Source organism: Halomonas sp. PAMB 3232 (assembly GCF_031954225.1).
Lineage (GTDB): Bacteria > Pseudomonadota > Gammaproteobacteria > Pseudomonadales > Halomonadaceae > Vreelandella.
Genome location: NZ_CP134865.1, coordinates 2,979,209 through 3,035,936 on the forward strand (window position 1 = coordinate 2,979,209; position 56,728 = coordinate 3,035,936).

Sequence of the window (56,728 nt, forward strand, 5' to 3'; positions counted from 1 at the left end):
TGAGATCCACGGGCAGCAGAATTTTCTGGTACATGGCACTCTCCTGACGTTTCACGTCGCCGCGGGTGCCGGCTCGTCCTTGCGCCGACGGCCGCGCTGCAATAGGACGACCAGCGCGAACAGCCCCAGCGCCGGCAGCCACATCCACTCTTTCGTCCAGCGATTCACCGGGGCCAGTACCTCGATGATCTCCTGATCGAAATCCAGGCCCAGATCCGCTGCGGGGCTGCCGAACTCGACCATGTCTACCAGCGTCTGGTCGCCGTCGGTGTAGAGTTCCAGCCCCAGGTTCTCCATACGCTCCTCGCCGGTTTCACCCTCCGGTACCGGTATCAGCATGTAGGTGGTCAGCGGCGCGCCGAAGGCGTCTTCGCCGGCGATCTGAATACGCAGGTTGCTGCCTTCATCTACCCGCCCCAGCGCCTCGACGAACTGCGCCGGCGGGACCGAATCATACGGGTCGTGAATACGATCCATGAAGAAGCCCGGGCGGAACAGGGTGAACGCGACCAGCAGCAGCAGAATCGACTCGTACCAGCGGTTGCGGGTAATGAAGTACCCTTGGGTGCCGGCCGCGAAGATCAGCATGGCGATGGTCGCGACGATGAAGACCACGATCCCCTGGGCCACGGTGACATCGATCAACAGCAGGTCGGTGTTGAAGATGAACAGAAACGGGAGTGCTGCGGTACGCAGGCTGTAGTAGAACGCCTGGAAGCCGGTGCGGATCGGATCGCCCCCGGAGACCGCCGCGGCGGCGAAGGAGGCCAGCCCCACCGGCGGGGTGACGTCCGCCATGATGCCGAAATAGAACACGAACAGATGCACTGCGATCAGCGGTACGATCAGCCCGTTCTGCTGGCCAAGCATGACGATCACCGGCGCCATCAGGGCCGAAACCACGATGTAGTTGGCGGTGGTCGGAAGCCCCATACCGAGAATCAAACTCAGCACCGCGGTCAGCAGCAAAATCACCATCAGGTTGCCGCCGGAGAGAATCTCGACCACGTCCGCCAACACCAGGCCCACGCCGGTTTGCGACACCGCACCGACCACGATGCCCGCCGTGGCGGTGGCGATACCGATGCCGATCATGTTGCGCGCGCCGGTGACCAGGCCGTCCCAGAGATCCCAAAGGCCTTCCTTGATGTCGGCGGCCATCTGACTACGGCCTCTAAAGAGCGCGATGATCGGGCGCTGGGTGACCATGATGAAAATCATGAACACGGTCGCCCAGAAGGCCGATAGACCCGGTGAAAGACGCTCGACCATCAGACACCACACCAGCACGACGACCGGCAGAATGTAATGAAGCCCCACCATCACCGTCGGCCGGGTTTGTGGAAGCTTCACCACCGCCTGGTTGGGGTCGTCGACCTCGAGTTCCGGGTAGCGAGCGCCGATCTTCAAAAGGCCGATATAGATCACCGCCAGCCCTACCGATACGACCCAGGGGGTCGCCTCGCCCAGCACCGGCTTGAGCCAACCCAGCCCGTAATAGACGCCGATGGAGAGCGCCATCAGCAGTAAAAGCCCGGTCAAAAAGCCGATCACCTTGTTCAACAGCGGGCGCGGCGGGTTGCCCGAGGGCAAACCGCGCATGTCCGCCTTCAGCGCTTCCAGGTGAACGATGTAAATCAGCGCGATATAGGAGATCAGCGCCGGCAGAAACGCGTGCTTGATGACTTCGACGTAGGAGATGCCCACGTACTCGACCATCAAGAACGCCGCCGCGCCCATGACCGGCGGCATGATCTGACCGTTGACCGACGACGACACTTCCACCGCCCCGGCTTTTTCGGCGCTAAAGCCGACCCGCTTCATCATCGGAATGGTGAACGTGCCGGTGGTGACGGTATTGGCGATCGAGGAGCCGGAGATCAAACCGGTCATGCCCGAGGCCACCACGGCGGCCTTCGCCGGGCCACCCTTGAAGTGGCCCAGCATCGAGAAGGCCACCTTGATGAAATAGTTGCCGGCGCCGGCCTTGTCGAGCAGCGCGCCAAACAGGACGAACAGGAATACGAAGCTGGTCGACACCCCCAGCGCAATGCCGAACACGCCCTGGGTGCCGAGCCACTGGTGGTTGATCAGCCCGCCCAGGCTCACGCCGCGGTGCGCGAGAATGCCGGGCATGTAAGGGCCAAAGAGCGAATAGGCGATAAACACCGCGGCGACCACCATCAAGGGTGGCCCGAGCGCGCGCCGGGTCGCCTCCAACAGCATGACGATACCCACCACGCCGACCACGATGTCCTGGGTGATCGGACGCCCGGCTCGGGTGGCGAGATCGTCATAAAAGATAAATAGATAAGCACCGCAGAACGCGGCCACGGCGGCGAACGCCCAGTCCTGCAGCGGCACGCGGTCGCGCGGCGAGCGCTTGAGCGCGGGGTAGGCCATAAAGGCAAGAAAGAGCGCAAAGGCCAGGTGGATCGAACGCGATTGGGTCGCGCTGAACACGCCAAACCCCAGCATGTAAGGCAGCGGCGAGGCGATCCAGAGCTGGAACAGCGACCAGACGGCGGCAATACCCACCAACAGCTTGCCCGGCGCCCCCAACGGTTTGCGCGCGCCGGTATCGCTTGAGGCAACCATATCGTCCAGGTCGTTTCGCGCGGCGCCCGAGGATGTTTTTTCGTCTTGCATACGCTTGTCCTTTTCAAGATCCGCGCCGGTCGATCGCGCCGTAGGCGACGCTTTCGACGTGATGTATAACGTCGCTTCCAACGAAAGCGCGGACACCCTGGGCGCCCGCGCTTGTCGTTCTCTCAAGGCGCTATCGGTACCTGCCGCCTAGCGCTTGTCGGCTCACTCGATCCAGCCACGCTCACGATAGTAGCGCTCGGCGCCGGCGTGCAGCGGCGCGGTCAGGCCGTCGGAGATCATGTCTTCTTCGTTCAGGTTCTCGAACGCCGGGTGCAGGCGCTTGAAGCGGTCGAAGTTCTCGAACACGGCTTTCACGGTTTCGTAGATCACGTCTTCGTCGACATTGGTGGAGGAGACGAACGTCGCCGCCACGCCGAAAGTTTCGACGTCTTCGTCGTTGCCGCGGTACAGACCGCCCGGAATCACGGAGCGGGTGTAGTAGGGATACTCTTCGATCAGGCTGTCGATTTCGTCACCGGTCACCGAGACCAGCTTGGCATCGATGGTGGTGGTCGCTTCCTGGATGGAGCCGTTGGGATGGCCGACCACGTAGACCATGGCGTCGATGTTGTTGTCAGACAGCGCAGCGGCCTGTTCGGCGGCGTCGAGCTGGGAGGCGAGCGCGAAGGTATCTTCGTCCCAACCAAAGGCGTCCATCACCACGTCCATGGTGTTGCGCTGACCAGAACCGGGGTTACCGATGTTCACACGCTTGCCCGGGAAATCGCTGATGTTCTCGATACCGGCGTCGGCACGGGCGACTACGGTGAGCGGCTCGCCGTGCATGGTGAAAACGGCGCGCATCTCTTCCCACGGGCCCTCTTCTTCGAAGTTGGCTTCGCCGTTGTAAGCGCGGTACTGCACGTCAGACTGCACCACACCCATGTCCAGGTCGCCGTTTTTCATGCCGTTGACGTTGGCGACCGAGCCGCCGGTGGACGGCGCGTTACAGCGAATGTTGTGCTCTTCGCTGCCGCGGTTGACCATGCGGCACACCGACTGGCCGACGACGTAGTACACGCCGGTCTGACCGCCGGTACCGATGGTGATGTAGCGTTCCTGGGCAACCGCCGGGCTTGCAAAGCTTGCCGCGGCAATCAGCGCGCCTGAAAAGGCTGCGGTCGAAAATACATGGCGCTTCATGGGCACACCTCTTTCTCTTTTGTGAGCATTATTCGTTTTAAACCACCCGTTTATCGGATCCCTTGGGCGATACCGTTCAAAACGCTTGTGAGACAGTCTGTTAACTCTATGGAGCGACTCTGCCAATCGGCGGCAAAGGTTCATTCACTTTAGCGAAAAATTCAACCCTTGGCGAAAACGCGTCCCCTCTTTCGACCGAGTATATGAAATCCCCGGTCAAACGCACGTTTAGCCTCACGCGCATTTTAAACGCTGGCGCCAGCCGCTTTCCCGGGCTCTACACGTTGTAGCCCAGCACCGTTGGCAGCCAGAGCGCGATACCGGGAAACAGCGCCACGATGGCCATCGCGCAGGCCATGGCGGCAACGAACACCAGCGCCCAGCCCAGCGTATGCTCGAGACGGATCTTTGCCACTTCCGTGGTGACCATCAAATTCACCGCTACCGGCGGTGTAAACTGGCCGATGGCGATGTTCATGGCCAGCAAAATACCGAACCACACCGGGTTCCACTCGAAGTGCTGCATGACCGGAATCAGAATCGGCATCAGGATCAAATAGATCGAAATGGCATCGAGCAGCATCCCGGCGATCAGCACCGCCAGCATCACCAGTACCAGCAGCAGCGCGCCGTTGTCGGTCAGCCCAATCATCCACTCCGCCAAATGACGGAAGGTGCCGAGCATGGTGCCCGCCCAGGCGAACACCCCGGCCAGTGCGATGATCAGCATCACGACGCCGGAGATGATCGCCGCCTCGCCCAGCAGCGCCCAGAGATCCTTGAGCGAGAGCTCGCGCGTGAGAAAAAGCCCCACCAGCGTGCCGTAGGCGACCGCGACGACCGCCGCCTCGGTCGGTGTGAATAGCCCCGAGCGCAGCCCGCCGAGAATCAGCACGGGGGCAAACAGCGCCGGCAGCGCCTGCTTGAACGCCGCGCCCACGCTCAGGCGCTCGGCATCGCTCTGCGGCGTGCTGCCCTCCCAGCCGTAGCGCTTGGCCAGCAGCATCGCCGGTATCAGCAGCGAAAGCCCCGCCAGAATGCCCGGGAAGAGCCCGGCGGCGAACAGCGCGCGAAGATCCACCCCGGGCACCACGATGGAGTAGAGAATCAGCGCCACCGAGGGCGGAATCAGAATCGCGGTGGAGGCGGAGGCCGCAATCAGCGTGGCGGAAAACGGCTTGGGGTAGCCCGCCTTCGTCATGCTCGGCAGCATCACCATCGCCACGGCCGCCGCATCCGCCGGGCCGGAGCCTGACATGCCGCCCATGATCATGCACACCAGCACCGCGACCAGCGCAAGGCCGCCGTGGCGCGGGCCGATCAGCGCCTGGGCGAAGCGCACCAGACGCAGCGCCACGCCGGAGCGCTCGAAGATCAGCCCGGTCAAAATGAACAGCGGAATGGCGATCAACGGGTATTTGGCGATGCTGTTGTAAGTGTTGGTGCCAAGCGTTGCCAGCATATCCGGCGAAAGCCCGGTAACGATACCGACCGAGCCCGCCAGCGCCAGCGAAAACGCCACCGGCACCCCGGCGATCAAGAGCCCGGCGAAGGCGAGCAGCATCCAGAGATCAGGGGTCATCGCGCAGGTCTCCACTCAATCGTTCGCGGGTCTGCTGAACGAGGCGCCAAAGCATCAGCGCCGAGAGCACCGGCAGCCACACCAGATACCACCACTGGGGCAGTCCAAGCCCGGGCGACAACGACTCCCACTGATACTCCTGAAAGGCGAGTTTGCCGCCGTACCAGGTAATCAGCGCCAGCACCAGAAACCCACAGGCGCCCTGGAAAAGAATCAGCGCGCCGCGCCATTTTTCCGGCAGCATGCGCTCGAGAAAGCTGATACGGATATGGCGGTTGCGCCGGAGCGCCACGCTGGCGCCGGCAAAGGTCAGCACCACCAGCAAAAACACGGAAAACTCTTCGGTAAACGAGAACGAACCGCCGGTCAGGTAGCGCGTCACCACGTTACCCAGACTGATCAACGAAATGACGATCAACGATAGCGCGCCCAGCCAACGCTCGAGGCGCGCATCGGAAAATGGTTGCATGATAGCCTCTAAAGGGTAGCGCTACCGGCCAACGCCGGTAGCGGATCTGGCGCTTAGCGCGCATCGATGGCCGACTGCGCCGACTCCATGAGCTCCTCGCCGATGCGCGGCGCCCACTTTTCCAGGACGTTTTGGGTCGCCTCACGAAAGGCCTGGTACTCGTCATCACTTAGCTCGGTGACGGTGACGCCGCGCTCTTCGATCGCCGCCAGGCGCTCGCTCTCCTGCTCGCGGGTCATGCTGATTTCCCAGGCGCCGGCCTCTTCGGCGGTTTCGCGAAGCCAAGTCTGCTCCTCTTCACTCAGTGAGCCCCACACCTGCTGGTTGACCGCGAAGATCAGCGGATCATTCATGTAGTTCCAGAGCGTCAGGTACTCCTGACCGACCTGGTCGATGCGCGCGGCGTCGAACACCGACAGCGGGTTCTCCTGGCCGTCGACGGCGCCGGTGGTCAGCGCGGGCTGGGCGTCGGTCCAGCTCATCTGGGTCGGGTCGGCGCCCAGCGCTGCAAAGGTGTCCTGGAACAGCGGCGAGCCGACGACGCGAATCTTGAGCCCGTCGAGGTCGTCCGGGGCGCTGATCGGGCCGCTCGAGTTGGAGACCTGGCGAAAGCCGTTCTCGCCCCAGGCCAGCGGCACGATACCGCGCGACTCGATCGCCTCGAACACCATGTCGCCCGCCTCGCCTTGGGTCACGGCGTCGACGGCGGCGACATCGGGGATGAAAAACGGCAGCGAGAACAAATTGAGCTCCGGCACTTGGGGCGACCAGTTGATGGTCGAGCCCACCGCGGCATCGATCAGCCCGGAGCGCATGGCGGAGAACTCGCGGGTCTGATCACCGGAAACCAGCTGCGAGTTGGGGTAGACCCGCAGCGTCAGCTCGCCGTCGCTGCGCTCTTCCAAAAGCTCGGCCCACTTTTCTGCCGCCTGCCCCCAGGGGAAGGCGTCGGACAGCACCGTGGAAACGGAAAGCTCGCGCGCCTGGGCGGAAACGGCCAGCGTCAAGAGCGCGGCACCGGTCAGGCCCAGGCCTGCGCGGGAGAGGTGGCGTGTCAGCGTCATGAGGATTCCTTTTTATCTGGTTTTTATAGGGGATGTGCAAGGGCGCGGCGGTCGTTGGCCCGCGCGCGCCTCGCCTATTGTAGGCACTTGAAGGGCGAAGGGAAGAGAGCCGGGCTGTTATGATGGTCGCGCCACTTTGAATCATCCTCTTTTCAACGACAGGACACTGCCGTGCCGCTACGCGATTTACTTCTGGGCCTTCTGGTCGTGGCCATCTGGGCGCTCAATATCGTCGTCATCAAGGTGGGCGTGGCGGAACTTCCGCCGCTGTTGATGACCACGCTGCGCTTTGCGCTGGTCGCCCTTCTGCTGGTGCCCTTCTATCCGGTGCCGCGCGCCCAGCTGCCGTTTCTGCTGCTGTTATCCGTCACCTTCGGTACGCTGCACTTCGCCATGCTGTTCATCGGCCTTGGTCAGTCCGAGGCGGGCACCGGCGCGCTTTTGGTACAGATGGGCACGCCGTTTGCGACGATTCTGGCGGTCGTCTTTCTCAAGGAGAAGCTGGGGCCCAAGCGGCTGGCGGGACTGTTGCTATCGTTTGCCGGCGTGGTGGTGCTGGCGGGTGGCCCCACGCTGCCCTCGCCGCTGCCGCTTGGCATTCTGCTTTTGAGCGCGCTGGGCTGGGCGGTGTCGCAACTTTTGATCAAGCGCGGCCCAGCCATCGCGCCGCTGGCGCTGGCGGGCTGGATCGCGCTATTCGCAGTGCCCCAGGTCGCGCTCGGCTCCTGGCTTTTCGAGAACGGGCAGTGGCAAGCCATTCGCTCGGCGGGCCTGGCCGGCTGGGGCGCGGTGTTCTATACCGCGGTGATGTCGTCGATCCTTGCCTACGGTATCTGGTACGCGCTGCTGCGCCGCCACCCGGTCAACAAGGTGGTGCCGATGACGCTGCTGGTACCGGTACTGGCGGTGGGGCTGGGGGCGCTTCTGATGGGCGACCCCCTGGGCATACACAAGCTCGCCGGCGGCGGCCTGGTGGTCGCCGGGGTGGGGCTGATTCTACTGCGTTTTAAAAAGCGCCGCCCGGCGGTTTAGGTCACCACCGGGCGAGCATTCAGGCGTCGGGCCGGCAGAAGCCGGCCAGCGCCGGCACGGAGACGCAGTCGCCCACCTGAATACCGCGCGCCTCGAAGTAGCCGGCGTTGACCTCCAGCGCCGAGGTGAACGGCGCGCCCGCCGGGTAGGTCGGGCACTCGCGGGCGGCCTCGGACTCGCACGGGGGCATGGTGTTGATCGCGACGATCCGCCCCTGGTCATCGATGAAGGCGATATCCAGCGCGATCAGCGTATTGAACATCCAGAAGGCATTGCCCGCGGGCTGCTCGCGCTCGAAGCGAAACAGCATGCCGCGCTCTTCGGGCAGGTGCTCGCGTCCCATCAGCCCTTTTTGGCGCTGCGAGATCGTCTCGGCCACTTCGACATCCAGCCGATGCGGGCCCTGCTCGGTGTGAATGGTCAGCGGCAGCGTCCCGGCCTCTGGTGCCGCCGCTTTCGCCCCCTCTGGCTCGGCGGCGAAGAGATTGAAGGCGGGGGTCGCTACGCTGGCGACGAGCGCCGCGCCCAGCGCGGTTTTGATGAGTTTGCGACGCGACAGGTTCATGAGGCGTCTCCGCTTGCGCTTTCGCGGGCGCTTTGATGCTGATCGGAAATCGACATCACCTTCATGGTATTGGTGCCGCCGTGGGCATTCATGTGATCGCCGCGCGTCAAAATGACGTGATCGCCGGGGCGTGCCACGCCCTGCTTGACGAGCATCTCGAGCGCCCGGTCGTTGAGCTCGGTCGCGCTCATCCGAGAGGTATCGAAAGGCAGTGACACCACGCCGCGATAAAGCGCCATGCGCCGCTGGGCGATGGGGTTATGGGCCAGGCCCACGATCGGCAGGCCCGAACTGATGCGCGAGGCGATCAGCGGCGTATAGCCCGAGGCGGTCATGCAGGCGATCGCGACCACGCCTTTCATGTGGTTGGCGGCGTACATCGCGGAGAGCGCGATGGTCTCGTCGGCCTGGGTGAAGCCTTCGTGGATGCGGTGACCGGACTCCTGAACGGTACGCTCGCGCTCGGCGCCCAGACACACTCGCGCCATCGCCTGAATGGTTTCGACCGGATAGTCGCCGGCGGCGGTTTCGGCGGAGAGCATCACCGCGTCGCTGCCGTCGAGCACGGCGTTGGCCACGTCGAACACCTCGGCGCGGGTCGGCAGCGGCGCCGAAATCATGCTTTCCATCATTTGGGTCGCCGTAATCACCGCGCGGTTGAGCGTGCGGGCCCGCTTGATCATGCGCTTTTGCACGCCGACCAGTTTGGCATCGCCGATCTCCACGCCCAGATCGCCCCGGGCGACCATCACCGCTTCCGAGGCCTCGATGATGCCGTCGAGCGTGGCCTCGTCCGCCACCGCCTCGGCGCGCTCCACCTTGGCGACCAGGCCGATCTCGGCGCCCTCGTCACCCAGCAGGCGCCGGGCTTCCTGCATGTCCGCGGCCGAGCGCGGAAAGGAGATCGCCAGATAATCGACGCCGATCTCGACGGCGGTCTTGAGATCCGCCTTGTCCTTGTCAGTCAGCGCCGGCGCGGAGAGCCCGCCGCCCTGCTTGTTGATGCCCTTGTGGTTGGAGAGCTTGCCGCCGACCACGACCTCGGTATGCACCTGCTGGCCCTCGACACGGGTGACATCGAGCACCACGCGGCCGTCGTCGAGCAGTAGCCGGTCGCCAGCGGCCACGTCCTCGGCCAGTGTCTTGTAGTCGCAGCCGACGCCGTGAATATCGCCGGCGTCGCTATCCATCGTCATATCGAGCACGAAGGGCTGGCCCTCCTCGAGCACCACCTTTCCTTCCCTGAAGCGCGCGATGCGAATCTTCGGGCCCTGCAAATCACCCAAAGCGGCCACGCTTCTCCCCAGCCGCGCGGCAATCTCGCGTACGCGCGTGAGTCTTTCGCGGTGGTCATCGGCGGTGCCGTGGGAGAAGTTGAGACGCACCACGTCCACCCCCGCCTTCAACATGGCTTCGAGAACGCCTTCGCGGTCGCTGGCGGGGCCGAGCGTAGCGACGATCTTGGTACGGCGAATAGGCGGTGCGGTGCGCTGGCTCATGGAAGTCCTGATCGTTGGTGAAGTTGGCTGACAGCTTAGCAAATTAATGTGACGAACAGGCAAACGCCCTCGCCGCTATTCGTCGAGAGCCACCACGATCTCAAGCGGGTATTCGTCGCAGTTGGCGCCCTCCCCGCCACGGTCGACCACCAGAAACTCCCCCTCGCACTCGAGCACCGAGTTGATCGCGTGCCAGGTGCCTGCGGCGTAGTTCACGCCCTGGCGGCCATCGGTCACGAACGCGCGCACCTCGCGTGGGTCGATCGTATCGCCCTTGGGCGCCACCACGACGATAAAGCGCTCGCCGTGCAGCGGCATGAAGGCCTGGCTGCCCTGGGGGTGGCGCTCTAGAAAGGTGAGCTCAAGCGGGAGCGTTACCGGTTGGCTGACGAAAATGTTGATCAGCGTGTGGGCGTTCTCGCCTAATGTTTCCACCCGCGCCAGATCGTGGTGGCGCTGGGTGCGCCCGGCGTTGATGGCAAACGAGGGCGACGTTCGGGCGTCGATCACCTCGCCAAAGGGGGCGAAGGTTTCCGCGGTCAGCGGCGCGGCGGTCAGTTCGAGCATATCAAACTCCTTTGGCCTGGGCGGGTGAGTTAAAACTTGAGCGCCGCGTGGCGGTTCACATCCTTGTAAAGCAGGTAACGAAACGGGCCCGGGCCGCCGGCGTAGCAGGCCTGCGGGCAGAAGGCGCGCAGCCACATGAAGTCGCCGGCTTCCACCTCGACCCACTGCTGGTTCAGGTGATACACCGCCTTGCCTTCCAGCACGTAGAGGCCATGCTCCATGACGTGGGTTTCATCGAAGGGAATCACGCCGCCGGGCTGGAAGTTGACGATGGTCACGTGCATGTCGTGGCGCACATCTGCCGGGTCAACAAAGCGGGTCGTCGACCAGCGCCCGTCGGTGTCCGGCATCTCGTTGGGCAAGATCTCCTGCTCGTTGGTCACGAACGCATTGGGCACGTCGATGCCCTCGACATACTCATACGCCTTGCGAATCCAGTGAAAGCGCACGGGCGCGCGGGTGTCGTTGCGCACCTGCCAATTACTGGCCGGCGGAATGAAGGCGTAGCCGCCGGGCGCCATGACGTGGCGCTCGCCTTCGAGGGTCAGCGTGAGCTCGCCTTCGACCACGAACAGCACGCCTTCGGCTTTCGGGTCGAGCTCGGGCTTGTCGCTGCCGCCGTCCGGCTGCACTTCCATGATGTACTGCGAAAACGTCTCGGCGAAGCCGGAGAGTGGCCGCGCCAGCACCCAGGCCCGGGTGCTTTCCCAAAACGGCAGGTTGCTGGTCACGATATCGCGCATCACCCCTTTCGGAATCAGCGCGTAAGCCTCGGTGAACACCGCCCGGTCGGCGGTGAGCTGAGTCTGCGGCGGATGGCCGCCCTGGGGGGCGTAGTAGTTATTGGACATTGTTGACTCTTTTAACAGGAAAACGGCGAACCCATCTTGTATACAAGATTTGATCGCCGTAGTGAAGCGTTCGGGCACCTCCAACTTGCGCCTTTACAGGCGTTTTCGCCTTCAGTGCCGTTTATCGAGGGAATGAAAATCTAGAGCACGGCGGAGATGAACTGCTTGAGTTCGGGGGTTTTAGGCTCGGCGAACAGCAGGGCCGGCTCGCCCTGCTCATGAATACGTCCCTGATGCATAAAGACTACGCGGTCGGCGACGTCGCGGGCGAAGCCCATCTCGTGGGTGACGAGAATCAGCGTCATACCTTCCGTCGCTAGCGCCTCCAGCACGCGCAGCACTTCACCCACGAGTTCCGGGTCGAGCGCCGAGGTCACTTCATCGCACAGCAATACCTTGGGGCGCATGGCAAGCGCGCGCGCAATGGCGACCCGCTGCTGTTGGCCACCAGAAAGCTGGGCTGGGAAAGCGTCGTACTTATCGGCCAGGCCCACCTTGGAGAGCACTTCGCGCGCCAAGGGCTCCACGTCATTACGCGCTTGGCCGCGCACCACGATCGGCGCCAGACAGACGTTTTCACCAACCGTTTTATGGGGAAAAAGGTTGAAGCTTTGAAACACCATCCCGACGTTTTCGCTCAGCGCCTTGGGCGACATGGAGCCCGCGTCGAGCTCCTTGCCGGCAATCGTGATGGACCCTTGATCGTGCGGCTCCAACTGATTGAGGCAGCGCAAAAGCGTGCTCTTGCCCGAACCGCTGCGACCGATGATGGCGATGACTTCGCCTTGCGCAACGTCGAGGTCGATACCCTTAAGCACCTGCAGGTCGCCAAAGGCTTTATGAACGTTATCAACGCAAACCAGCGTCATAGAGTTTTTTCTCCAGATAGCGCGCGTAGCAAGACAGTGGGAAGCAGAGCGCAAAGTAAAGAAGGGCCACCAGCGCGAAAATAGTGAAGGGCTCGAAAGTGGCATTATTGAGCATGGTGCCGGCCTTGGTCAGCTCGACGAAACCGATGATCGAGGCAAGTGCCGTTCCTTTGACGACCTGAACCGAAAACCCCACCGTAGGGGGCACCGACAACCTAAGCGCCTGTGGCAAAATCACGTGACGCATGCTTTGGTAATAGCTCATACCGAGCACCCGAGCGGCGTGCCACTGACCCTTGGCGACCGCCTCCAGACAGCCACGCCAGATATCGCACAAGAACGCGCTGGTGAAGAGCGTCAGCGCAATGGAGGCGGCAAGCCAAGCGGAAATCGGCTGGCCCAGCGCCGCAGCGCCGAAAAAAATCAAAAACAGCTGCATCAAAAGCGGCGTGCCTTGAAATAGATCGACGTATAGCGCCGTCAAACGCTGAAGCCAGCGCTGGCTCGACAGGCGCAGGAAGGTCAGCAGGATCCCGACCACGGCGCCACCGGCGAAAGCGATCAGCGACAGCACCACGGTCCAGCGCGCTGCCAGCAAAAGATTGCGCAGAATGTCCCAAAAGGTAAATTCGATCACCGCATCTCTCCTCGCTGATAGGCAAATACCCGGCTGCTCACCAGCATGAAGGCGCGGCGCAGGCCGAAGGCGAGTAGTAGATAGACCAGCGTAATCAGCAGATACACCTCGAAGCTTCTGAAGTTACGCGACTGGACGAAGTTAGCGGCGTAGGTCAGATCGAACACTGAAATTTGCGATACCACCGCCGAGCCGAGCATCACGATGATCGCTTGGCTGATTAGCGAGGGATAAACGCGAGCGAACGCGGGCACCAGCACGATATGGCGATAGCTTTGCAGCGACGACATGCCCAGCGCGCGACCGGCTTCGAGCTGACCCTTGGCCGTTGCGCCAATGCCGGCGCGCAGAATTTCAGCACTATAGGCGGCCAGGTTCAGCGTCATGGCGATGAGCGCTGCGGTGATCGCATCGATCTTGATACCCAGCCCCGGCAGGCCGAAAAAAATGAAAAAGAGCTGCACGATGAACGGCGTATTACGGGTGACTTCGACGTATGCGTTTAGCCCCCAGCGCACACCGCGCCGGCCGTGGGTACGCAGATAAGCGACCACTACGGCCAGCAGAATACCCGTCAGCGTGGTCACGACGGTCAGCACGACCGTTGTGAAAAGCCCTTTGAGCAAGTCGTCGGTGTAGGGCAGAAGCGTTTGAAAATCCAGTGATCCCATGGCGTCGCTCAGCTACCAAAACCGTCGGGTAGATCGGCGCTGAGCCAGCGCTGGGAAAGTTCGTTGAGGGTGCCGTCCTCGAGTGCCTGACCGATCAGACGATTAACCTCGGCCTTTAGCGCCGGTTCATTCTTGTTCATACCTACATAGCAGGGCGAATCCTTGAGCTGATAGATCAGCGAAGGCGCGCGGTTACTATTGCGTTCGGCGATCTCGGCGGCGACCAGGTTACCCGTGGCAACGTAATCGACCTGCCCGGACAAAAACGCCGAAATAGTGGTCGCATTGTCCTCGAAGCGCTGAATGGTCGTGGAGTCCGGTGCAATATTGGAAAGCTCCATGTCCTCTACCGCGCCGCGCGTCGCGCCAATGGTCATACCGGCCAGCTCTTTTGGAGTGTCGAGTCGCTCATCCGGGTCGGCGCTGAAAACGCCCAGAAAGAAAGGTGCGTAAGCATCCGAAAAATCGATTGCCGCTTCACGCTCGGGGTTTTTACCCAAACTCGAAATCACCAGATCGGCCTGGCCGGTTTGCAGATAGGGTATGCGGTTGGCGCTCGTCACGGTGATCAGTTCGAGCGTGACCCCCATCTCGTCTGCCAGATAGTTCGCCATATCGATATCGTAGCCGCGCGGCTGAAGATCCGGGCCGACCGAGCCGAAAGGGGGAAAGTCCTGAGGCACCGCGATCCGAATGGTGCCGCGTGATTCGATATCTTCGAGCGCATCGGCACTTGCGGTGGCGCTCACTGCCAGACTGCCAAGTCCGAGAATCGCCGCCACGCCGGTAGCGACGATACCGGACTGAAGCCGCTTGGCCAGACCTGACCTGCCATTTTGGGTGCTTTGATGTATCGCTTTCACGCTGCTCTCCTCTTGTGTCGGCCACTTTTGGCGTCGATTCGCTAAAGCACCGGTGAAAAAATCGTTTCATGAACGAGCTCAAGAAACTTTCGTTTCACATAAAGCAATAAGGAGACCAGCCGCAATAAAAAACCCTCTAAATAGAGGGTTAACTGCAATTGAAAAGATTTTCGAGTCATTAAATACGAAGCATTACCGCATTGATGCCAGCAAAAGGTGCGTTGCGTGATGTCCAGGCACCATTATTGACACGCATCCCAGTCGACGCTCATCACCGCAGTCTCGAGTTCGTCGAGCTCGCTATAACCGTCGCTGATCTGGCTGATACGTTCTCGCCCCTGAGCGAGGCGCTGATGCAGTACCGAATTGGCCAGTAGGCAGATCAGGCTGTTGGCCGTAGCGTAGCTGTCAAAAGCCGAAAGACTTTCGAGCGGCGTTTCCAAAAACCAGGTAGCTCGGGCGGCCATGCCTGTCGCCGTCGGGTCTGCGATCAACAGACAGCGGGCCGGTGAACGTGCCAACGCCTCTATCAGTTTGGACAGCGCGCGAGGCCGCCGGCGAAAACCGAACAGCACCACGACGTCGTCGGTGGTGAGATCGACGATTTCCTCGGCAAGCGACTGGTTGGGCTGTGGGGCCAGACGCACCTGAGCCCGTGCCTGGATCAGCTGCTGGCGAAAGTGTAGTGCCAAGGGGTAGCTGTTGCGAAATCCCATCACCACTACCTGGCGCGCCGAGCAAAGCGCGTCGACTGCGCTCGCTATATCGCCCGTATCCAACCGGCCCAAGCCGCGCTGCAGGTTTTCCTGCTCGCGCTGAAGGTGACGCGCCAGGGCGCCCCCGCCTTCCTCTGCCATGTCATCGGATTCGATGACCAGCGGCACGCCCAGGTTTCGAAGCTGACGGGCGTGCGTTTTGACGTTGCGAAAGCTCTCGAATCCCAGCCGCTTGAACAGGCGGCTGACGGTCGATTTCGACACGCCGGTCAGCCGCGCCAGGTCCGCGGCACTGTAGACGGCCAGATCGTCGAAGTGATCCAGAATGAAGCTCGCCACCCGCTGTTCCTGAGCGCTAAGCGATTCGAACTGGGCGGCGATGCGCTGTCCTATATGGGGCGTCATGGCTCTCCAAACGGATAAGGTTAAAGTGCCGGCGCCGGGTGATGCTCGGCCCAGTGGCGGGCGATGTCCACACGGCGCGTCACCCAGACGCGGTCGTGGGCTTCGATGTGGTCCAGAAAGCGCTGCAGCGCGCGAAAGCGCCCGGGGCGTCCCAGCAGGCGGCAGTGCATGCCCACGGAGAGCATTTTGGGCGCTTCCTCACCTTCGGCGTAGAGGACGTCGAAGGCGTCGCGCAGATAACTAAAGAAGTGATCCGAGGTGTTGAAGCCCTGGGGCGAGGCGAAGCGCATGTCGTTGGTGTCGAGCGTATAGGGCACGATCAGATGGTTGTGATCGCTGCCTTGGCTGTCGGTCACGCGGCTCCAGAACGGCAGGTCGTCGCCGTAGTAGTCGCTGTCGTACAAGAAGCTGCCTTCATCGACCACCAGCCGCCGGGTGTTGGGGCTGTCGCGGCCGGTGTACCAGCCTTCGGGCTTTTCGCCGTACAAGCGCTCGAAGATGTCCATCGCCTTTTGCAGGTGATCGCGCTCGATGTGTTCGGGCACTTCCTGATAGTGGATCCAACGGTAGCCATGGCAGGCAATTTCGTGGCCCAGCTCCTTGAAGGCGTGGGCCACTTCCGGGTGGCGCTCCAGCGCCATGGCCACGCCGAACACGGTCAGCGGCAGACCGCGACGCTCGAATTCACGCAGGATACGCCAGACGCCTGAGCGCGAGCCGTATTCATAGATCGACTCCATGCTGAGATGGCGCGAGCTGTAGCTCGCTGCCCCGATGATCTCGGAAAGAAACTGCTCGGAGCCGACGTCGCCATGCAGCACCGAGTTTTCCCCGCCCTCTTCGTAGTTAAGCACGAACTGTACGGCAATTTTCGCCTTGCCGGGCCAGTTGGCGTGGGGCGTCTTTTGCCCGTAGCCGACCAAATCGCGCGGATAGAAGCTGGAGGCCTGCTCTTTCGTGGACATCGTGGTATCTCCCTGATTGTTGGCGGGACTTCTTTGTATACAAGGTAAACAGTTCGGCGCCCGGTCGCAACGCACCCGCATTCCGGCAACTTTTACATGCCGGTTTTTACCGCCCTATCGAAGCGCTTATACAGTGCTTTGGGGCGTTTGGGTCTTACACTATGGTTCAACGTTAAAAGGGTTGCGCCGTGATTTAAAGCGCCTTATTTTCGTATACAAGATGACTTTTAATCGTTTACCTGTGAGTCGCTCAACGTGCATATACGCATCATCAATCCCAACACGACCGCCTCGATGACCCAAGCCATTCATCGCGCCGCCGAAGCGCTGAAAAGCGAAGGCACAACGCTGAGCGCCACACAGCCCGAGGCCGGGCCGGTATCGATCGAAAGCCATTTCGACGAGGCGGTGAGCGCCGTGGGCGTGGCCGAGGAAGTGCTCAAGGGCGAGCGCGAAGGCGGGATCGATGCCTATATCGTAGCCTGCTTTGGCGACCCCGGGCTTCTGGCCGCCCGCGAGCTGACCCGCGCGCCGGTGATCGGCATCGCCGAGGCCGGGTTTCACCTGGCGACCCTGATCAGCACGCGCTTTTCGATCGTCACCACGCTGGGGCGCACCGGCATCATCGCCGAGCATCTTTTAGAGCAGTACGGTTTTAGCCACCACTGCCGGCGCATTCGCGCCGCGGAAATTCCGGTGCTCGATCTCGAACACGACCCGGACGCGGCCTTCAAGCGCATCGTCGCCGAGTGCTGCCGAGCTCGCGATGAGGACGGTATCGGCGCGATCGTACTGGGCTGCGGCGGCATGGCGAATTTGACCCAGGCGATCAGCCGCGAGGTGGGCCTTCCGGTCGTCGAAGGCGTCAGCGCCGCACTGAAGCTTGCCGAGTCGCTGGTGGGGCTTGGCCTTCATACCAGCAAGCACGGCGATCTGGACTACCCGCGCGCGAAAACCTTTACCGGCAGGTTCAGCAACTATTCGAACCTCGAGCTGCCGCCAGGCGCGTAGCGCTCATCACCAGGCAACCGTTAATTACGAAGCAGCGCCAAGCAGGCAGAATCGCTGATACAGCAGTACCGTTTTATCGATACAAGCAGCATCCATAACGACAATACGAACACCGTTAGCACGCCACGCCGCAAGCGTCGCCCGAGCCATCGGGCAAAACTATAACATCGAATATCTTGCGAGGACGGTACGATGAACACGTCTGGTTTGACCTCGGAAACATCCCACCCGCCGGCGGACGCCGCCCAAAAAGCGATGGGCGCCGAGAGCCTGGCGCCGCAGCAAACCCGCATCATGGGACGCGGCTCCTACTTTCTGGCCTGGTTCGGTGGCTGCGTGTCGATTGGCACCTTCGCCATGGGGTCGAGCGTGGTGGGCACGCTCAACCTTTTACAGGCCACCCTTGCCATCGCCATCGGCTGCTTCGTCATCGGTGTGGCGCTGGCGATCAACGGCGCGGCCGGCTACAAGTACGGCATTCCCTTCATGGTGCAGGCGCGCTCCGCTTTCGGCTTCACCGGCACGCGCATTCCGGGCCTCGTTCGCGCGGTGCCTGCGGTGGTGTGGTACGGCTTTCAGAGCTGGATCGGCGCGGGGGCGCTGAACATGGTGTCAGCCACGCTGTTCGGCTTCGACAATCTGGTGTTTTTCTTCATCGCTTTCCAGCTTCTGCAGATCGCGCTGTCGGTGACCGGGTTTCAGGGCATCAAGTGGCTCGAGAACATCGGCAGCGCGTTTATCCTGTGCTCGCTGACCTACATGTTCTATGCCACGGTACAGCGCTACGGCGACGAACTGTCGGCGAGTCTGTTTACCATGGAAGGCTCCTGGGGCATGCCGTTCTGGGGCGCGACGATGCTGTTTCTCGGCATCTACAGCACCATGATGCTCAACGTCAGCGACTATTCGCGCGAGCATGAAAAAGGCACCGGCGGCGGCCTGTTGACCACCATCTACGCCATGTCGATTCTGCCCTGCACGCTGTTCATGGGGCTGATTGGCTACATGGTGTCCGAGGCGACCGGCACCGCCGACCCCATCCAGGTATTCGCCAACGCCGTGGATAACACGCCGCTTCTGATGACCACGCTTTTGTTCATCGCCTTCGCTCAGGTGACCACCAACGTGCTCAACAACGTGGTGCCGCCGACCTACGTGCTGATGGACGTGTTCAAGATGCGCTTTCCGACGGCCTCCATTCTGGTCGGTCTGCTGGCCTTCGCCACCTTCCCCTGGAAGCTGGTGCAGCCGGAATCCGCCGCCGGACTTCAGTTGTTCGTGCAGACCTACTCCGCCTTTCTCGGCCCGATCTTCGCGATTCTGGTGGTGGATTACTATCTGATTCGCCGGCGTACGCTGGATCTCGACAAGCTCTACGATCCGCAAGGCCCCTACAAAGGCGTCAACCTGGCCGCGGTGATCGCCATGGCGGTGGGCATCGTCGCCGCACTGATGTTCTCGGCGGTCTCCTGGTACGCGAGCCTGATTCCGGCGGGCGCGGTGTACTACCTGCTCATGGCGCGCTGGTCCGCCTGCCAACGCTTTACGCAATAATCGTTTGTCCCCCTGCCGCCCTCGGGCGGCCTTTTTATATCGCTTCACTCACAACGCCAAATACCCGCACAGGATGTCACCATGCATGAGCAACCGTCCCCGAGTGGACTCGATATCAAGCGTATCGACCCAAGCCTTTACAACGAAGACCTCGCCCCGTTAAAGCCCGAGGCGCGTAGCTGGGGCGCCTTCGAGATCTTCAACGTCTGGTCCAACGACATTCAGAGCCTGTTCGGCTACACCCTGGCCGCGTCGCTTTTTCTAACCTATGGCCTGAACGGCTGGGCGGTGATGGCGGCGATCATTCTCGCCGGCGTGGTGGTGATGTTTCTGGTCAACCTGACCGGCAAGCCCAGCGTGAAATACGGCATTCCGTTTCCGGTCATGGTGCGGGCGAGCCTTGGGGTGCGCGGCGCCAACCTGCCCGCCATGCTACGCGCCATCGTGGGTATATTCTGGTACGGCGTGCAGACCTACTTCGCTTCGACGGCGGTGGCGCTATTGATCACCGCCTTCATTGGTGAGCCGAGCGGCGCAAGCTTTTTGGGGCTCTCCCCGGTGGCCTGGGTGTCGTTCGTGATCGTGTGGGTGTTTCAGATCGCGATCTTCTGGCAGGGAATCGAGCGCATCAAGCACTTTTTGAACTGGGCGGGGCCGCTCGTTTACGTGGTCATGCTGGTGCTGATGGGCGTGGTCTGGTACCAGGCCGGCGATGAGCTTTTGCCTGCCATCGGCACCATTTTCAGCGGCAGCGGCGAGCCGGAGGGCGGCGCCGTGGCGGCGTTTTTCGCCATTGTCGGCACCATGATCGCCTACTTCGCGGCGGTAGTGATCAACTTCGGTGACTTCACCCGCTTCGTGAAAACCGAGCGGCAGATGAAGCTTGGCAACCTGTTGGGCCTGCCGCTGAACGTGGCGTTTTTCTCTTTCATCGCGCTGATCATCACCGCCGGCACGCTGGTGCTGTTCGGCGAGGCGCTGACCAACCCGGCGGATATCGTCGAGCGGGTGGACTCCTTGCCACTGACCATCGTCGCCGCGCTGACCTTCTTCGCCGCGACCGTCGGCATCAACCTGGTGGCCAACTTCATCCCGCCGGCGTACGACCTGGCGAACCTGTTCCCCAGCAGGATCAGCTTCAAGACCGGCGGTTTGATCACCGCGATCATCGCGTTTTTCGTCGGCGCGCTGTGGGTATCGGTGATCAGCCAGATCGGCGTGCCGGGCTTCGTCAACGCGCTTGGCGCGGTAGTAGCGCCCTTCTACGGGATCATCGTGGTGGACTACTACCTGATCAAGCGCCAGCACCTGAACATGGAGGAGCTCTTCTCTTCCGAGCGCAACAGCGCCTACTACTACACCAAAGGCTGGAACAAGCGCGCACTGATCGCCTTCGTGGGGGCGGCGGCGTTCTCGCTTTCCACCGTGCTGGTACCCGCGCTTTCCGGGCTCGGTGGCTACGGCTGGCTGATCGGTGCCGGTTTGGGCGGGCTGATTTACTACGTGCTGATGCGCAATTTCAAGGCGGCCCCTGCCATCGGCGCTCACCAGACCACCTGAGGCGCACACGTTGCGCGTTGAGGTAAGCCCAAAAGCGCCACCGGCCCGGGCCGGCGGCGCTTTTTTACGGATCGATTTATGCTCTGCAACGCCTTTACGCACTACCTCACCTGCCGTCATCGCTTAAGGGCATCGTTTCATAGCATCGCTCAAGAACATCGCTTAAGAACGCTATCACTCGCATGAATACGTTGCCATCGCACCAGCAGGCGTTCGCCAAAGGGGTCGTCACGCGCTCGGGCTATCGCGCCCTGAGCGATGCCGAAGGCTACGGCGCCGCCTCGAGCATTGGCGCTGGGAGCACTTATATCGCGCTACTCTGGCAGGCGTTCGGTGCGGGCGAGGCGCTATCGCTCTATTCAAACTCGGCGCCGACGCGCCATCCAGCCACCGCGGCCGAGCTTGCCGACTGGTGCCAAACGCACTTCCCCGACTGCTACGGCGAGTACCTCGCGCGGCGCACGCCAAAGCCCTCGGAGCCAAAACGCGGCTTTTGGCGCCGCTTTTTTGGCCGCTGACGATTTAGCGACAGTTCGCTATTCACCCCGCGGCGCAATGCCGAGGCTGCTCTTTACCCCTATCGCGTGAGGGTTTAGGTGAGGCGTTATGAAACAGCGCTGAGTTTCTCCAGCGTCAGGTGATTCTCGATCTCCTTGATGCGGTCTTCGGTGTGGTGGTTGACGTATAGCACCGTGGTTTCGCCGCCTTCGCAGATTTTCTCGATCAGCGCGAGCACCAGTTGGCGGTTCATGTCGTCCAGCCCCAGGCAGGGCTCGTCGAGGATCAGCAGCGGCGGGTGCTTGACCATGGCCCGGGCAATCAGCAACAGCCGCTGGTCGCCGTAGGAGAGCTTGTTGAACGGCTGATCCGCCCGCGCACTCATGCCCAGCAGCTCAAGCCACTGATCGGCGATTCGTTTTTGCTGATCGGTGGCCTTGGTATACACACCGATACTGTCATAAAAGCCCGAAATGACGACGTTCTTGCAGCTGGTGCTGACGCGGTACTCCCACTGCAGGGCCGTGGAGACGTAGCCGATAAACTGCTTGATCTGCCAGATACTCTCGCCGCTGCCGCGCTTGAAGCCGAACACGAAGATATCGTTGGTGTAACACTGCGGGTGGTCGCCTGTGATCAAGGAGAGCACGCAGGTTTTACCGCTGCCGTTGGGGCCACTGAGCTGCCAGTGCTGGCCTTGCTCGATCGTCCAGTCGAGGCGGTCGACGATCAGGGTATCGCCGTAGCGGATCGTCGCCTGGGTGAGTTTGACCAGCGGCTGGCTCGGGTCGAGCGCCGGCAGCTGGCTGGCAGGGTCCGCCTCGGGCACGCGCAAATCGCTGGTTTTCAAATGCAGCAGCTGATAAAGCTCGTTGTAAGCCGCTTCATCCTGGCGGTCGACCGTGAACGCCAGCCGCCCGCCTTCGCCACGCTTTTTACTACCTTTCACCGGTGCGGGGCGCTCCTTGTCCAGATAGGCCACATGGGTGATGAAATCCGGCATCTCGTCGAAGCGATTGAGCACCAGCACCATGGGCACGCGCTCGACGATGGCGGCCAGGTGTGCCTGGAGCATGGCGAGCGTGTCGGCGTCGAGGCCATCGAACGGCTCGTCCAGAATCAAAAGCGCCGGCTCGTTGGCCAGCGCCCGAATCAGCATGACCTTGCGGGTCTCACCCGTCGAGAGCTTGCGAAAGGCGCGCTCCAGCAGCGGCGCCAGGCCAAACTTTTCGACCAGTTGCTCGGCAAGCTCAACATCCCGGCAGTAATCAAAAATCATCTCCCTGACCGGCGTGCCCAGCGATACGACATCCATGATGTCGGCGTCGTCCTTTTTAAGCTCGGCGGCGATGAGCTCGGCCTGCGCCTCGAAGGAGACCAGCCCGACGCGCTTGGGAAGCCCCTCGATGCTGCCCGCCTCGAGCTTTCCAACGCCGGCCAGCGCCGCCGCCAGCGCCGATTTGCCGGCGCCGTTGGCGCCGGTGATCACCCAGTGCTGGTCGGGTTCGATGGTCCAGTCGACCTCGCTCAGGGTGAAGCGATCATCGAAGCTGATCGTCGCGCTCTTTAGCTGAATACTCGCAAGCGGAATCGAGGACGCCATGCAGTTGCTCCTTCGGGCTGGAAAAAGAGACAAAAAAGCCGGGCGTATCCTGGGGATAGCCCGGCTTCGATTTGACTAGCTAACGGCTAACCCAGGGGTTAAACGATCTTCTTCATATCGGCCATGTGACCACGCAGCACGGCGCCAACGGCTTCTACCGGGTGCGAACGCAGCGCTTCGTTGACGTCGATCAGGCGCGCGTTGTCCACGCCGTTGTCGTCGACTTCCAGACCCTTGCCGATAACGTCGGACTTGATGCCCTTCATGAAGTCGGCCAGCAGCGGTACGCAGGCGTGGTTGTACAGGTAGCAGCCGTACTCCGCGGTATCGGAGATCGTCGCGTTCATTTCGTAGAGCTTCTTGCGCGCGATGGTGTTGGCGATCAGCGGCGTTTCGTGCAGCGATTCGTAGTAGGCGGACTCGGCGATGATGCCCGCTGCGGTCATGGTCTCAAACGCAAGCTCGACACCCGCTTTCACCATGGCGACCATCAGGATGCCGTTGTCGAAGTACTCCTGCTCGGAGATTTCAACGTCGCCGGCCGGCGTTTTCTCGAAGTTGGTTTCCGCGGTTTCGGCGCGCCATTTGTGCAGGTTGGCGTCGTCGTTCGCCCAGTCTTCCATCATGGTGTGCGAGAAATGCCCGCTCATGATGTCGTCCTGGTGCTTGTTATAGAGCGGACGCATGATCTCTTTCAGCTCTTCGGCCAAATCGAAGGCCTTGATCTTGGCCGGGTTGGAGAGCCGGTCCAGCATGTTGGTCACGCCACCGTACTTCAGCGCTTCGGTGATGTTTTCCCAGCCGTACTGAATCAGCTTCGAGGCGTAGCCCGGGTCGATGCCCTCTTCGATCATCTTGTCGAAGCAGAGGATAGAGCCGGTTTGCAGCATGCCGCAAAGAATCGTCTGCTCGCCCATCAGGTCGGATTTCACTTCCGCGATGAAAGAGGACATCAGCACGCCCGCCTTGTGGCCGCCGGTGCCCACCGCGTAGGCTTTCGCCAGCGCCAGGCCTTCGCCTTTGGGGTCGTTGGCTTCGTGAATGGCGATCAGAGTGGGAACACCGAAACCACGCACGTACTCGGCGCGCACCTCGGAGCCCGGGCACTTGGGCGCGACCATGATGACGGTCAGGTCATCGCGAATCTTCATACCTTCTTCGACGATGTTGAAACCGTGCGAGTAGGACAGGCACGCGCCTTCCTTCATGAGTGGCATGACGGCATTGACCACCGCGGTGTGCTGCTTGTCCGGGGTCAGGTTCAGAACCACGTCCGCCGTCGGAATCAGCTCTTCGTAGGTGCCCACGGTGAAGCCGTTTTCCGTGGCGTTCTTCCAGGACTGGCGCTTTTGCTCGATGGCGTCCGGGCGCAGCGCGTAGGCGACGTCCAGGCCGCTGTCGCGCAGGTTCAAGCCCTGGTTGAGGCCTTGCGCGCCACAGCCAATGACCACCATCTTCTTGCCCTTCAGCGCCTCGACACCCTCGTCGAATTCAGAGCTGTACATGAAACGACATTTGGCAAGCTGCTCCAGCTGTTCGCGAAGCGTCAGGGTATTGAAATAATTAGCCATTCTGGATATCCCGATCTGTGATCAAACGCGGTCGATGTAGCCACACCGACACGAAAAAAGTGACCCGGTCGCTCGCTTCAAACGCCAGCGCCGAGTGGGTAGAGCCAATCTACCCAAAAACGACTCTTTCTTAAATTGATATATTTGCAACAGCACATCCCGTTTTTAACAAAACAGGGATATGATGGTGAAATGAACTTCAAACTTCTCAAACAATTTCTGGCGCTGGCGGAGACGCTGCACTTTGGCCGCGCAAGCGAGGCGTGTTTTGTGAGCGTGTCGGCGCTTTCGCGCAATATCCGCTATCTGGAAGACGAGCTGGGCGTGGCGCTTTTCAATCGCGACAACCGGACCGTGATGCTGACCCGGGAAGGCCAGCGATTTCTCGAGTACGCCCGCGAGGCCAGCAGCCAGTGGAACATGATTCGCCATGAGCTGACCGATAACCCCGGGGAGTTGAGCGGCGAGATCAGTCTGTATGGTTCGGTGACCGCCAGCTACAGCTTTCTACACGAGCTTTTGCGCCGCTTTCGGATCGCCTACCCGGCCATCGAGATCAAGCTGCGCACCGGCGACCCGGAACACGCCATCGCCCACGTGCTGGAGGGCAAGGAAGATTTGAGCATCGCCGCCAAACCCGCCCACCTGCCGCGAGGACTGGCCTTCAAGCCGATCGCCACCTCACCGCTTTTATTCATTGCCCCGCTCGAGCAGCCGGGGCCGAACGCTCCCACCGGCACGCCTGGCACGGCTGAGCAGTGGGCGAGTGTTCCCATGATTTTGTCGGAAAGCGGCGTGTCGCGTGCACGGGTGGACGAGTGGTTTCGCCGACAAGACATCTCGCCGCGTATCTACGCCCAGGTCACCGGGAACGAGGCGATCGTCAGCATGGTCAGCCTGGGCTTCGGCATCGGCGTGGTGCCTAAAATCGTGCTCGACAACAGCCCGCTCAGGGAGCGCATTCGCGTGCTGGACGTGGCGCCAAAGCTCGAGCCCTACGATATCGGCCTGTTCACGCTAAAGAAAAACCTGAAAAACCCGCTGGTCGAAGCCTTCTGGAGCCTGATGTAAACCTGCCCACAGCGACCATCCTTCAACCGGCAAATATCTGGCGCAAGTCCGGCACGCTCTCTTCCTCCTCCACCATCGAAAGCGAGGCTTCGATCGCTTTCAGGTGACGGCTCATGAACGCCGTAGCGCGCTCGGTCTTGCCCGCTTCCAGGTAATTGATCAAATCGTCGTGATCGTGGGACTCGCAGCCCAGATGACCGCGATGGCCGTAGACCGCGAGAATCAGCGACGAGCGCGAGCAGAGCCGCTCAACGAAGTCGGCAAGCGTGGCGTTGCCGGAAAGCCTTGCCAGATGCACGTGAAAATCCGCCGAGAGGCGAATAGCCACGCTCTGCTGACCCTCACGCAGCGCCTGGCGCTCGCGGTGGGCCAGGGTGCGAAGCGCGTCGGCATCCACCGCGGTCATACGCTTGGCAACGTCCGCCATCAGCCCACACTCGACCAGCTGACGCGCGTTGAAGACGTCGCGCGCCTCTTCCGCGGTCGGACGAGTGACGCTGGCGCCGCGGCGCGGCGTAAGGGTGACGAGCTGCTCCAGCGCCAGGCGCTGTAAAATCTTGCGAATGCCGGTCCGGCTGATGCCGAACACCTCGGAGAGCGCATCCTCGCGAAGGCGCGCACCGGGCTTTAGGCGCTGCTCGACGATCGCATCGCTCACCGCACGATAAATCGACTCGTGGCGCGCGTCGCCGTCGCTTTCAGGCGCGCGGCGCTTCATGGCGGCCTGCTCGTCGCTCATGGCGTCTCCTTGCAAGAAATAAATCGGGTGCCGATTTTAGGGTCTGTTTAGCTGCCACGATATGTCGAGTAACCATAGGGCGAGAGCAGCAGCGGCACGTGGTAGTGCTCATCAGCGCTAGCCACGCCAAAGCGCAGCGGAATTACGTCCAGAAAGCGCGGCTCGACGGCCTCGACCCCTTGCGTGCGCAGATAGTCGCCGGCGTGAAACACCAGCTCGTACTCGCCGGCCAGAAAGCGCTCGCCATCGAGCAGCGGGCCATCACAGCGTCCGTCGGCGTTGGTCACCGCACTCCCCAGGTGCTCGCGAGAACCGGCCGAAAGTCGAAAAACCTCGATCGTGATGCCGGCGCCAGGCGCGCCTGTCGCGGTATCCAGTACGTGGGTCGTCAGCCGTCCCATGGGCTCTCTCCTGTTATCGGCGGTGCGTTTGACCCATCGGTCAACACCTTGTATTGATCAAAGCTTAGTGGTGATACCATCGATTGTATACACCGCCCCCTCGCTCTACGCCAAGGAGAAGACGCCGTGACAAACGCGCATCAAGAGGCAACCGATTCACTCACCCCGGCCCCCAGCCAATGTTCGCTGGACGCGTTTTTAGCGGCTTATGGCGACGTGTTCGAACACTCGCCTTGGATCGCCGAGCAGGCCTGGCACCAGGGGTTGGATATCCCCCACGACGATCCGGCCGTGCTTGCGCAAACGATGAGCGATGTACTGCGCGCCGCGCCGCGCGAGCGTCAGATCGAGGTGATCCGCGCGCACCCGGACCTGGCCGGCAAGGCGGCGCTGGCCGATGAGTTGACCGACGCTTCGAAAAGCGAGCAGGCCGGCGCCGGGCTCGACCAGTGTTCAATCGAGGAGCTGGCGCGCTTTGAGTCCTTGAACGGCGCCTACCTTGAGAAGTTCGGCTTCCCCTTCGTGATCGCGGTGAAAGGGCTCGACCGCCACGATATTTTGGCGGCGTTTGAGACGCGGCTCAACAACACGCCGGACGAGGAGCGGGAAACCGCCATCGAGCAGATCGCCTGCATCGCGCGTTTTCGTCTGATCGCCAAAAGCGAGACCTGAGCCGCCGGTTATTTTCGTTTCGCCCACGAAAAAGCCGCCCCCGAGGGGGCGGCTTCGAAAGCGACCGGATTGATTACCGGTTGATGGTATCAGCGGCTTTCTGAGTCTGCTCTTCGGCCATTTTCTGGCTGTCCTGCATGAAGTCCTGACCGATCGAGGTGACTTTCTCGGAGTCGCCCTTGACGCGCTCCATGAAGTCGGACGCGGTTTTCTGCTGGGACTGCATGGCACGTTTGAAACCGTCGGCGTCCTTCACGTCAAGCCAGGTACGCGCCTGAGCGAGACTCATGTCCGAGTAGGCACGAGCGGCGTCCATCTGGGCACCGACGAGACGCTCGTAGTAATCGAGCGCGGCCAGGGTGTATGAGCGCATGGGCGATACGAAAATCGACTCAAACTGCTGTTTGGTGTTCTCTGCGGTCTTATCCATCACGTAACCTCCTGCCAGTTAGCGATTCGACGCGCATGTGGGGCGGTCGATACCAAAGCACTTGCCTTGTGTCCCCTAAAACTAGCAGTGCTTTTTGTGCAGCGCAACATGATTTTTGCCGCACTGCATCATTTCAGCCGTTGGGATGAGACCTATACCTCGCGCACCGTGGGTGCCTGGCCTGCCATACCGTCATGAATGGCCAGCATTTTCTCGAACCACCGCGAGATGGGCTGGTGCTCGTCGAACAGCGCCTCGCGTGACACGACGTGAGCCCACATGAAGCTTCCAAACAGCAGGTAGTCGGCGCCTGCCGGCGCGTCGCCGTCGAGAAAGGCGCTCTCTTTTAGCAGCGCGTTCACCGGCGTCAACACCTTGTCGAGCTGCTCGCGCCCCTGGGTGGGGTTGTGAAGCTCCTCAAGGCGCATCTTGAAGTTCGCCTCGCGGGTTTCGCGAAAATAGTCACGGTCGCCGGGATGAATGGCCTCGAGCAGGTCCATCACCACGATGCGAAACAGGGCCGGGCTAACGCTACGTTCGACGAAGAGTTTAAAAAAGAGCGCACGCTGATAGCTCTGTCCTTCACCAAGCAGCGGCGCGTCCGGATAGGTCTGATCCAGATAGCGCATGATCTCGAAGCTATCGGTCACCACCGTGTCGCCATCGACCAGCACGGGTACCTTGTCGTGATCGGCAAAAGCGATCTTCTCCTTTTGCTGAAAGCGCCAAGGCTCGGTGCGATAGGCGAGCCCCTTGTGCGCCATCGACAGGTGCACGCGCCAGCAGTAAGGCGAAAAACGCAGGCGTTCATCGCGCCCGCACAGGTCATAAACGATACGATCCATCGGTTCACCTCGCTTGAAAGACGACGTGTTCAGCATGGTCGCTCCCCGCGCCACAAACAAGCCCTGATGCTTGCCCAACCACCTACCTGCCACCCTATCTATTAGTCTAATGAAAAACGTCACTTCTCGTTGGCACCCCTGATGTTATATCGATCAAAAACAACGACTTGATTCAAAATCATCAGGTACAAGACAGCATCAATCCCCGCCGCTGACTGGTAAGACCAATTTTCCAATGTAGTCAGCGCGTTAAGCTGGTCGTATCGTTGGCCTGGGCTGCTTACGCGCCACAAGCGCCGAGCAGTGACTACTCATAAAAGCACCGTCGAACAAACAAGGGCTCTCCTCCATGAGTGAAACGATACTTGCATTACTGGCGTTCATGCCGCTGCTGCTTGCGGGTATTTTACTGATTGGCTTTAAAGTACCCGCCAGAATCGCCATGCCGCTGGTCTTCCTCACCGCCGCCGTGATCGGCCTGACCGCCTGGGACATGAGCTTTACCCGTGTGGCTGCCTCGACCATTCAGGGCCTGATTCAGACCGCCGGGCTTTTGTGGATCATCTTCGGCGCGATTTTGCTGCTCAACACGCTCAAGCACTCCGGCGGCATCATGGCGATTCGCAACGGCTTCTCCGGTATCAGCCCGGACCGTCGCGTGCAGGCGCTGATCGTGGCGTGGCTGTTTGGCTGTTTCATCGAAGGCGCGTCGGGCTTTGGTACGCCCGCCGCCGTGGCCGCCCCCTTGATGGTCGCACTGGGCTTTCCGGCGCTGGCCGCCGTGGTGGCGGGCATGATGATCCAGTCCACGCCGGTGTCGTTTGGCGCGGTAGGTACGCCGATCATCGTGGGCGTGGGCACCGGGGTCGACCGTAACGGGATCACCGAGGCGCTTGTTGCCAACGGCTCTTCCTGGGAGGTGTTTTTCAGGCTGATCACCAGCGAAGTGGCGATCACTCATGCCATCATTGGCATACTGATGCCATTGATTCTGGTCACCGTGATGGTGCGCTTTTTCGGTGCCAACAAGTCCTGGAAAGAGGGCCTGTCGATTACCCCGTTTGCCATTTTCACCGGCATCTCGTTCGTCGTGCCTTACATGCTGGTCGGCGTCTTCCTGGGCCCGGAATTCCCCTCGATGATCGGCGCCATGATTGGCCTGGCCATCGTGGTACCAGCGGCGCGCAAGGGCTTCTTGCTGCCCAAGGACACCTGGGACTTCCCCGAAGCGACGTCCTGGCCGGATGAGTGGATCGGCAACCTGCAAATCAAAATGGAAGACGTGGCCGGCCGGGCGCCGATGTCCACGCTCAGAGGCTGGATTCCCTACGTGCTGCTGGCGCTCTTTTTGGTCGCCTCGCGCACCATCGAGCCGCTTCGTGTCGCACTGACGTCGATCAACCTGAACTGGGCGAACATTCTCGGTGAAACCGGCGTGAGCGGCGGCGTACAGCCGCTGTACCTACCCGGCGGCATCATCCTGGCGGTCGTGTTGATTACCTACTTCCTGCACAGGATGAACGGCGGCCAGCTGAAGGCGGCGGTGTCGGAGTCCACTAAAACCATCTTCGGCGCAGGCTTCGTGCTGATTTTCACCGTGCCGATGGTGCGTATTCTGATCAACTCCGGTGTAAACGGAGCGGATCTGGTCTCCATGCCGGTGATGATGGCGCAGGCCGTGGCCAACGGCGTGGGCGATGTCTATCCCTTCTTCGCCCCGGCCGTCGGTGCGTTGGGGGCCTTTATCGCCGGTTCCAACACGGTTTCCAATCTGATGCTGGCCGAGTTCCAGTTTAACGTAGCGCAAACCCTGGGCGTGTCGACCGCCATGATGATCGCCCTTCAAGCCGTAGGCGCGGCAGCGGGCAACATGATCGCCATCCACAACGTGGTGGCCGCCTCTGCCACCGTGGGCCTTCTGGGCCGCGAGGGCGCCACGATCCGCATTACCATCCTGCCGACGATCTACTACCTGACGTTTGCCGGTATCATCGCGCTGATTGCCTTCTACGTTCTGGGGGTAACCGACACGCTGATGTAGCGGCTGCAGGCGTTTAGCGGGCCTGGCCCAACGCAAAAAACCACCCTTCGGGGTGGTTTTTTTATGCGCTTAACGTCGGCTTTTTAACCGATTTTCTTGAGTTCTTTGGCGTGTTGCTGGCCGCGCTCCACATAGCTTTGCGCGTTCAGCTTGAGCCCCTCCACTGCACTTTCGGGCAGCGTTTTCACCACCCGCGCGGGAGAGCCGACGATCAACGAGTTGGGCGGAAACACCGCTCCCTCCTTCACGAAAGCGCAGGCGCCGACCAGGCTGTTCTCGCCAATCACCGCGCCGTTGAGAATCACCGCCTGAATGCCGATCAGACAGCCATCCTCCACCGTACAGCCGTGCAGCATCGCCTGATGACCGACGGTCACGCCATTACCCACGGTCAGGGGAAAGCCGGGGTCGGCGTGCAGCACCGCGCCGTCCTGAATGTTGCTCTGCTCTCCCACCTCCAACCGCTCGGTATCGCCGCGCAGCACCGCCTGATACCAGACGCTGGCGCGGGCTTTCAGCGTCACCTGCCCGATCACATCGGCGGTCTCGGCAACGTAGACGTCGTCGCCGATGTCGGGGCGCTGCTCACCAAACTGATAAATGGCCATGCTCATTCCTCTTGTTCTGTTGGGTCTGCTTGCTGTGTCATCGTTTGTTAGCTGGGTCGCGTTAGCGTAGCGCCCGCGCTGGCATTCAGGCAATCACGAGGGCCTGGCCGCTCGAGCAAACGCTAACGCCACTCTTCAAGGCGCATCGCCGAGCGCTCCAACCGCTCGTTCTCGAGATCCAGCTCGCGCAAGAGCTCGGTGATGCTGGAAAGGTGCTCTAGCGCGACGCGCCGGGCGCCGTCGGCGTCGCCGGCGATGACGGTTTCGAAAAGTTGCTGGTGCTGGTGGTTGATCATCGCGCGCGGCGCCGGGCGGTGGTAAAGGTGCTTCACCGAGGCAAACACCGAGCTCAGCAGCAGATCCGTCAGGCTTTGCAGGGTGTGCACCAGCACCGGGTTGTGCGAGGCCTGGGAGATCGCCAGATGGAAGGCGTGATCAAAGCGCGCCAGCTGCTCCACGTCGATTGGCTCGGCGTGTTCGACGTACCCGGCCATCTCCTGATAGCGCCGGGTAATCAGCACGCGGTCCATCGAGGTGCCGCGGCGAGCGGCCAGGTACGCGGACTCCCCCTCCAGCAGCGAGCGCACTTCCAGCAAATCGAACAGCGTACGTGGATGGTCGCGAAACAGGTGCATCAGCGGCCCCTGCTGAGGCATGGGGAGCAGCGAGGCCACGACCGAACCGCGCCCCTGGCGGGTCTCGATGATGCTTTTACTGCGCAGAATGCGAAGGCCTTCACGCAGCGAGGCGCGAGAAACGCCCAGCCGCTCACATAGCCGGCGCTCGGAAGGCAGCAGCTGGCCCGGGCGAAACACCCCTTCAAGAATCAGCTCTTCGATTCTCGCTGCCACGTGCTCCGGGGCACGCCGGCCAAGCGAGGGTTCCATGAATGAGGATGTCACGCGGGTGTCTCCAACGGTAAAGGGGCGACCATCAACTGGTCAGACCATTGCACCACAGGCTGGACAGGTACACAAAAAAAGCTCAGATTAGCGGCTATCCCGTGACCTAGCGTTTTTAAAAAATCAGTACCCTAATAACAGGAGGGGATATGAATATCCTCTATGACGCGCGCCTCGACGGCGAGCTGATCGACCGTGACAAGCGCGAGGTGCTCACTGCCCTCGAGCGCGCCGCCCCGACGCTCACTCTGCTCTCTCGCGAAGAGGATCTACGCCCTTTCGAGTGCGACGGCCTGGCGGCCTACCGCGTGCTGCCCATGCTGGTGGCGCTGCCGGAAAACCTCGAGCAGGTCGAGGCGCTCTTGAAGTGTTGTTTCGAACTTGGCGTGCCGGTGGTGACTCGCGGCGCCGGCACCGGCCTTTCCGGCGGGGCGCTGCCGCTAGAACAAGGCGTTTTGCTGGTCATGTCGCGCTTCAACAAGATCATCGACGTCGACCCGGACGCCCGGCTTGCCCGGGTGCAGCCCGGCGTGCGCAATCTGGCGATTTCCGAGGCCGCCGCGCCTTTCGGGCTTTACTACGCGCCGGACCCCTCCTCGCAGATCGCCTGTTCGATCGGCGGCAACGTGGCGGAAAACGCCGGCGGCGTGCACTGTCTGAAGTACGGGCTGACCGTACATAACGTGCTGCGCGTCAACGTATTGACCATCGAAGGCGAGCACATGACGCTCGGCTCGGAGGCGTTCGATGCCCCGGGCTTCGATCTGCTCGCGCTGATCAACGGCTCCGAGGGCATGCTCGGCGTGGTCACCGAGATCACCGTGAAGCTTTTGCCCAAGCCCACCGTCGCCAAGGTGCTGATGGCGAGCTTCGACGATGTCGAGAAAGCCGGCCGCGCGGTAGGCGACATCATCGCCGCCGGTATCGTGCCCGGCGGGCTCGAGATGATGGACAAACTCGCTATTCAGGCCGCCGAGGACTTCGTGCGCGCGGGCTACCCGCTGGACGCCGAGGCGATCCTGCTGTGCGAACTCGACGGCGTCGAAGCGGACGTGGACGATGACTGCGAGACCGTGCGCCGGGTATTGGAAAAAGCCGGCGCTACCGACATTCAGCAGGCCAAGGACGAGGCCGAGCGGGCCAAATTCTGGGCCGGGCGCAAGAACGCCTTCCCTGCGGTGGGCCGCATGTCGCCGGACTACTACTGCATGGACGGCACCATTCCGCGCAAGGAGCTGCCGCGGGTACTCAAGGGCATCGCGGCGCTCTCTGAGGAGAGCGGTCTGAGGGTCGCCAACGTCTTTCACGCCGGTGACGGCAACATGCATCCGCTGATCCTGTTCGATGCCAACAAGGAAGGCGAGCTTGAGCTTGCCGAGGACGTGGGCGGCAAGATTCTGGAGCTGTGCGTCGCCGCCGGCGGCTCGATCACCGGCGAGCACGGCGTGGGTCGCGAGAAGATCAACCAGATGTGCAGCCAGTTCCAGGCCGATGAAATCACCGTGTTTCACGCGGTGAAGGCAGCGTTCGACGACAAGCGTCTGCTCAACCCGGGCAAGAACATCCCCACGCTTGCACGCTGCGCCGAGTTTGGCGCCATGCACGTGCACAACAACGATCTGCCCCACCCGGAGCTGCCGCGTTTTTAAAAAGGCCGCCGCGAACGAGAGAAAGGAATGACCATGACTGAACCAGCGACTGACCCAGCGACACGGGCGCCGGATCGCGATATCAGCGAGGCCCTTTGCCAGCAGGTGGCCAACGCCTACCAAAGCCGCGCGCCGCTGCGCATCAAGGGCGGCGACACTCGCGGCTTTTACGGCCGGCCGGTCGAGGGCATCACGCTCGATATGACCGAGCATAGCGGCATCATCACCTACGACCCGGTCGAGCTGGTCGTGACCGTGCGCGCCGGCACTCGCCTTGCCACACTCGAAGCCGCGCTCGCCGCAAAGCATCAAATGCTGCCCTTCGAGCCGCCGCGCTTTGGCCAGGCCAGTACCATTGGCGGCGCTGTCGCCACCGGCCTTTCCGGCCCGCGCCGCCCCTGGGCGGGCGCGGCGCGGGACTTCGTGCTCGGCTCTCACGTCATCACGCAAGAAGGCAAACTGCTGCGCTTTGGCGGCGAGGTGATGAAAAACGTCGCCGGCTACGACGTTTCGCGGCTGATGGCCGGCGCTCAGGGTACGCTCGGCGTGCTGGCCGATATCTCCTTCAAGGTATTGCCCCGGCCGGCGGCCACCGACAGCCTGCGCCTTGACGGCATGGGTATCGAGGACGCGCTAAGCACACTCTCCACGCTTGGCCGCGAGCCGCTGCCGATCACCGGCGCGGCCTGGCACCAGAACACGCTGTTCCTTCGCCTGGAAGGCGGCCAAAGCTCTGTGAAGGCGACCCGGGAGCGCCTGGGTGGAGAGCCGCTCGAGGATGCGTTCTGGACTCAGCTGCGCGACCACCAGCACGACTTCTTCACGCTGACCTCCGGCCGGGCACTCTGGCGCGCCTCGCTCCCGCCCCACACCGCGCCGCTCGATATCGACGTTGACGAGACGGATATTTTTTACGATTGGGCGGGCAGCCAGCGCTGGATCAAGACCCATGACGGCGAGGCGCTGCGCCGCGCCTGCCAACAGGCCGGCGGCCACGCTACCTGCTTTACGCCCGCAGCCCAGGGCGGGGCGGACTCGCCTTTCACGCCGCTCGACCCGGTCGTCGAGAAGTATCACAAAAGGCTCAAGGCCGAGCTCGATACCCACGGTATTTTCAACCCGGGCCGGCTGTACGCGGGGCTTTAAGGAGAGCTTTCATGCAAACGCACTTTACCGATGCCGATCGCCAGAAACCCCATATCCAGGAAGCCGAGCGGATTCTTCGCACCTGCGTTCACTGCGGTTTTTGCAACGCCACCTGCCCCACCTACCAGCTGTTGGGCGACGAGCGCGACGGCCCGCGCGGGCGCATTTATCTGATGAAGGAGCTTCTTGAGAGCGCGGACGACGACAGCCAGGTGACCGAGGAGACACGCCTGCATCTCGACCGCTGCCTGACCTGCCAGAACTGCGAAACCACCTGCCCGTCCGGGGTCGAGTACCACAAGCTATTGAACATCGGCCGCGCGGAAATCGAGCGCCGAGTACCGCGCCCGGCCGCCGAGCGCGCCACTCGCTTCGCACTTAGAAAGATGATGGTCGAGCCCAAACGCTTCAAGGCGCTGTTAACACTCGGCCAGACCTTCAAGCCGCTGGTGCCGGGCCCGCTCAGAGCCAAGATGCCGCCGCCCCCGGTGGACGCGGGCAAGCGCCCGCAAAGCGCCCACACGCGCCAGATGCTGATTCTCGAGGGCTGCGTGCAGCCCGGGCTTTCGCCCAACACCAACGCCGCCACGGCACGGCTACTCGACCGGCTCGATATCGGCCTGACGCCGGTTCAGGAAGCGGGCTGCTGTGGGGCGATCGACTTTCACCTGAACGCCCAGGAGGCCGGGCGCGAGCGCATGCGCGCCAATATCGACGCCTGGTGGCCCCACGTCGAAAGTGGCATCGAGGCGATCGTTCAGACCGCCAGCGGCTGCGGGGCGTTTGTGAAAGAGTACGGCGAGATGCTGAAAGACGACCCCGCCTACGCCGACAAGGCGAAGCGCGTCAGCGCCCTGGCCCGGGATATCGTCGAGATCCTGCGCGAGGAGCCGCTTGAGAAACTGAGCGTTCAAGCACAAAAGCGCCTGGCATTTCACTGCCCCTGCACGCTGCAGCACGCGCAAAAGCTTAACGGCGCGGTCGAAGGCGTGCTGCACCGGCTTGGCTTCACGCTCACGCCGGTGCAGGATAGTCACCTCTGCTGCGGCTCGGCAGGTACCTACTCGATCACCCAGCCGGAGATCGCGACCCAGCTTCGCGACAACAAGCTCGCGGCGCTGGAAGCCGGTGACCCGGAAATGATCGTCACCGCCAATATCGGCTGCCAAACCCATCTGGCGAGCGCCAACCGCACGCCGGTGCGCCACTGGGTCGAGGTCGTCGACGCCGCGCTCGCCTGATTGACCACCTGGCGCCTGCTCACGAAGCCGGGCGCCTGAATAATCGCTTACACGATAACGCAAAAGGAAACGCCGTATGAAAACCAAAGCCGTACTGGGTCACACCGATGTCAACCGCGTGCTCGACGCCGCGCAACAAGAGGCCGAACGCCAGGGCTGGGCAGTGACCATCGCCGTGGCCGACGACGGCGGCCATCTGCTGGGCCTTCGCCGCCTCGACGGCGCCGCCCCCTTCAGCGCCGATGTCGCCACGCACAAGGCGCGTAATGCCGCCATTGGGCGCAAGGAAACCCAGGTGTTCGAAGACATGATCAACGGCGGGCGCACGGCGTTTGTTTCCGCGCCGCTGACGGGCATGCTCACCGGCGGCGTACCGATCATGGTGGATGACCAGGTGGTCGGCTCCGTCGGCGTTTCCGGCGTCAAACCCGAGCAGGACGTTCAAATCGCCAGGGCCGGCGTGAGCGCGATTGGCTAAACGTCAGGCACACAAACACGATGACCCTGGGCCACGGCTCGGGGTTTTTTTATGCATAAAGCGTGAATAGAGGGTATTCGAGCGCGAAAGGGCTCAAATCAATTGATAAAAACGAATTGGAGAGAAAATATAAAGCAGGAAGGAAAAATCGATGGCGGACCGGACGAGACTCGAACTCGCGACCTCCGGCGTGACAGGCCGGCATTCTAACCGACTGAACTACCGGTCCACTTTTGGATCGACCATTTAAAGGCGGTTCAGAGGCGCTTTTAAATGGTGGGTGGTACTGGGTTCGAACCAGTGACCCCCAGCTTGTAAGGCTGGTGCTCTCCCAACTGAGCTAACCACCCAATAATCAACGCAGGCGCGCTTGATCATTTACTACATCAGGTTATCGTGGCGGACCGGACGAGACTCGAACTCGCGACCTCCGGCGTGACAGGCCGGCATTCTAACCGACTGAACTACCGGTCCGAATAGCGATAACTTGGCAATAAACGATGATGTGGCGGACCGGACGAGACTCGAACTCGCGACCTCCGGCGTGACAGGCCGGCATTCTAACCAACTGAACTACCGGTCCGCATTACATCAACTTTTACTGCTACACGTGCCAACCCATTAAAAATGGTGGGTGGTACTGGGTTCGAACCAGTGACCCCCAGCTTGTAAGGCTGGTGCTCTCCCAACTGAGCTAACCACCCGCTGGTCACGTGGCGCTGCATTCTACAGGGTTCGGGTTGGGTGTCAATACGCTGAAAGAATTTTGATTCAAATTAGCGTGTTGGCGACCAGGGCCCGGGGGCCTGCGAAAGCGCCGTCGAAGAATGCCGTAATTGCCCCCGGCGCGTCAATCAAAACTGTCATAATCTGATCCGAATCTCGCGCGAGGCTTTTCCCACCGGCGCTATTTAGCTCGGCGCCCGGCCAGGCTAGACTCGCCCAGGGCCTTGATGCCCTCTCGCGATCGATGGGATTCACTATGCAAACCGTACCACCCCGCACCGCTTCGCCCGTTTACAGCGATGTCTATAGCGATATTTACAACTACAAGGTCGTTCGCCAGTTCGCGATCATGGCCGTGGTGTGGGCGATCGTTGGTATGGGCGTGGGGCTGTTGCTGGCCGCCCAGCTGGTCTGGCCGGAGCTGAACCTGGGGCTTGCCTGGACGAGCTTTGGCCGGCTGCGCCCGCTGCACACGAATCTCGTCATCTTCGCTTTCGGCGGCTCGGCGCTGTTTGCCACTTCCTATTACGTGGTGCAGCGCACCTGCCAGACACGGCTCTATAGCGACCGGCTCGCCGCCTTCACCTTTTGGGGCTGGCAGGCGGTGATCGTCTCGGCGCTGGTATCGCTACCAATGGGCTACACCACCACCAAGGAGTACGCCGAACTCGAATGGCCGATCAGCATCGTGCTGGCGGTGGTGTGGATCTGCTACGCGATCGTGTTTCTGATGACGCTCAAGCGGCGTAGAACCTCGCACATCTACGTGGCCAACTGGTTCTTTGCGGCGTTCATTCTCACCATTGCGGTGCTGCATATCGTCAATAACGCCGCGCTTCCGGTCACGCCGATGTATTCGACTTCGCTCTACGCGGGTGCGGTGGATGCCATGGTGCAGTGGTGGTACGGCCACAACGCGGTGGGCTTTTTCCTGACCGCCGGGTTTCTCGGCATGATGTACTACTTCGTGCCCAAACAGGCCGAGCGGCCGATCTACTCCTACCGGCTCTCCATCGTCCATTTCTGGGCGCTGATCATGATCTACATGTGGGCCGGCCCGCACCACCTTCACTACACGGCGCTGCCGAGCTGGGCGCAGTCGCTGGGCATGGTGATGTCGATCATACTGCTGGTGCCCTCCTGGGGCGGCATGATCAACGGCATCATGACGCTTTCGGGTGCCTGGCATAAGCTGCGCACCGACCCGATCCTGCGCTTTCTGGTCACCGCGCTGACCTTCTACGGGATGGCGACCTTTGAAGGCCCGATGCTGGCGATCAAGACCGTCAATGCCTTCTCCCACTACACCGACTGGAACATCGGTCACGTTCACTCCGGCGCGCTTGGCTGGGTAGCGATGATCACCTTCGGCTCGCTCTATCACATGATTCCACGCCTTTACGGGCGCACCGCCATGTACTCGACGCCGCTGATCGCGCTGCACTTTTGGCTCGCGCTGTGCGGCACGCTTTTGTACGTCATGGCGATGTGGGCCAACGGCGTCATCCAGGGGCTGATGTGGCGCGCGGTCAACGCCGACGGCACGCTGATGTACCGCTTCGTCGACGCGGTCGAGGCGAGCCATCCGGGCTATCTCGTGCGCCTGCTGGGTGGGCTTTTGTTTTTGGCGGGCACGCTGGTCATGGCGTTCAATGTCTACATGACGATCAAGACTGCCTCGTCGCGCGCCGCGCTCGACCAGGCCCGTCACGAAAAAGCCAGTCATCGGGAGGCCCACCGTGAAGCATGAGCTGGTCGAAAAAAACGCCGGGCTTCTGGGCGCGCTGATTCTGGTGGCGATCAGCTTTGGTGGGCTTGCCGAAATCGTGCCGCTGTTTTTTCAAAAGGACGTCACCGAGCCCGTCGAGGGGCTGACGCCGCTGACCGCGCTCGAGCTCGAAGGGCGCGATATCTACCGCCGCGAAGGGTGCGTGGGCTGCCATTCGCAGATGATCCGCCCGTTTCGCGCCGAAACCGAGCGCTATGGCCACTACAGTGTGGCCGGCGAAGGCCTTTATGAGCACAACTTTCTCTGGGGCTCCAAGCGCACCGGGCCGGATCTGGCCCGGGTCGGCGGGCGCTACAGCGACGCCTGGCACCGGGCGCATCTTTACAACCCGCGCGACGTGGTGCCGGAGTCGATCATGCCCGCCTACCCCTGGCTTTTCGAGCGCGAGCTCGACGGCGCCGACACGCCGGCCAAGATGCGTGCGCTCAAGCGTTTGGGCGTGCCCTACTCCGACGAGCAGATCGACGGCGCCCGCGCGGCGGTCGAAGGCACCCCGGAGATCACCGCGCTGGTGGCCTACCTACAGCAGCTCGGCACGGTGCTGGAGGGGACGCGCTAAATGACGACCGGCACCTTTCGCGGGCTGATCACCCTGCTGTTGATCATCGCGTTCATCGGCATCGTGCGTTGGGCCTACTCCCGGCGCCAGCACAAGGCGTTCGACGAGGCGGCGAATCTGCCCTTCGCCGACGACGAGCCGCACGACGAGCGGGAGGACCGCCGGTGAGCGATCTGTGGGACAACGCCCTGCCCGATTTCTGGAGCGCCTGGGTGATCGCCTTGACGTTGATCACGCTGGTGCTGGTGGTCTGGGTGGTGGCGGCCAACGCCGGGCGCGACACGATATCCAATGATGAGCCGCACTCTCATCGCACCACCGGTCACGAGGTCGACGGTATCGAGGAGTTCGATAACCCCATGCCGCGGTGGTGGTTCTATCTGTTTGTGGCCACGGTGGTGTTTACCCTTGGCTACCTGGCACTCTACCCCGGCCTTGGCAACTTCAAGGGCCTTCTGGGCTGGAGCCAGCAGGCGCAGTGGGAAGAGGAGGTGGCCGCCGCCGAGGCGCGCTTCGGCCCGATTTTCGCCCGCTATCACGACGTACCGATTCCCGAGCTTGCCCAGAATGGCGAGGCCATGCAGATCGCCGGGCGGCTTTTCGCCAACAACTGCGCCGTGTGCCATGGCGTGGCTGCCCAGGGCGGTGACGGCTTCCCTAATTTGACCGACGACGACTGGCTCTACGGCGGCGAGCCCGAGGCGCTGCTCACCACGCTCACTCAAGGCCGGCGCGGCGTGATGCCCGCCTGGGCGCACCTGGGCGAGGAGGCCATCGAGGATTTGACCCAGCACGTGCTCGCACTCTCCGACCTGGAGCACGACGCCGCCCGCGCCCAAAGCGGCGCGCAGCGCTACGCAAGCTTTTGCGTGGCCTGCCACGGCGCCAACGGCACCGGCAACCAGGCCCTCGGCGCGCCGAATTTGACCAACGATATCTGGCTTTACCGCGCGCCAGACCAAAGCGTGGCGGATGCCATCCGCCAGACCCTGACCGAAGGAAGAAGCGGCGTGATGCCCGCCCAGGCGCCCTTCATCGGCGAGGCGCGCGTTCACCTGGTCGCCGCCTACGTTTACAGCCTGCGGTTTAAAAACGCCGACGGCGATTAGGCGCGCATTTGTCGCACCCGCGTTTGGGCCTCGATCACCCAGGACAACGAACGCGCCCGCGATTGTTGTTATGATCAAACGCCAAGCGCCCTTCGAGCCCTTTTCGCGAGACCGAATTTGATGCAGCCGATTCCCCTACAGGACGTCACCCCGCCGCCGGCTACGTTTGGTGAAGCCGGTGTGCGCCTGCGCGGGCATCTTTACGTGCGCGAGAGCAAGGGGGTATTTCAGGCGCTTCGCCGGCGGCTCAATGTGCTGTTGATGGGCGGCTTTTTTCTGCTGCCCTGGATCAATATTCAAGGCCGCCCGGCCCTCTGGCTCGACATACCCGGGCGCGAGTTCCACCTGCTGAGCGCCACGTTCTACCCTCAGGAGTTCATCCTGCTGGCGCTTTTATTCATCGCCGCCGCCTTTGGACTGTTCTTCGTCACCCGGCTTTTAGGGCGGGTGTGGTGCGGCTACACCTGCCCGCAAAGCGTCTGGACGTTTCTGTTCATGTGGGTCGAGCACCGCCTGGAGGGCTCGCGCCATCGCCGCCTGCGCCGCGATAAAAAAGGCCCCGCCGTTTGGGCCCCGCGTAAGCTCGTCAAGCACGCGCTGTGGGCACTGATGGCGCTGGCCACCGGCATCACGATCGTGGGTTACTTCGCGCCGATCCGCACGCTCGCGCTCGACGTCGTGACGCTCGAGGCCGGTGGCTGGGCGCTGTTCTGGGTCGGCTTTTTTACCTTCTTCACTTATCTCAACGCCGGCTGGCTGCGCGAGCAGGTCTGCCTGCACATGTGTCCCTACGCACGCTTTCAGTCGGTGATGGTCGACCGCGACACGCTCACCGTGGCCTATGATACTGCCCGCGGCGAGCCGCGCGGGGGTGAGCCCACGCCCAAAGGCGACTGCGTCGACTGCCAGCTGTGCGTACAGGTCTGCCCTACCGGTATCGACATACGCGACGGGCTGCAGTACGCCTGTATCCAGTGCGCGGCCTGCGTGGATGCCTGCGATACGGTCATGACGCGCCTTAACCGCCCCACGGGGCTGGTGGGCTACACCACCCAGAACCGCCTCGAGGGTCGTCCGGCGCCGCGCGCCTGGCGTTACAGAGCGGGGGCGCTTTTGCTGCTGGCGCTCACGCTCGCACTGCTTACGTGGGCGCTCACTCAGCGCGCGCCGGCAAGCCTCGAGGCCGAGCGCGCGCGCGGCACGCTCTATAGCGTCATCGAGGGCGGCGAGGTTCAAAACGTCTACCGGCTGACGGTGCGCAACCACGACCGCCAGGCGCATACCTACCGCCTGGGCGTCGAGGCGCTTACCGGCGCCCGGCTCGACACCCGCGCGATCGAGGTGCCCGGCGGCGGCTCTACAAGCCGAGTCGTCAGCGTGAGTGCGCCCGCCGGCGCCTCCCCCAGCCAGCCGTTCAGCTTCGTGCTTGCCTCCGAGTCGGGCGAGCCGCTGGCGCGGCGGCCGGCGCGTTTTTTGAGCGGTGAGAGGAGATAAGCCATGTTCGAGCCCGCGCCGCCGCCCTGGTATCGTCAGTTCTGGCCCTGGTGCTTGCTGACGCTTTTGCTCTCGTCGATGCTGATGAGCGTGGCCTTTGCGGTCGTGGCGCTCAACACCTTCGACGGCATGGTGGTGCAGGAGGACTATTTCGAACACGGCAAGATGATCAACGCGGTGCTCGAAAAGGCCGAACGCGCCGAGGCGCTCAATCTTTCCGCGACGCTCTACGTCGATCCGGTGACCCAGGACGTGGTGCTCGACCTCGAAGGCCAGGCGCGACCGAGCGCACTGGCGCTCAGCCTGATTCACCCCACCCGGGACGAGCGCGACGTGCGCCTGACGCTGACCCACCGCCGGGGCGGCCATTACGTCGGCCAGGCCCCGGTGGGGCTTGCCTACCGGCGCTACGTGACGCTTGCGCCGAGCCAGGCGCCGGATTGGCGGCTCAACGGCGAGATTACCCTGCCAAGCGACGCCGCGGTACGTTTGGCCCCGGCGGGGGCGCCGTGAGCGCGGCGTGTTACCACTGCGGCGCGCCGGTGCCCGCCGGCGCCTCCTGGACGATCACCCTGGACGGTGCGGCCAAACCGCTTTGCTGCCCGGGCTGCGAGGCGGTGGCCCACGCCATCGTCGAAGGCGGGCTCGAAGGCTACTACCGCTACCGCACCGAGCTCTCCCCCCGCCCGGCGGACGACCGCGCCCGTGCCGAGACCTGGACGGCGTTCGATCACCCGGAGCTGCAGGCGCAGTTCGTTCATCCGCGCGAGCGCGATGTCAGCGCCACGTTGGCGGTGGAGAACATCACCTGCGCCGCCTGCGCCTGGCTGATCGAGCACCATCTGAACGCACTGGAAGGCATCACCGGCAGCGCGGTGAATCTGACCGAGCACCGCCTGCGGGTGAGCTGGGACCCGGCCATACTCGCGCCCTCACACATTTTTGCCGAGCTGGCCGCGATCGGCTACGAGGCCATGCCCTTCGAGCCAGATCGGGCGCTGGCCCGCCAGAAGCGGGAGGCACGCATGAGCGTGCGCCGGCTGATCGTGGCCGCCGTGGGCATGATGCAGGTGGTGATGTTCTCGGTCCCGCTCTACGTGGCGGGGCCAAACGAGCTTGGCGATCACTTCTTCGCGCTATTTCACTGGCTGTCGCTCTCGCTGACCACGCCGGTGGTAGCCTTCTCCGCCTGGCCGTTTTTTCGCGCTGCCGCCAACGCGCTTGCCCACCGGCGGCTCACCATGGAGGTGCCGGTGGCACTCGCGCTGATGCTTGCCTATGGCGCCAGCGTCTACGCGGTGTTCAAGGGCCAGGGCGACGTCTATTTCGACTCCATCGCCATGTTCACCTTCTTTTTGCTGTTGAGCCGCCATATCGAAGCGCGCACCCGGCGCGCCGGCGGCAACGCGCTGAGCCACGCCCTGCCCGCCGCCGCGCTGCGCCTGGAGGACGACGGCGCGGAGCGGGTGGTGCCGGCGAGTCTTCTCAAGGCCGGCGAGCGCGTGAGAGTGAACCCGGGCGCCACGGTGCCCGCCGACGGCATCATCGAGCAGGGCGAATCGAGTCTCGATGAGTCGATGCTGACCGGTGAGTTTTTGCCGGTGACCAGACGCCCCGGCGGGCGCGTCATCGGCGGCAGCCAAAACGTGGAGAACGCGCTGATCGTGCGCGTCACCCACGCCGGGCGTGAGTCGACGATCAACAGCGTGCTCGACCTGACCGACCGGGCGTTCGCGCACCGCCCGCGGCTTGCCCGTATTGCCGACACCATGGCGCACCGCTTCGTGCTGCGCCTTTTACTGGTCACGCTTTGCGTGGCCACCGCCTGGCTATTCATCGACCCTGACCGGGCGTTCTGGGTGACGCTTTCGGTACTGGTGGTCACCTGCCCCTGCGCACTGGCGCTGGCCGCGCCCACCGCACTGGCGACCGGCCACGCCGCGCTTTACCGGCGCGGCGTACTGATCACCCGGGCCGACGCGCTGGAGGCGCTTGCCGGCGTGACCCGCGTGGTGTTCGACAAGACCGGCACGCTTACCCACGGCGAGATGCGCCTGGCCGCGACTCAAACGCTCGGCGCGTTAAGCGAGCCCCACGCCCGGCAGATCGCCGCCGCCATCGAGGCGCACTCAGAACACCCGATCGCCTCGGCGTTTCGCCCGTTTCGCGAGCCGGCGCTCAGCGCCTGCGACGTCGTGCGTCACCCCAATCAGGGCCTTGGCGCCACGCTCGACGGCAAGCGCTGGCGCTTGGGTCGGGCGGCGTTCGCCGCGGGCGACATCACACCGCCCGGGCCCGGCCAGTGGCTGTTACTCAGCCGGGAAGGCGCCGACGGCGCTTATATCCCAAGCGCCTGGTTTCGCCTCGAAGACACCCTGCGCGACGACGCCGCCGAGACCGTGGCCAGGCTCCAGGCGCTCGGTCTCGACGTCGAGCTACTTTCCGGCGACGAACGCGCTCCCGTCCAAGCGCTGGCCCAAACGCTCGGCATCACGACCTGGCAGGCCCGCGCCACGCCTGAAGAGAAGCTTGCGCGCATCCAAGCGTTACAGACCAAAGGCGAGCGGGTGTTGATGGTCGGCGACGGCATCAACGACGTACCGGTGCTGGCCGGGGCCGACGTGGCGCTGGCGATGAACGGCGCCACGGATCTGGCCCAGACCCGGGCCGACGCGCTGCTACTGAGCCCGCGTCTGGTCCGCGTGGTCGAGGCGCTCTCGCTTGCCCGTGCCACCCGCCGGGTGATGCGCCAGAACATCGCCTGGTCGGTCGCTTACAACGGTTTGGCGCTGCCGCTGGCCGCACTCGGCCTCGTGCCGCCCTGGCTTGCCGCGCTCGGCATGTCGCTGAGCTCGCTGGTGGTCGTCGGCAACGCCCTGCGGCTGAAACACGGCGCGCGCGGTCGCCGTCAGCATCTGCCCGCTCATCACTGGGAGCCCGCATGACGAGTCTTTATCTGTTGATTCCGCTGTCGCTTTTACTGCTGGCGCTGGCCGTCTGGGCATTTTTCTGGGCGGTGAGCAACGATCAGTTCGACGACCTCGACGGCCCCGCCCATCGCATCCTGTTCGATGACGACCTGGCCGCACCCCCCAGTCGCCGCCGGGCAAAAGCGCCCGCCGAGCGCGACGAGCCGCGCCGGTGAACCCCACCGGCTTCGATCTACCCCCGCTGCTTGCCGCCTGGGTATTTGGCCTGCTCGGCGGGGCACACTGCATCGGCATGTGCGGCGGCATCATGAGTGCTTTGGCCTTTGCGGTGCCGCCGAGCATGCGCCGCCCCGCGCGCATGGCCGGGTTGATGCTGGGCTACAACCTCGGGCGCATCGCAAGCTACATGGTGGCCGGGACACTTGCCGCCGCGCTCGGCACGCTGATCACCCTCGCCCCCGCCGCGCGAGTGGTGCTCGAGGCCTTCGCCGCGGTGATGCTGATCCTCATGGCGCTCTATATCGCCAACTGGTGGAAGGGGCTTTTGGCGCTGGAAGGGCTGGGGCGAAGGCTTTGGCGCGTCATCGAGCCGCTGGGCCGGCGGCTGATGCCGGTGGTGCGCCTGCCCCAGGCGGTGGCGCTCGGCGCGCTCTGGGGTTGGCTGCCCTGCGGGCTGGTGTACTCGATGCTCGCCTGGAGCATGGCCACCGCCGCCCCGGCCCAGGGGGCGCTGTTGATGGGCGCCTTTGGTTTGGGAACGCTGCCGGCACTGCTGGCTACTGGCCTGGCCGCGCGAGCACTTTCAAACCTCATTCGCCACCCCGCCACCCGCACCCTGGCCGCGCTCGTCATCATCAGCTTCGCACTCTACCAGCTCGGGACGCTCTGGCCCCAGGCGGCACATCACTGAGCGTTTGCCCGGCGCGTTTGTCGGGCTTTCTTGACCTGACGCAAGAAGCCGCCAAGCGCGCCGGGGTATCTTTTAGGCCGCCATCGAACGAACCTGGCGTTCGTTTCTCTGACCGGGAGCTTCCATGCCGACCTGCGCCCACGCAACCGCTGCCCCCTTTGCCCCCGTTTGGGACGAGGCGCTCGTGCGCCGTTACGACACGAGCGGGCCGCGCTACACCTCCTACCCAACGGCGCTTGCCTTTCACGACGGCTTCACGTGTGATGACTTCACCCAGGCGCTTTCGCGCAGCAACCCAAGCGGCCGGGCGCTTTCGCTCTACGTGCACATCCCGTTTTGCGAGAAGATCTGCTTCTACTGCGCCTGCAACAAGATCGCCACCAAAAACCGTCAGCTCGCCGAGCCGTACCTTTCGCGGCTCGACCGGGAGATGGTGCTCGCCGCGCGCCACGTGGACACCTCGCGCCCGGTCGAGCAGCTTCACTGGGGCGGCGGCACGCCAACCTTTTTGACGCTGTCGCAAATGGGCGATTTGATCGATCGATTGGATGCCCGCTTCGGGCTCTCGAGCGACCCGCACCGCGATTACGCCATCGAGATCGACCCGCGCGAGGCGGACGTGTTCACCCTGCGCCATCTGCAGTCGCTCGGCTTCAACCGACTGAGCCTGGGTGTGCAGGACCTGGACCCGGACGTGCAGCGCGCCATCAACCGCGTCCAGCCAAGGCAGCTGACCGAAACGCTGATGGACGAGGCGCACCGGCTCGGCTTTGGCTCGCTCAACGTGGATTTGATTTATGGCCTTCCACGCCAGAGCGAGCGCCGCTTTGCCGATACGCTCTCTCAGGTGATCGAGCTGGGGCCGGCCAGGCTTTCGCTTTTCAACTACGCCCACCTGCCCGCGCGCTTCGCGCCGCAGCGGCGCATCGATGAAGCCGAGCTTCCCGGCGCTGACGAAAAACTCGCCATGTTGCGTAAAAGCATCGAAATGCTGGCCAGTGCGGGCTACGTGCATATCGGCATGGATCACTTCGCCCTGCCCGAGGACAGCCTGGCGATCGCCCAGCGCGAGGGCACGCTTGCGCGTAACTTCCAGGGCTACTCGAGCCACGCGCAGTGCGATCTGATCGGGCTGGGCGTGTCGGCCATTTCGCGTATCGATGACGTTTACGCGCAAAACCCGGTCAAGCTCGACGACTACGCCGCGGCGCTCGATGAGGGGCGACTGGCGACCTGCAAGGGCCTTCGCTTGAGCCAGGACGATCTGATTCGCCGCGCGGTGATCGAGCGGCTGATGTGCGATATGCGCCTGGACCTGGCCTTGATCAGCGCGCGCTTTGACATCGACGCCGAGGCTTACTTTGCTGATGCGCTGTCACGGCTCGCCCAGGCCGAACGTGACGGTTTGATCGAGCGCACGGGCGCGGTGTTGAACGTGACGCCAATCGGGCGACTGTTGATCCGCCATCTGGCGATGGCCTTCGACGCTCATCTGTCGGCGCCGCTCGCCCAGCGCTACTCAAGAATCCTATAATGGGCACCTACGGTTTATAAGGAGATGGTAATGTCGACTCCCGCCCGCCAGCGCTCGGCGCTTTTGCAAGCCCCTCGCTGTCAGACCTGTAGCCTGAGCTCGCTGTGCCTGCCGCTGGCGCTTCAGATCGAGGATATCAGCCAGTTCGACGCGATCATTCGCCGCCGCGCGCCGCTTAAAAAGGGCGAGGCGCTGTTTCATCAGGGCGAGCGTTTTTCGAGCGTCTTTGCGGTGCGCTCGGGCAGTCTCAAGCAGGTCACCAGCGAAGGCTCGGGCTTTGAGCAGCTCACCAACTTCTATCTGCCAAGCGAGCTGGTGGGCCTCGACGGCATCGACGAAGAGACCTACCCGGGCAGCGTAATTGCGCTGGAAACCACCACCGTGTGCGAAATTCCCTTCAAGCATCTGGACACGCTTTCCGAAGAGCTTCCCGAACTCAGGACCCAGCTTTATCGCAGCATGAGCAAGGAGCTTCGCGACGACCGGCGCATGATGCGCCTTTTATCGCGCAAGACCGCCGACCAGCGCCTGGCGACCTTTCTCACGACGCTCTCGGATCGCTTTCGCCGCCGCGGCTACTCGCCCTACAGCTTTCGCCTCTCCATGGCGCGGGCGGATATCGGCAACTACCTTGGCTTGGCCGTCGAGACGGTCAGCCGCATTCTGAGCCGCCTTCAAAGCCAGCAGGTCGTCGCGGTATCCGGGCGGGAAGTGAACATTCTGGACATGGCCAGGCTCATTACCCTGGCCGATGAGGAAGCGGTAAACTGACGCTGGATCAGCCCAGGTTGAGCGCCGAAATACGCCCGGCCTTGAGTTCGGCCTGTTTGGCCTCGAGCCCCTGGAAGTCAAAAAGCGCGCGGTCGGCCAGCTGCGAAGGCGCCACGTTGGTGACCGCCTTGAACATGCTTTCGAGCCGACCCGGGAATTTCCTGTTCCACTCGGCGAGCATCTTCTTGACCTCCTGGCGCTGCATGTTCGGCTGCGAGCCGCACAGGTTGCAGGGAATGATCGGAAATTCCATCAGCCGCGAGAACTCGGCGATGTCCGCTTCCTTGCAGTAAGCCAGCGGGCGAATGACGATGTTCTTGCCGTCATCAGAGAGCAGTTTCGGCGGCATGGACTTTAGCGAGCCGCCGAAGAACATGTTCAAAAACAGCGTTTCGAGAATGTCTTCGCGGTGATGGCCCAGCGCGATCTTGGTCGCACCGATCTCCTCGGCGAAGCCGTAGAGCGAGCCGCGTCTGAGCCGTGAGCAGAGCGCGCAGGTGGTCTTGCCCTCCGGCGTTTTCTCCTTCACCACCGAGTAGGTATCGCGCTCGAGGATGTGGTACTCCACGCCCTGGGCGTCGAGGTAGCGCGGCAGCACGTGCTCGGGGAACCCCGGCTGCTTCTGATCGAGATTCACCGCCACCAGCGAAAAGTTCACCGGCGCGTTGCGCTGCAGATTGCGCAAAATCTCGAGCATGGTGTAGCTGTCCTTGCCGCCGGACAGGCACACCATCACCCGGTCGCCTTCGTCGATCATGTTGTAATCGAGAATGGCGTTGCCGACCTCGCGCCGAAGCCTTTTCTGCAACTTGTTGAATTCGCGCTTCTGTTTGACGTCGTGAAGCTCGGCTGAACCGTTGGACGCGACAGCTTCCAACGCGACGGGGTCGAAGTGATCGGGTTGCTGCATGGTGTACGCACTGCCGGTGATGAGGATAAGGCGCTCATTCTATCAAGACTCCCGCCCCCACCCAATAACGTCGAGCGCCGCTCACGCCTCGAGCGCGGCGTCGCGCGTCAGACGCATGTACAAAAGCGCGCAGGCGCTCGCCTCGCCCAGAAGCGACGTCGCACCGGGGGGCGTCAGCCGCGCATGGCGAAGCGCCTGGTCGAGATCCGGCGCCAGCCGGGGGTCGATCGACGAGCGCTTCTGACGGCGCTGGTAGAGGCGTTCGATATCGACCTGGGCGTTGGGCAGCTCGAAACCCAGCCGCTGGTCGAACAGCCGGTTGACCGGCCCAAGCGTTTGATCGAGCCCCCACCCAACGACCGGACGATTGCCAATGAACTCGGCGAGCGTGGCGATGTTTTCCGCCGTAGGCGCCATGAGCGCCGGGGTCGGATGCTCCACCTGGTGGCGGCGCAGCGCACGCCTTGCCACCGTGTGGCGATCGGCAAGCGTTGCCACCCAGGCGTTTTGGGTCAGCACGCGGCGCTCGTTGAACACCACTGCGGCCACGCTCAAAATCGGATCGGTCGGGGCGAAGCGAAACGCCAGCGCCACCAGCTCCTCGCCAAGATAAGGATGGAACAGCCACTCGAAGGGCGAACCGGCCAGCCGTCGGCGGTCGCTCTCGCGCTTGAACAAGCTACGCAGCGAGCCGCCAAAGAGTGAAAAGTGTCGAGTCGTCAATTGCATACCGCTATGAGTACTCCAGGTGGTATCGGTGGGTAAGGCGCGCCTTGAACTCCTTGACGATGTGCAGCGCCTCGCGCAGCAGGTCGCGCTCGAGCGACGACAGGCTCTGCACCACCACGTGGTTGGCGAGCGCCGCCTGGCCGTTTGGGGCCGCCAACTGCTGGCGCAGGCGAAGCTCGCTGAAAAGCGCCAGCGCCTCGCCCAAGTCCTCGGCGAAGCGATGTTCCAGCCGGCCGTCGGCCACCAGCGCCTCGAGGCGCTCGAAGGTGCTTTCGGCGTCGATGCGCCGCTCCAGCGCCATGGTGCGCACGCCATGCACGATAGGAAAAATCCCGCCCTTTTTGATGTCGATGCCGTGCTCGCGCCTTTTCAACGAGCCGAACAGCGTCAGCGGCGTGGAAAAACTCAGCGCCGCCCGCGCCAGATAGCTCAGCAAAAGCTCATCGTCGGCGCAGCGCGCGTAGAGCGCCTGGCGCACGCGCCGGGCAAGCTCGGCGTTGCCGGCCACGGCCCGGGCGTCGAGCATGATGGCAAGCTTCATGAGGCTGTCGCCGTCGCGCTTCTCGGCCCAGCGCTCGATCCGCGCCTGCCAGGTCGCCACGCTCCCGACCCACTCGGGGTTGGAAACCATGATGTTACCCGGGCACGGCGGGTAGCCCAGCTCGACCAGCGTACGGGTGAGCGCCTGCATCGCCGCCGGCGCCTCTGGCCAGCTGGCGTCGTCCGCAAGAATCAGGGCGTTGTCCTGGTCGGTTTTGAGAATCTGCTCGCCGCGGCCTTCGCTGCCCATCACCACCAGACAGCACCGCTGCGTAGGGGCGTCCGGCGCGCCAAAGCCGAAAGCCTTGTGATGGATGCGGGCGTTGAGCGCCGCCAGAAGTTCCATGACGAAACGAAGCTTCACCCCTTGGGCCATTAGCGCCCGCACGAGCTCCGGGGTGCGTCGGCTCGCCTGGGCAAGCGCCTTCAAGTCGCCGGCCTTTTCGATTTGAAGCCCCACCACGTAGCTGCGGCTCGAAAAGTAGCTCAGCACGTCGGGAAGCTCGACGATGCCGGCCAGGGCTTCGCCGTCCATCACGACCACGCGTGCGATCTGGTGGCGCGTCATCAGCACCAGCGCCTCGAACAGGTACTGCTGCGGGGTAACGGTGACCAGCCCCGTGGGCGTCAGCGCCTCGAGCGGCGTCGATGCCGGCGTTTTCTCCACCGCTAACGCACGCAGCAGATCCGTTTTGGTCACCATGGCGTAGCCGCCTTTTGCGCTTACCAGCAGGCTGTCGGCCTGCTGCGCCAGCAGCGTATGCACCGCCTGCTGGAGCGGCTCGCGGGCGTCGAGCACAAGCGGGGCGCGCATGCACTCACTCACCCGCGCCAGCATGAAGCCGGCCATGGTGATGCCGTCCACTGCGCGGCGCTCGGCCAAAAGTTGGGTCTTGTGGGCAAGCGTCTCCCGGAAAAATGCCTCGAAGGCCGGGTAGTGCTGACAAAGCGCGCTGAACGTCTGCTTTTGCAACACGTAGCAAAGCGTCTCCTGCTCTGCTTCGAAGCGGTAGCGACTCTTGCCGTTCAAAAGGCTGATCGCCCCGAACACATCACCTTCGGTGTAGTGGCCGATACGTGTCCGGGCTGCGGGCTCTGCCGGGTCGAGCTCGGCGACCTCGCCCTTGTGAATGATGAAAACGCCTTCGCCGGGCTGACCGGCCTCGAGAATGACGTCACCGGTATCGAAATAGGCGAGATCGAGTCCGTCGCGCACCCGCGCCGTGCCCGCTTCGTCGAGCAGGGAAAACGGCAGTTTTGAAAGGTCGACCTCGATCATGCGTCACCTGCTTAAAAAGCCACGCTCGCGCTGGATCCGACAATGGGAAAACGTTCGACCAGTGATGCGAGCTGGTTAAACCGTGTATACCCGCGGATAGTGCGGCGTTAGCGCTGATTGTTCTTATTACTACTTCCTGTGACTGACTACTTCCTGTGACTGACTACTTCCTGTGACTAACGCGGGTTACTCGCGCTTGTTACTAAAGTCTATAAACTCGACGCCCAACAAATACTTTTTAAAAGCGTCGAGTTTGAATAAAGCGTTCTAAAAAAAGAGTAGCGACGCTCGATAAAAACGACTGAAAGGAGATTAATTGGGTTAATAGACTATCGTCGCCTCCTTACCAAAGTCGTATTCAAGGGGCTTCAAAACGCCATTGTATAGAGTAATTTAGCGCTATTTTTCAGGTTGCCAATAGCGCCTTTAGTCCGTGATACCAAAGTCTGGATTTCTTTTTTCCATTTATTGGCCAGTATTAGCCTGAGTTTTGAAGATAACATTGCCTTAGGGCGTACGACTTATCGTGTCAGGTGGCAAGGAGGGAGTATCTGACGCTCGGTGGCGAGCACCAACCCGGCATAAAAATCGCTTTAAAGGGAACACGTTAATCGCTCGATACGGTCAGGCGCTTTGCGCCGGCCGCGTTTGGACACTTTCCAACCTTAAAATCATAAATGGAGAGCACCATGATAGCAGATGATAAATCCAACGCTGCTGCTTACTGGAAGGCCAACGTTCGCTTGATCACAGGCTGTTTGGTCGTTTGGGCGTTCGTCTCCTACGGCTGCGCTATCCTGTTTCGCCCGCTTCTGGCGTCCATTCCTGTGGGCGGCACGGATCTGGGCTTCTGGTTCGCCCAGCAGGGCTCGATTCTGACCTTTATCGCGCTGATCTTCTTCTACGCCTGGAGAATGAACAAGCTCGACAAGAAATTCGGCCTGGGAGAGTAAGCCAATGAGCCAGTTTGCCATCAACTTACTGTTCGTCGGCGCCTCCTTCGCGCTCTATATCGGCATCGCGATATGGGCACGTGCCGGCTCTACCAAGGACTTCTACGTCGCCGGTGGCGGCGTTCACCCGGTGACCAACGGCATGGCGACCGCCGCGGACTGGATGTCGGCGGCGTCGTTCATTTCCATGGCCGGTTTGATCGCCTCCGGCGGCTACGCCAACTCCACCTTCCTGATGGGCTGGACCGGCGGCTTCGTGATTCTGGCCATGCTGCTCGCGCCTTATCTGCGCAAGTTCGGCAAGTTCACCGTGCCGGACTTCATCGGCGAGCGCTTTTATAGCCGCACCGCCCGCGTAGTCGCGGTGGCGTGTCTGATCATCGCCTCGGTCACCTACGTTATCGGTCAAATGACCGGTGCGGGCGTGGCGTTCTCGCGCTTTCTGGAAGTGCCCAGCACCTGGGGCATCTGGATTGCGGCGGTCACCGTGTTCTTCTACGCGGTGCTCGGCGGCATGAAGGGCATCACCTACACCCAGGTGGCGCAGTACGTCGTGCTGATCGTCGCTTACACCATTCCGGCGGTGTTCATCGCCATGCAGCTCACCGGGAACCCGATTCCGATGTTCGGCATGTTCAGCACCCACACCGAGTCCGGCGTGCCGCTTCTGCAGAAACTCGACGACGTGGTCAACGCCCTGGGCTTCCAGGACTACACCGGCGATGTGGACAACAAGCTCAACATGGTGCTGTTCACGCTGTCGCTCATGATCGGTACCGCGGGTCTGCCCCACGTCATCATCCGCTTTTTCACCGTGCCGAAGGTGGCCGACGCGCGCTGGTCCGCGGGCTGGGCGCTGGTGTTCATCGCCCTGCTCTACCTGACCGCCCCGGCCGTGGCCTCCATGGCCAGGCTTAACCTGATGACCACGGTGTATCCGGAAATGACCGGTCAGGTCGAGGATTACGAGGCCGCCGCCGAACCGATCCTCTACGCCGACCGCCCGGCCTGGTTCCAGACCTGGGAAGATACCGGCCTGATCGTCTACAGCGACGTCAACGATGACGGCCGCATCCAGTTCTACAACGACACCAGCGAAGGCTTCACCGGCACCGCCGAAGAGCGCGGCTGGGCGGGCAACGAACTGACGGTCAATAACGACATTCTGGTACTGGCCAACCCGGAAATCGCCAACCTGCCGGGCTGGGTAGTCGGCTTGATCGCGGCGGGCGGTATCGCGGCGGCGCTGTCCACCGCGGCGGGGCTGCTGCTGGCGATCTCCTCGGCGATCAGCCACGACTTGATCAAGAACACCATCAATCCGAACATCAGCGAGAAAAAGGAGATGCTGGCGGCGCGGATTTCCATGGGTGGGGCGATTTTGCTCGCCACGTACCTTGGTCTCAATCCGCCAGGGTTTGCCGCACAGACGGTGGCGCTGGCCTTCGGGATCGCCGCGGCCTCGCTGTTCCCGGTACTGATGATGGGGATCTTCTCCACCCGCATGAACAGCGCCGGCGCCATCTGCGGCATGCTGGCGGGTCTGATCTCGACGCTTCTCTATATCTTCACCTACCTTGGCTGGTTCTTCATCCCCGGCACCAACATGCTGGCCAATACGCCGGATAACTGGTTCATCGGCATCTCGCCGCTGTCGTTTGGCGCGGTGGGTGCGATGATCAACTTCGCCGTAGCCTTTGCGGTATCGCGCGTGACCGCGCCGCCTCCCCTGGCGATCCAGGAGCTGGTGGAAAGCGTGCGCTATCCGAAAGGGGCTGGTGCAGCCGTCGAACACTAAGCCATAATCGAAGCCGCAAGGTTTCATAAAAGAAAGGTTTCACAAAAGAAAGGCGCGTGCGGGCTTCCTCCGGGAAGCCCGCCGCGTTTGAATTCGACTCAACGACCGCTTTCAGGAATACGCTTATGATCTGGCATCTGGTTGCCGCCGTGTTCGCCGCCCTGGCCGCGGCGGGTATCGGCCTTCTACTGCGCAAGCTCTCCGGCAATCGTTTGCCCAAATGGATCGTGCCGGTCATGGCCGGGCTTGGCATGCTCGGCTATCAGATTCACGTGGAGTACAGCTGGTTCGATCACAAAAAGGCGCAACTGCCCGCCTCCGCCGAGGTCATCGACAGCGCTGCGGGCACCGAAATCTGGCGCCCCTGGACGTTCGCGTTTCCGATGACCACCCGCTTTAGCGTGCTCGACCGCGACAGCCTCTCGCGCAGCGGCGACGTGGCGGAATTCATGCTCTACCACTTCGAGCGCCGCCATACCGACCTCGTGATTCCCCAGGGGTATCTGCTCAACTGCGACAACCGCGAACTCGTGCCACTCTTCAAGGCGAATCAGCGCCCGGACCGCGAGGGGCTTCGCACCCTGCGCCGTGACTCCACGCTTTTACAGCGCGCCTGCGCCGAGCCTGGCGCCTGATGTTTGGCGCCTGACGCGCCGGGCGATTTGGCCTAAACTGGGCGGCTTCGACGACTAGCCCGGCGTGGCTCAGAGCAGGAGAAAAGCATGTTTCACGGCGGGCTTCTCGTTGCGGTCTCTCTTTTATACATCGCGGTGCTGTTCGGCATCGCCTGGTTTGGCGACCGGCGCGCGCGCACGCGAGGCGCCAGCCGCCGCCGGCCGATCATCTACAGTTTGGCGCTGGCCATCTACTGCACCTCCTGGACGTTTTACGGCGCGGTGGGCCAGGCGGCTACCGCGGGCTGGTCGTTTGCGAGCATCTTCGTCGGCCCGATTCTGACCTTTCTGCTTTTCTGGCCGGTGTTGGCCAAGATGATTCGCGTGGCCAAGCATCAAAACGTCACCTCGATCGCCGACTTCATCGCCTCGCGCTACGGCAAGAGCCAGTCGCTCGCGGCCTTCGCGAGTCTGGTGGCGCTGATCGGTACCCTGCCCTACATCGCGCTTCAGTTAAAAGCGGTCTCCACCACCTTCAGCGTGCTGACCGAAAACAACGCGCCGACCGGGGCGCTTTTCAACGACACCGCCTTTTACGTGGCGATCGTCATGGCGGTGTTCGCGATTTTGTTCGGCACCCGCCATACCGATGCCACCGAGCACCACGAGGGCCTGATCCACGCGGTCGCCTTCGAGTCGCTGGTGAAGCTTTTCGCCTTCGTGGTGCTGGGCGCTTTCGTGACCTGGGGGATGTTCGACGGTTTGGGGAGCCTGATGGCCCACGCCGAAAGCGAGCTGGCGCTTCAGCGCCAGCTCGCCAACCAGGATTTTGGCCAGAGCTTCTGGGCGCAAACGCTGCTGGCGATGCTGGCGATTCTCTGTCTGCCGCGCCAGTTCCACGTTGCGGTGGTCGAAAACATTCACCCCGACGATGCCAACAAGGCGCGCTGGCTGTTTCCGCTCTACCTGCTGGCCTTCGCCTTTTTCGTAGTGCCGCTGGCCGCCGCCGGGCTCTATCTGTTCTCGGACACCGGCGTCGAGCCGGACACCTATGTGCTGGCGCTGGCCATGGCCTCCGATCACACGTGGCTGACGCTCTTAACCTTTATCGGTGGCTTCTCCGCGGCCACGGGCATGGTGATCGTCGCGGCGGTGGCGGTGTCGATCATGATCTCCAACGAGATCGTCATTCCGGCGCTTTTCCGGCTGCGCTGGTTCGATACCAAGGCCCGTGACTACGGGCGGCTGGTGCTGCGCGCCCGTCGCCTGACCATCGTCGCCGTCTTGGCGCTGGCCTACGGGTTTTATCAGCTGATCGTCGAGTTCACGTCGCTGGCCTCGATCGGGATGCTCTCCTTTGCCGCCGCCGCTCAGTTCGCCCCGGCGGTGATCGGCGGGCTCTACTGGAAGCGCGGCAACCGTTTGGGCGTCGTTGTCGGCATGAACGCGGGCTTCGCGATCTGGGCGTATAGCCTGTTGATGCCGGCGATGATCAATGCCGGCGTACTGCCAACGG

54 protein-coding genes and 5 tRNA genes (2 of these 59 cut by a window edge) are annotated in these 56,728 nt (G+C 62.6%); 27 read left to right on the top strand and 32 right to left on the bottom strand.

All coding sequences use genetic code 11. The features are described 5' to 3' along the window. From RN346_RS13600 to RN346_RS13625, 6 genes are all read right to left on the bottom strand, one after another. Positions 1-34: the beginning of a universal stress protein gene (locus tag RN346_RS13600; RefSeq protein ID WP_263586282.1), read on the bottom strand. Its footprint begins 395 nt before the window's first position; only the first 34 of its 429 coding nucleotides appear in the window; it begins with the start codon at positions 32-34; its stop codon lies beyond the left edge, outside the window. 17 nt (positions 35-51) lie between these two features. Then, positions 52-2,649: a TRAP transporter permease gene (locus tag RN346_RS13605; protein WP_263586281.1), complete on the bottom strand. Its 2,598-nt coding sequence runs from the start codon at positions 2,647-2,649 to the stop codon at positions 52-54. Between the two features lie 162 nt (positions 2,650-2,811). Next, complete coding sequence (locus RN346_RS13610) at positions 2,812-3,792, bottom strand: TAXI family TRAP transporter solute-binding subunit (protein WP_263586280.1); 981 nt, start codon at positions 3,790-3,792, stop codon at positions 2,812-2,814. Positions 3,793-4,069: 277 nt separating this feature from the next. Beyond that, on the bottom strand, positions 4,070-5,374 hold the full coding sequence (locus tag RN346_RS13615; RefSeq protein WP_311961429.1) for a TRAP transporter large permease: 1,305 nt from the start codon (positions 5,372-5,374) through the stop codon (positions 4,070-4,072). Further along, a complete protein-coding gene (locus tag RN346_RS13620; protein ID WP_311961430.1) occupies positions 5,364-5,843 on the bottom strand; it encodes a TRAP transporter small permease in 480 nt (159 codons plus the stop codon). Before RN346_RS13620 ends, RN346_RS13615 begins: the two co-directional genes overlap by 11 nt. A 53-nt stretch (positions 5,844-5,896) precedes the next feature. Further along, entirely contained in the window at positions 5,897-6,907 is a 1,011-nt protein-coding gene (locus RN346_RS13625) for a DctP family TRAP transporter solute-binding subunit (RefSeq protein ID WP_311961431.1), read from the bottom strand. A gap of 171 nt (positions 6,908-7,078) precedes the next feature. On the opposite strand from RN346_RS13625, the gene RN346_RS13630 reads away from it, so the two are divergent. Then, positions 7,079-7,939, top strand: coding sequence for an EamA family transporter (locus tag RN346_RS13630; protein ID WP_311961432.1), 861 nt, complete (start codon positions 7,079-7,081; stop codon positions 7,937-7,939). Positions 7,940-7,958: 19 nt separating this feature from the next. On the opposite strand, the gene RN346_RS13635 is transcribed toward RN346_RS13630, so the two are convergent. The 10 genes from RN346_RS13635 to puuE form a co-directional block, all read right to left on the bottom strand. Then, positions 7,959-8,504 carry a DUF192 domain-containing protein gene (locus RN346_RS13635; protein WP_311961433.1) on the bottom strand — a complete coding sequence of 182 codons (546 nt, stop codon included), beginning with the start codon at positions 8,502-8,504 and terminating at the stop codon, positions 7,959-7,961. Continuing rightward, on the bottom strand, positions 8,501-10,003 hold the full coding sequence (gene pyk / locus RN346_RS13640; RefSeq protein WP_311961434.1) for a pyruvate kinase: 1,503 nt from the start codon (positions 10,001-10,003) through the stop codon (positions 8,501-8,503). Before pyk ends, RN346_RS13635 begins: the two co-directional genes overlap by 4 nt. Positions 10,004-10,078: 75 nt before the next feature. Beyond that, a complete protein-coding gene (locus tag RN346_RS13645; protein WP_263586273.1) occupies positions 10,079-10,570 on the bottom strand; it encodes an ureidoglycolate lyase in 492 nt (163 codons plus the stop codon). A gap of 29 nt (positions 10,571-10,599) precedes the next feature. Further along, on the bottom strand, positions 10,600-11,421 hold the full coding sequence (locus RN346_RS13650) for a bifunctional allantoicase/(S)-ureidoglycine aminohydrolase (RefSeq protein WP_311961435.1): 822 nt from the start codon (positions 11,419-11,421) through the stop codon (positions 10,600-10,602). A 140-nt stretch (positions 11,422-11,561) separates the two neighbouring features. Continuing rightward, on the bottom strand, positions 11,562-12,290 hold the full coding sequence (locus RN346_RS13655) for an amino acid ABC transporter ATP-binding protein (protein ID WP_311961436.1): 729 nt from the start codon (positions 12,288-12,290) through the stop codon (positions 11,562-11,564). Continuing rightward, complete coding sequence (locus RN346_RS13660; RefSeq protein WP_311961437.1) at positions 12,271-12,927, bottom strand: amino acid ABC transporter permease; 657 nt, start codon at positions 12,925-12,927, stop codon at positions 12,271-12,273. Before RN346_RS13660 ends, RN346_RS13655 begins: the two co-directional genes overlap by 20 nt. Beyond that, on the bottom strand, positions 12,924-13,598 hold the full coding sequence (locus tag RN346_RS13665) for an amino acid ABC transporter permease (protein WP_311961438.1): 675 nt from the start codon (positions 13,596-13,598) through the stop codon (positions 12,924-12,926). The genes RN346_RS13660 and RN346_RS13665 overlap by 4 nt, the downstream gene beginning before the upstream one ends. An 8-nt stretch (positions 13,599-13,606) precedes the next feature. Next, positions 13,607-14,461: a transporter substrate-binding domain-containing protein gene (locus RN346_RS13670; RefSeq protein WP_311961439.1), complete on the bottom strand. Its 855-nt coding sequence runs from the start codon at positions 14,459-14,461 to the stop codon at positions 13,607-13,609. Between the two features lie 242 nt (positions 14,462-14,703). Beyond that, the gene (locus RN346_RS13675) at positions 14,704-15,582 is read right to left on the bottom strand and encodes a MurR/RpiR family transcriptional regulator (protein WP_311961440.1); all 879 of its coding nucleotides are present in this window, start codon (positions 15,580-15,582) and stop codon (positions 14,704-14,706) included. 20 nt (positions 15,583-15,602) lie between these two features. Further along, positions 15,603-16,547, bottom strand: a complete 945-nt coding sequence (puuE, locus tag RN346_RS13680; RefSeq protein WP_311961441.1) for an allantoinase PuuE — start codon at positions 16,545-16,547, stop codon at positions 15,603-15,605. 255 nt (positions 16,548-16,802) lie between these two features. On the opposite strand from puuE, the gene RN346_RS13685 reads away from it, so the two are divergent. The 4 genes from RN346_RS13685 to RN346_RS13700 all read left to right on the top strand — a co-directional run bounded on the left by RN346_RS13685 (position 16,803) and on the right by RN346_RS13700 (position 21,190). Then, positions 16,803-17,558 carry an aspartate/glutamate racemase family protein gene (locus tag RN346_RS13685; RefSeq protein ID WP_311958569.1) on the top strand — a complete coding sequence of 252 codons (756 nt, stop codon included), beginning with the start codon at positions 16,803-16,805 and terminating at the stop codon, positions 17,556-17,558. Between the two features lie 192 nt (positions 17,559-17,750). Continuing rightward, entirely contained in the window at positions 17,751-19,112 is a 1,362-nt protein-coding gene (locus RN346_RS13690; RefSeq protein ID WP_263586267.1) for an NCS1 family transporter, read from the top strand. 81 nt (positions 19,113-19,193) lie between these two features. Then, on the top strand, positions 19,194-20,672 hold the full coding sequence (locus RN346_RS13695; RefSeq protein WP_311961442.1) for an NCS1 family nucleobase:cation symporter-1: 1,479 nt from the start codon (positions 19,194-19,196) through the stop codon (positions 20,670-20,672). 182 nt (positions 20,673-20,854) lie between these two features. After that, positions 20,855-21,190 (top strand): hypothetical protein, encoded by a 336-nt coding sequence (locus RN346_RS13700; RefSeq protein ID WP_263586265.1) that lies wholly within the window; start codon positions 20,855-20,857, stop codon positions 21,188-21,190. An 86-nt stretch (positions 21,191-21,276) separates the two neighbouring features. Here the strand turns inward: RN346_RS13700 and modF are convergent, their stop codons facing one another. Both modF and ilvC read right to left on the bottom strand, forming a co-directional pair. Continuing rightward, positions 21,277-22,773 (bottom strand): molybdate ABC transporter ATP-binding protein ModF, encoded by a 1,497-nt coding sequence (modF, locus tag RN346_RS13705; RefSeq protein WP_311961443.1) that lies wholly within the window; start codon positions 22,771-22,773, stop codon positions 21,277-21,279. 98 nt (positions 22,774-22,871) lie between these two features. Next, positions 22,872-24,344: a ketol-acid reductoisomerase gene (ilvC, locus tag RN346_RS13710; RefSeq protein ID WP_311961444.1), complete on the bottom strand. Its 1,473-nt coding sequence runs from the start codon at positions 24,342-24,344 to the stop codon at positions 22,872-22,874. Between the two features lie 192 nt (positions 24,345-24,536). On the opposite strand from ilvC, the gene ilvY reads away from it, so the two are divergent. Beyond that, positions 24,537-25,415 (top strand): HTH-type transcriptional activator IlvY, encoded by an 879-nt coding sequence (ilvY, locus tag RN346_RS13715; RefSeq protein WP_263586262.1) that lies wholly within the window; start codon positions 24,537-24,539, stop codon positions 25,413-25,415. Between the two features lie 22 nt (positions 25,416-25,437). Here the strand turns inward: ilvY and RN346_RS13720 are convergent, their stop codons facing one another. Both RN346_RS13720 and uraH read right to left on the bottom strand, forming a co-directional pair. After that, entirely contained in the window at positions 25,438-26,154 is a 717-nt protein-coding gene (locus RN346_RS13720; RefSeq protein WP_311961445.1) for a GntR family transcriptional regulator, read from the bottom strand. Between the two features lie 47 nt (positions 26,155-26,201). Beyond that, a complete protein-coding gene (uraH, locus tag RN346_RS13725) occupies positions 26,202-26,555 on the bottom strand; it encodes a hydroxyisourate hydrolase (protein WP_311961446.1) in 354 nt (117 codons plus the stop codon). A 126-nt stretch (positions 26,556-26,681) separates the two neighbouring features. Between uraH and uraD the strand changes: the two genes are divergently transcribed. Next, entirely contained in the window at positions 26,682-27,227 is a 546-nt protein-coding gene (uraD, locus tag RN346_RS13730) for a 2-oxo-4-hydroxy-4-carboxy-5-ureidoimidazoline decarboxylase (protein WP_263586259.1), read from the top strand. Positions 27,228-27,300: 73 nt separating this feature from the next. On the opposite strand, the gene RN346_RS13735 is transcribed toward uraD, so the two are convergent. Both RN346_RS13735 and RN346_RS13740 read right to left on the bottom strand, forming a co-directional pair. Then, the gene (locus tag RN346_RS13735; protein WP_263586258.1) at positions 27,301-27,657 is read right to left on the bottom strand and encodes a phasin family protein; all 357 of its coding nucleotides are present in this window, start codon (positions 27,655-27,657) and stop codon (positions 27,301-27,303) included. Between the two features lie 152 nt (positions 27,658-27,809). Continuing rightward, entirely contained in the window at positions 27,810-28,538 is a 729-nt protein-coding gene (locus RN346_RS13740) for a glutathione S-transferase N-terminal domain-containing protein (RefSeq protein WP_409335767.1), read from the bottom strand. 313 nt (positions 28,539-28,851) lie between these two features. Between RN346_RS13740 and RN346_RS13745 the strand changes: the two genes are divergently transcribed. After that, entirely contained in the window at positions 28,852-30,543 is a 1,692-nt protein-coding gene (locus tag RN346_RS13745) for an L-lactate permease (protein WP_263586257.1), read from the top strand. A gap of 83 nt (positions 30,544-30,626) precedes the next feature. Here RN346_RS13745 and RN346_RS13750 read toward each other — a convergent pair whose 3' ends face one another. Further along, positions 30,627-31,151, bottom strand: coding sequence for a gamma carbonic anhydrase family protein (locus RN346_RS13750; protein ID WP_311961447.1), 525 nt, complete (start codon positions 31,149-31,151; stop codon positions 30,627-30,629). A 122-nt stretch (positions 31,152-31,273) separates the two neighbouring features. Beyond that, positions 31,274-32,038 (bottom strand): transcriptional regulator GlcC, encoded by a 765-nt coding sequence (gene glcC / locus RN346_RS13755; protein ID WP_311962721.1) that lies wholly within the window; start codon positions 32,036-32,038, stop codon positions 31,274-31,276. Positions 32,039-32,202: 164 nt separating this feature from the next. Between glcC and glcD the strand changes: the two genes are divergently transcribed. From glcD to RN346_RS13775, 4 genes are all read left to right on the top strand, one after another. Continuing rightward, complete coding sequence (glcD, locus tag RN346_RS13760) at positions 32,203-33,702, top strand: glycolate oxidase subunit GlcD (RefSeq protein ID WP_311961448.1); 1,500 nt, start codon at positions 32,203-32,205, stop codon at positions 33,700-33,702. Between the two features lie 33 nt (positions 33,703-33,735). After that, positions 33,736-34,848, top strand: a complete 1,113-nt coding sequence (gene glcE, locus RN346_RS13765) for a glycolate oxidase subunit GlcE (RefSeq protein WP_311961449.1) — start codon at positions 33,736-33,738, stop codon at positions 34,846-34,848. Positions 34,849-34,859: 11 nt separating this feature from the next. Continuing rightward, positions 34,860-36,089, top strand: a complete 1,230-nt coding sequence (gene glcF / locus RN346_RS13770; protein WP_311961450.1) for a glycolate oxidase subunit GlcF — start codon at positions 34,860-34,862, stop codon at positions 36,087-36,089. 76 nt (positions 36,090-36,165) lie between these two features. Continuing rightward, complete coding sequence (locus RN346_RS13775; RefSeq protein ID WP_311958588.1) at positions 36,166-36,567, top strand: heme-binding protein; 402 nt, start codon at positions 36,166-36,168, stop codon at positions 36,565-36,567. Positions 36,568-36,719: 152 nt separating this feature from the next. On the opposite strand, the gene RN346_RS13780 is transcribed toward RN346_RS13775, so the two are convergent. From RN346_RS13780 to RN346_RS13800, 5 genes are all read right to left on the bottom strand, one after another. Beyond that, a tRNA-Asp gene (locus RN346_RS13780) sits at positions 36,720-36,796 on the bottom strand. 45 nt (positions 36,797-36,841) lie between these two features. Further along, positions 36,842-36,917, bottom strand: a tRNA-Val gene (locus RN346_RS13785). 47 nt (positions 36,918-36,964) lie between these two features. Continuing rightward, positions 36,965-37,041 (bottom strand) — tRNA-Asp (locus tag RN346_RS13790). Positions 37,042-37,073: 32 nt separating this feature from the next. Continuing rightward, positions 37,074-37,150: transfer RNA gene (locus tag RN346_RS13795), tRNA-Asp, on the bottom strand. A gap of 45 nt (positions 37,151-37,195) precedes the next feature. Continuing rightward, positions 37,196-37,271: transfer RNA gene (locus RN346_RS13800), tRNA-Val, on the bottom strand. A gap of 278 nt (positions 37,272-37,549) precedes the next feature. On the opposite strand from RN346_RS13800, the gene ccoN reads away from it, so the two are divergent. The 11 genes from ccoN (at position 37,550) to fnr (ending at position 48,389) form a co-directional block, all read left to right on the top strand. After that, on the top strand, positions 37,550-39,043 hold the full coding sequence (ccoN, locus tag RN346_RS13805; RefSeq protein ID WP_311961451.1) for a cytochrome-c oxidase, cbb3-type subunit I: 1,494 nt from the start codon (positions 37,550-37,552) through the stop codon (positions 39,041-39,043). Next, the gene (gene ccoO, locus RN346_RS13810) at positions 39,033-39,641 is read left to right on the top strand and encodes a cytochrome-c oxidase, cbb3-type subunit II (RefSeq protein ID WP_263586241.1); all 609 of its coding nucleotides are present in this window, start codon (positions 39,033-39,035) and stop codon (positions 39,639-39,641) included. The genes ccoN and ccoO overlap by 11 nt, the downstream gene beginning before the upstream one ends. Further along, entirely contained in the window at positions 39,642-39,809 is a 168-nt protein-coding gene (locus RN346_RS13815) for a cbb3-type cytochrome c oxidase subunit 3 (RefSeq protein WP_311958590.1), read from the top strand. Continuing rightward, a complete protein-coding gene (gene ccoP / locus RN346_RS13820; RefSeq protein WP_311961452.1) occupies positions 39,806-40,750 on the top strand; it encodes a cytochrome-c oxidase, cbb3-type subunit III in 945 nt (314 codons plus the stop codon). The genes RN346_RS13815 and ccoP overlap by 4 nt, the downstream gene beginning before the upstream one ends. A 120-nt stretch (positions 40,751-40,870) precedes the next feature. Further along, positions 40,871-42,244 (top strand): cytochrome c oxidase accessory protein CcoG, encoded by a 1,374-nt coding sequence (gene ccoG, locus RN346_RS13825; protein WP_311961453.1) that lies wholly within the window; start codon positions 40,871-40,873, stop codon positions 42,242-42,244. 3 nt (positions 42,245-42,247) lie between these two features. After that, positions 42,248-42,757, top strand: a complete 510-nt coding sequence (locus tag RN346_RS13830) for a FixH family protein (protein ID WP_263586237.1) — start codon at positions 42,248-42,250, stop codon at positions 42,755-42,757. Beyond that, on the top strand, positions 42,754-45,189 hold the full coding sequence (locus RN346_RS13835) for a heavy metal translocating P-type ATPase (RefSeq protein WP_311961454.1): 2,436 nt from the start codon (positions 42,754-42,756) through the stop codon (positions 45,187-45,189). The genes RN346_RS13830 and RN346_RS13835 overlap by 4 nt, the downstream gene beginning before the upstream one ends. Further along, a complete protein-coding gene (gene ccoS, locus RN346_RS13840) occupies positions 45,186-45,389 on the top strand; it encodes a cbb3-type cytochrome oxidase assembly protein CcoS (protein WP_263586235.1) in 204 nt (67 codons plus the stop codon). Before RN346_RS13835 ends, ccoS begins: the two co-directional genes overlap by 4 nt. Then, positions 45,386-46,084, top strand: a complete 699-nt coding sequence (locus RN346_RS13845) for a sulfite exporter TauE/SafE family protein (protein WP_311961456.1) — start codon at positions 45,386-45,388, stop codon at positions 46,082-46,084. Before ccoS ends, RN346_RS13845 begins: the two co-directional genes overlap by 4 nt. 124 nt (positions 46,085-46,208) lie before the next feature. Continuing rightward, a complete protein-coding gene (hemN, locus tag RN346_RS13850) occupies positions 46,209-47,618 on the top strand; it encodes an oxygen-independent coproporphyrinogen III oxidase (protein WP_263586233.1) in 1,410 nt (469 codons plus the stop codon). 30 nt (positions 47,619-47,648) lie between these two features. Further along, positions 47,649-48,389 carry a fumarate/nitrate reduction transcriptional regulator Fnr gene (gene fnr, locus RN346_RS13855; RefSeq protein WP_263586232.1) on the top strand — a complete coding sequence of 247 codons (741 nt, stop codon included), beginning with the start codon at positions 47,649-47,651 and terminating at the stop codon, positions 48,387-48,389. 7 nt (positions 48,390-48,396) lie between these two features. Here the strand turns inward: fnr and ttcA are convergent, their stop codons facing one another. The 3 genes from ttcA to RN346_RS13870 form a co-directional block, all read right to left on the bottom strand. Beyond that, a complete protein-coding gene (gene ttcA, locus RN346_RS13860; protein WP_263586231.1) occupies positions 48,397-49,299 on the bottom strand; it encodes a tRNA 2-thiocytidine(32) synthetase TtcA in 903 nt (300 codons plus the stop codon). 81 nt (positions 49,300-49,380) lie between these two features. Then, positions 49,381-50,028 (bottom strand): DNA polymerase III subunit epsilon, encoded by a 648-nt coding sequence (locus tag RN346_RS13865; RefSeq protein ID WP_263586230.1) that lies wholly within the window; start codon positions 50,026-50,028, stop codon positions 49,381-49,383. Between the two features lie 4 nt (positions 50,029-50,032). Next, entirely contained in the window at positions 50,033-51,847 is a 1,815-nt protein-coding gene (locus tag RN346_RS13870; protein WP_311961457.1) for a putative nucleotidyltransferase substrate binding domain-containing protein, read from the bottom strand. A gap of 689 nt (positions 51,848-52,536) precedes the next feature. On the opposite strand from RN346_RS13870, the gene RN346_RS13875 reads away from it, so the two are divergent. From RN346_RS13875 to RN346_RS13890, 4 genes are all read left to right on the top strand, one after another. Beyond that, entirely contained in the window at positions 52,537-52,800 is a 264-nt protein-coding gene (locus RN346_RS13875; RefSeq protein WP_409335768.1) for a DUF4212 domain-containing protein, read from the top strand. 4 nt (positions 52,801-52,804) lie between these two features. Beyond that, positions 52,805-54,598, top strand: coding sequence for a sodium:solute symporter family protein (locus RN346_RS13880; RefSeq protein WP_311961458.1), 1,794 nt, complete (start codon positions 52,805-52,807; stop codon positions 54,596-54,598). Between the two features lie 125 nt (positions 54,599-54,723). Beyond that, the gene (locus RN346_RS13885) at positions 54,724-55,233 is read left to right on the top strand and encodes a hypothetical protein (protein ID WP_263586227.1); all 510 of its coding nucleotides are present in this window, start codon (positions 54,724-54,726) and stop codon (positions 55,231-55,233) included. A gap of 87 nt (positions 55,234-55,320) precedes the next feature. Beyond that, on the top strand, positions 55,321-56,728 hold the 5' portion of the coding sequence (locus RN346_RS13890) for a NahK/ErcS family hybrid sensor histidine kinase/response regulator (protein ID WP_311961459.1). Its footprint extends 2,531 nt past the window's final position; the window shows 1,408 of its 3,939 coding nt (coding positions 1-1,408); the start codon lies at positions 55,321-55,323; its stop codon lies beyond the right edge, outside the window.

Coding starts and splice junctions, on each gene's coding strand:
- ccoS (WP_263586235.1), top strand. CDS start 45,186: ATGACGAGTCTTTATCTGTTGATTCCGCTGTCGCTTTTACTGCTGGCG.
- RN346_RS13615 (WP_311961429.1), bottom strand. CDS start 5,374: ATGACCCCTGATCTCTGGATGCTGCTCGCCTTCGCCGGGCTCTTGATC.
- hemN (WP_263586233.1), top strand. CDS start 46,209: ATGCCGACCTGCGCCCACGCAACCGCTGCCCCCTTTGCCCCCGTTTGG.
- fnr (WP_263586232.1), top strand. CDS start 47,649: ATGTCGACTCCCGCCCGCCAGCGCTCGGCGCTTTTGCAAGCCCCTCGC.
- RN346_RS13650 (WP_311961435.1), bottom strand. CDS start 11,421: ATGTCCAATAACTACTACGCCCCCCAGGGCGGCCATCCGCCGCAGACT.
- ttcA (WP_263586231.1), bottom strand. CDS start 49,299: ATGCAGCAACCCGATCACTTCGACCCCGTCGCGTTGGAAGCTGTCGCG.
- RN346_RS13745 (WP_263586257.1), top strand. CDS start 28,852: ATGAGTGAAACGATACTTGCATTACTGGCGTTCATGCCGCTGCTGCTT.
- RN346_RS13865 (WP_263586230.1), bottom strand. CDS start 50,028: ATGCAATTGACGACTCGACACTTTTCACTCTTTGGCGGCTCGCTGCGT.
- RN346_RS13815 (WP_311958590.1), top strand. CDS start 39,642: ATGACGACCGGCACCTTTCGCGGGCTGATCACCCTGCTGTTGATCATC.
- RN346_RS13655 (WP_311961436.1), bottom strand. CDS start 12,290: ATGACGCTGGTTTGCGTTGATAACGTTCATAAAGCCTTTGGCGACCTG.
- RN346_RS13665 (WP_311961438.1), bottom strand. CDS start 13,598: ATGGGATCACTGGATTTTCAAACGCTTCTGCCCTACACCGACGACTTG.
- RN346_RS13635 (WP_311961433.1), bottom strand. CDS start 8,504: ATGAACCTGTCGCGTCGCAAACTCATCAAAACCGCGCTGGGCGCGGCG.
- glcF (WP_311961450.1), top strand. CDS start 34,860: ATGCAAACGCACTTTACCGATGCCGATCGCCAGAAACCCCATATCCAG.
- RN346_RS13740 (WP_409335767.1), bottom strand. CDS start 28,538: ATGCTGAACACGTCGTCTTTCAAGCGAGGTGAACCGATGGATCGTATC.
- uraH (WP_311961446.1), bottom strand. CDS start 26,555: ATGGGACGGCTGACGACCCACGTACTGGATACCGCGACAGGCGCGCCT.
- RN346_RS13830 (WP_263586237.1), top strand. CDS start 42,248: ATGTTCGAGCCCGCGCCGCCGCCCTGGTATCGTCAGTTCTGGCCCTGG.
- ccoG (WP_311961453.1), top strand. CDS start 40,871: ATGCAGCCGATTCCCCTACAGGACGTCACCCCGCCGCCGGCTACGTTT.
- glcE (WP_311961449.1), top strand. CDS start 33,736: ATGACTGAACCAGCGACTGACCCAGCGACACGGGCGCCGGATCGCGAT.
- RN346_RS13775 (WP_311958588.1), top strand. CDS start 36,166: ATGAAAACCAAAGCCGTACTGGGTCACACCGATGTCAACCGCGTGCTC.
- RN346_RS13720 (WP_311961445.1), bottom strand. CDS start 26,154: ATGAGCGACGAGCAGGCCGCCATGAAGCGCCGCGCGCCTGAAAGCGAC.
- modF (WP_311961443.1), bottom strand. CDS start 22,773: ATGGCGTCCTCGATTCCGCTTGCGAGTATTCAGCTAAAGAGCGCGACG.
- ilvY (WP_263586262.1), top strand. CDS start 24,537: ATGAACTTCAAACTTCTCAAACAATTTCTGGCGCTGGCGGAGACGCTG.
- RN346_RS13645 (WP_263586273.1), bottom strand. CDS start 10,570: ATGCTCGAACTGACCGCCGCGCCGCTGACCGCGGAAACCTTCGCCCCC.
- RN346_RS13690 (WP_263586267.1), top strand. CDS start 17,751: ATGAACACGTCTGGTTTGACCTCGGAAACATCCCACCCGCCGGCGGAC.
- RN346_RS13870 (WP_311961457.1), bottom strand. CDS start 51,847: ATGATCGAGGTCGACCTTTCAAAACTGCCGTTTTCCCTGCTCGACGAA.
- pyk (WP_311961434.1), bottom strand. CDS start 10,003: ATGAGCCAGCGCACCGCACCGCCTATTCGCCGTACCAAGATCGTCGCT.
- RN346_RS13750 (WP_311961447.1), bottom strand. CDS start 31,151: ATGGCCATTTATCAGTTTGGTGAGCAGCGCCCCGACATCGGCGACGAC.
- puuE (WP_311961441.1), bottom strand. CDS start 16,547: ATGTCCACGAAAGAGCAGGCCTCCAGCTTCTATCCGCGCGATTTGGTC.
- RN346_RS13610 (WP_263586280.1), bottom strand. CDS start 3,792: ATGAAGCGCCATGTATTTTCGACCGCAGCCTTTTCAGGCGCGCTGATT.
- glcC (WP_311962721.1), bottom strand. CDS start 32,038: ATGGAACCCTCGCTTGGCCGGCGTGCCCCGGAGCACGTGGCAGCGAGA.
- RN346_RS13625 (WP_311961431.1), bottom strand. CDS start 6,907: ATGACGCTGACACGCCACCTCTCCCGCGCAGGCCTGGGCCTGACCGGT.
- RN346_RS13735 (WP_263586258.1), bottom strand. CDS start 27,657: ATGGATAAGACCGCAGAGAACACCAAACAGCAGTTTGAGTCGATTTTC.
- RN346_RS13620 (WP_311961430.1), bottom strand. CDS start 5,843: ATGCAACCATTTTCCGATGCGCGCCTCGAGCGTTGGCTGGGCGCGCTA.
- RN346_RS13875 (WP_409335768.1), top strand. CDS start 52,537: ATGATAGCAGATGATAAATCCAACGCTGCTGCTTACTGGAAGGCCAAC.
- RN346_RS13700 (WP_263586265.1), top strand. CDS start 20,855: ATGAATACGTTGCCATCGCACCAGCAGGCGTTCGCCAAAGGGGTCGTC.
- RN346_RS13885 (WP_263586227.1), top strand. CDS start 54,724: ATGATCTGGCATCTGGTTGCCGCCGTGTTCGCCGCCCTGGCCGCGGCG.
- glcD (WP_311961448.1), top strand. CDS start 32,203: ATGAATATCCTCTATGACGCGCGCCTCGACGGCGAGCTGATCGACCGT.
- RN346_RS13880 (WP_311961458.1), top strand. CDS start 52,805: ATGAGCCAGTTTGCCATCAACTTACTGTTCGTCGGCGCCTCCTTCGCG.
- RN346_RS13695 (WP_311961442.1), top strand. CDS start 19,194: ATGCATGAGCAACCGTCCCCGAGTGGACTCGATATCAAGCGTATCGAC.
- ilvC (WP_311961444.1), bottom strand. CDS start 24,344: ATGGCTAATTATTTCAATACCCTGACGCTTCGCGAACAGCTGGAGCAG.
- ccoN (WP_311961451.1), top strand. CDS start 37,550: ATGCAAACCGTACCACCCCGCACCGCTTCGCCCGTTTACAGCGATGTC.
- RN346_RS13605 (WP_263586281.1), bottom strand. CDS start 2,649: ATGCAAGACGAAAAAACATCCTCGGGCGCCGCGCGAAACGACCTGGAC.
- RN346_RS13675 (WP_311961440.1), bottom strand. CDS start 15,582: ATGACGCCCCATATAGGACAGCGCATCGCCGCCCAGTTCGAATCGCTT.